Source organism: Pseudanabaena sp. FACHB-2040, assembly GCF_014696715.1.
Classification (GTDB): Bacteria; Cyanobacteriota; Cyanobacteriia; order Phormidesmidales; family Phormidesmidaceae; genus JACVSF01.
Genome location: NZ_JACJQO010000017.1, coordinates 169,920 through 216,662, shown reverse-complemented (window position 1 = coordinate 216,662; position 46,743 = coordinate 169,920). Strand labels below are relative to the sequence as shown.

Annotated in this window: 46 protein-coding genes (1 of these 46 cut by a window edge); 22 read left to right on the top strand and 24 right to left on the bottom strand. The window is 54.6% G+C overall.

The genetic code is table 11. The features are described from left to right. A partial coding sequence (locus H6G13_RS19585) for a TolC family protein (protein ID WP_190485910.1) occupies window positions 1–363 on the top strand: 363 nt, incomplete at its 5' end. Between the two features lie 88 nt (window positions 364–451). On the opposite strand, the gene H6G13_RS19580 is transcribed toward H6G13_RS19585, so the two are convergent. Then, window positions 452–751 (bottom strand): hypothetical protein, encoded by a 300-nt coding sequence (locus tag H6G13_RS19580; protein ID WP_190485946.1) that lies wholly within the window; start codon window positions 749–751, stop codon window positions 452–454. A 446-nt stretch (window positions 752–1,197) separates the two neighbouring features. On the opposite strand from H6G13_RS19580, the gene H6G13_RS19575 reads away from it, so the two are divergent. Together H6G13_RS19575 and H6G13_RS19570 are read left to right on the top strand one after the other, a co-directional pair. Continuing rightward, window positions 1,198–2,316, top strand: coding sequence for a D-alanine--D-alanine ligase family protein (locus H6G13_RS19575; protein WP_190485908.1), 1,119 nt, complete (start codon window positions 1,198–1,200; stop codon window positions 2,314–2,316). A gap of 269 nt (window positions 2,317–2,585) precedes the next feature. Continuing rightward, window positions 2,586–3,215, top strand: coding sequence for a hypothetical protein (locus tag H6G13_RS19570; protein WP_190485906.1), 630 nt, complete (start codon window positions 2,586–2,588; stop codon window positions 3,213–3,215). A 78-nt stretch (window positions 3,216–3,293) separates the two neighbouring features. On the opposite strand, the gene H6G13_RS19565 is transcribed toward H6G13_RS19570, so the two are convergent. From H6G13_RS19565 to H6G13_RS19550, 4 genes are all read right to left on the bottom strand, one after another. After that, the gene (locus H6G13_RS19565) at window positions 3,294–5,213 is read right to left on the bottom strand and encodes a cyanophycin synthetase (protein WP_190485905.1); all 1,920 of its coding nucleotides are present in this window, start codon (window positions 5,211–5,213) and stop codon (window positions 3,294–3,296) included. Between the two features lie 255 nt (window positions 5,214–5,468). Further along, window positions 5,469–6,716, bottom strand: coding sequence for a family 10 glycosylhydrolase (locus tag H6G13_RS19560; protein ID WP_242028421.1), 1,248 nt, complete (start codon window positions 6,714–6,716; stop codon window positions 5,469–5,471). 124 nt (window positions 6,717–6,840) lie between these two features. Then, window positions 6,841–9,372 carry a hypothetical protein gene (locus H6G13_RS19555; protein ID WP_190485903.1) on the bottom strand — a complete coding sequence of 844 codons (2,532 nt, stop codon included), beginning with the start codon at window positions 9,370–9,372 and terminating at the stop codon, window positions 6,841–6,843. A gap of 68 nt (window positions 9,373–9,440) precedes the next feature. Further along, the gene (locus tag H6G13_RS19550) at window positions 9,441–10,022 is read right to left on the bottom strand and encodes a thioredoxin family protein (RefSeq protein ID WP_190485901.1); all 582 of its coding nucleotides are present in this window, start codon (window positions 10,020–10,022) and stop codon (window positions 9,441–9,443) included. A 322-nt stretch (window positions 10,023–10,344) separates the two neighbouring features. Between H6G13_RS19550 and H6G13_RS19545 the strand changes: the two genes are divergently transcribed. Continuing rightward, entirely contained in the window at window positions 10,345–12,399 is a 2,055-nt protein-coding gene (locus tag H6G13_RS19545; protein WP_190485899.1) for an AMIN domain-containing protein, read from the top strand. A 78-nt stretch (window positions 12,400–12,477) separates the two neighbouring features. Here the strand turns inward: H6G13_RS19545 and H6G13_RS19540 are convergent, their stop codons facing one another. Then, entirely contained in the window at window positions 12,478–13,743 is a 1,266-nt protein-coding gene (locus H6G13_RS19540; RefSeq protein WP_190485897.1) for a DUF4870 domain-containing protein, read from the bottom strand. Between the two features lie 288 nt (window positions 13,744–14,031). On the opposite strand from H6G13_RS19540, the gene H6G13_RS19535 reads away from it, so the two are divergent. Then, entirely contained in the window at window positions 14,032–15,135 is a 1,104-nt protein-coding gene (locus tag H6G13_RS19535; RefSeq protein ID WP_190485894.1) for a hypothetical protein, read from the top strand. A 36-nt stretch (window positions 15,136–15,171) separates the two neighbouring features. Here the strand turns inward: H6G13_RS19535 and H6G13_RS19530 are convergent, their stop codons facing one another. Then, window positions 15,172–16,215: a GAF domain-containing protein gene (locus H6G13_RS19530; protein WP_190485893.1), complete on the bottom strand. Its 1,044-nt coding sequence runs from the start codon at window positions 16,213–16,215 to the stop codon at window positions 15,172–15,174. 142 nt (window positions 16,216–16,357) lie between these two features. On the opposite strand from H6G13_RS19530, the gene H6G13_RS19525 reads away from it, so the two are divergent. Then, window positions 16,358–16,531, top strand: coding sequence for a hypothetical protein (locus tag H6G13_RS19525; protein ID WP_190485891.1), 174 nt, complete (start codon window positions 16,358–16,360; stop codon window positions 16,529–16,531). 94 nt (window positions 16,532–16,625) lie between these two features. On the opposite strand, the gene H6G13_RS19520 is transcribed toward H6G13_RS19525, so the two are convergent. The 4 genes from H6G13_RS19520 to H6G13_RS19505 all read right to left on the bottom strand — a co-directional run bounded on the left by H6G13_RS19520 (window position 16,626) and on the right by H6G13_RS19505 (window position 19,827). Continuing rightward, a complete protein-coding gene (locus H6G13_RS19520) occupies window positions 16,626–16,982 on the bottom strand; it encodes a DNA-binding protein (RefSeq protein ID WP_190485889.1) in 357 nt (118 codons plus the stop codon). A 73-nt stretch (window positions 16,983–17,055) separates the two neighbouring features. Continuing rightward, on the bottom strand, window positions 17,056–17,568 hold the full coding sequence (locus tag H6G13_RS19515) for a metallophosphoesterase family protein (protein WP_190485886.1): 513 nt from the start codon (window positions 17,566–17,568) through the stop codon (window positions 17,056–17,058). 101 nt (window positions 17,569–17,669) lie between these two features. Beyond that, the gene (locus H6G13_RS19510) at window positions 17,670–19,013 is read right to left on the bottom strand and encodes an MATE family efflux transporter (RefSeq protein WP_190485884.1); all 1,344 of its coding nucleotides are present in this window, start codon (window positions 19,011–19,013) and stop codon (window positions 17,670–17,672) included. 100 nt (window positions 19,014–19,113) lie between these two features. After that, the gene (locus H6G13_RS19505; RefSeq protein WP_190485882.1) at window positions 19,114–19,827 is read right to left on the bottom strand and encodes an SDR family oxidoreductase; all 714 of its coding nucleotides are present in this window, start codon (window positions 19,825–19,827) and stop codon (window positions 19,114–19,116) included. Window positions 19,828–19,922: 95 nt separating this feature from the next. Here H6G13_RS19505 and H6G13_RS19500 point away from each other — a divergent pair, with 95 nt between their 5' ends. Then, window positions 19,923–20,588, top strand: a complete 666-nt coding sequence (locus H6G13_RS19500; protein ID WP_190485880.1) for a metalloregulator ArsR/SmtB family transcription factor — start codon at window positions 19,923–19,925, stop codon at window positions 20,586–20,588. Beyond that, complete coding sequence (locus H6G13_RS19495; protein ID WP_190485878.1) at window positions 20,581–21,129, top strand: nucleotidyltransferase family protein; 549 nt, start codon at window positions 20,581–20,583, stop codon at window positions 21,127–21,129. Before H6G13_RS19500 ends, H6G13_RS19495 begins: the two co-directional genes overlap by 8 nt. A gap of 196 nt (window positions 21,130–21,325) precedes the next feature. Here H6G13_RS19495 and H6G13_RS19490 read toward each other — a convergent pair whose 3' ends face one another. After that, the gene (locus tag H6G13_RS19490) at window positions 21,326–22,528 is read right to left on the bottom strand and encodes a DUF4336 domain-containing protein (RefSeq protein ID WP_190485876.1); all 1,203 of its coding nucleotides are present in this window, start codon (window positions 22,526–22,528) and stop codon (window positions 21,326–21,328) included. Between the two features lie 47 nt (window positions 22,529–22,575). On the opposite strand from H6G13_RS19490, the gene H6G13_RS19485 reads away from it, so the two are divergent. Then, window positions 22,576–22,719 carry a hypothetical protein gene (locus H6G13_RS19485; protein WP_190485874.1) on the top strand — a complete coding sequence of 48 codons (144 nt, stop codon included), beginning with the start codon at window positions 22,576–22,578 and terminating at the stop codon, window positions 22,717–22,719. On the opposite strand, the gene H6G13_RS19480 is transcribed toward H6G13_RS19485, so the two are convergent. Next, window positions 22,716–23,336 (bottom strand): 2OG-Fe(II) oxygenase, encoded by a 621-nt coding sequence (locus tag H6G13_RS19480; RefSeq protein ID WP_190485872.1) that lies wholly within the window; start codon window positions 23,334–23,336, stop codon window positions 22,716–22,718. The two genes, H6G13_RS19485 and H6G13_RS19480, sit on opposite strands and share 4 nt — an antisense overlap. A gap of 59 nt (window positions 23,337–23,395) precedes the next feature. Then, window positions 23,396–25,228: a tetratricopeptide repeat protein gene (locus H6G13_RS19475; protein WP_190485870.1), complete on the bottom strand. Its 1,833-nt coding sequence runs from the start codon at window positions 25,226–25,228 to the stop codon at window positions 23,396–23,398. A gap of 267 nt (window positions 25,229–25,495) precedes the next feature. Between H6G13_RS19475 and H6G13_RS19470 the strand changes: the two genes are divergently transcribed. Both H6G13_RS19470 and H6G13_RS19465 read left to right on the top strand, forming a co-directional pair. Continuing rightward, window positions 25,496–26,209 carry a phosphatase PAP2 family protein gene (locus H6G13_RS19470; protein WP_190485868.1) on the top strand — a complete coding sequence of 238 codons (714 nt, stop codon included), beginning with the start codon at window positions 25,496–25,498 and terminating at the stop codon, window positions 26,207–26,209. A 146-nt stretch (window positions 26,210–26,355) separates the two neighbouring features. Beyond that, a complete protein-coding gene (locus H6G13_RS19465; protein ID WP_190485866.1) occupies window positions 26,356–27,069 on the top strand; it encodes a hypothetical protein in 714 nt (237 codons plus the stop codon). Between the two features lie 60 nt (window positions 27,070–27,129). Here H6G13_RS19465 and H6G13_RS19460 read toward each other — a convergent pair whose 3' ends face one another. Continuing rightward, complete coding sequence (locus H6G13_RS19460) at window positions 27,130–28,428, bottom strand: D-Ala-D-Ala carboxypeptidase family metallohydrolase (RefSeq protein ID WP_199306421.1); 1,299 nt, start codon at window positions 28,426–28,428, stop codon at window positions 27,130–27,132. Between the two features lie 259 nt (window positions 28,429–28,687). Here H6G13_RS19460 and H6G13_RS19455 point away from each other — a divergent pair, with 259 nt between their 5' ends. The 4 genes from H6G13_RS19455 to H6G13_RS19440 all read left to right on the top strand — a co-directional run bounded on the left by H6G13_RS19455 (window position 28,688) and on the right by H6G13_RS19440 (window position 31,554). Beyond that, window positions 28,688–29,305 (top strand): Uma2 family endonuclease, encoded by a 618-nt coding sequence (locus H6G13_RS19455; protein WP_190485865.1) that lies wholly within the window; start codon window positions 28,688–28,690, stop codon window positions 29,303–29,305. Between the two features lie 661 nt (window positions 29,306–29,966). Then, window positions 29,967–30,212: a hypothetical protein gene (locus H6G13_RS19450; protein WP_190485863.1), complete on the top strand. Its 246-nt coding sequence runs from the start codon at window positions 29,967–29,969 to the stop codon at window positions 30,210–30,212. 208 nt (window positions 30,213–30,420) lie between these two features. After that, on the top strand, window positions 30,421–30,942 hold the full coding sequence (locus H6G13_RS19445) for a DUF4188 domain-containing protein (RefSeq protein ID WP_190485861.1): 522 nt from the start codon (window positions 30,421–30,423) through the stop codon (window positions 30,940–30,942). A 177-nt stretch (window positions 30,943–31,119) separates the two neighbouring features. Further along, window positions 31,120–31,554 carry a peptidylprolyl isomerase gene (locus tag H6G13_RS19440; protein ID WP_190485859.1) on the top strand — a complete coding sequence of 145 codons (435 nt, stop codon included), beginning with the start codon at window positions 31,120–31,122 and terminating at the stop codon, window positions 31,552–31,554. Window positions 31,555–31,633: 79 nt separating this feature from the next. Here H6G13_RS19440 and H6G13_RS19435 read toward each other — a convergent pair whose 3' ends face one another. Together H6G13_RS19435 and H6G13_RS19430 are read right to left on the bottom strand one after the other, a co-directional pair. After that, window positions 31,634–33,619 (bottom strand): ABC-F family ATP-binding cassette domain-containing protein, encoded by a 1,986-nt coding sequence (locus H6G13_RS19435; RefSeq protein ID WP_190485857.1) that lies wholly within the window; start codon window positions 33,617–33,619, stop codon window positions 31,634–31,636. Between the two features lie 79 nt (window positions 33,620–33,698). Next, window positions 33,699–34,547, bottom strand: a complete 849-nt coding sequence (locus tag H6G13_RS19430; RefSeq protein WP_190485855.1) for an NYN domain-containing protein — start codon at window positions 34,545–34,547, stop codon at window positions 33,699–33,701. Between the two features lie 369 nt (window positions 34,548–34,916). Here H6G13_RS19430 and H6G13_RS19425 point away from each other — a divergent pair, with 369 nt between their 5' ends. Then, the gene (locus tag H6G13_RS19425; protein WP_190485853.1) at window positions 34,917–35,126 is read left to right on the top strand and encodes a hypothetical protein; all 210 of its coding nucleotides are present in this window, start codon (window positions 34,917–34,919) and stop codon (window positions 35,124–35,126) included. A gap of 206 nt (window positions 35,127–35,332) precedes the next feature. Continuing rightward, a complete protein-coding gene (locus H6G13_RS19420; RefSeq protein ID WP_190485851.1) occupies window positions 35,333–36,013 on the top strand; it encodes a DUF4033 domain-containing protein in 681 nt (226 codons plus the stop codon). A gap of 14 nt (window positions 36,014–36,027) precedes the next feature. Here H6G13_RS19420 and H6G13_RS19415 read toward each other — a convergent pair whose 3' ends face one another. Further along, window positions 36,028–36,942 carry a type II secretion system F family protein gene (locus H6G13_RS19415; protein ID WP_190485849.1) on the bottom strand — a complete coding sequence of 305 codons (915 nt, stop codon included), beginning with the start codon at window positions 36,940–36,942 and terminating at the stop codon, window positions 36,028–36,030. Between the two features lie 251 nt (window positions 36,943–37,193). Between H6G13_RS19415 and H6G13_RS19410 the strand changes: the two genes are divergently transcribed. Continuing rightward, the gene (locus H6G13_RS19410) at window positions 37,194–38,807 is read left to right on the top strand and encodes a B12-binding domain-containing radical SAM protein (protein WP_190485847.1); all 1,614 of its coding nucleotides are present in this window, start codon (window positions 37,194–37,196) and stop codon (window positions 38,805–38,807) included. A gap of 165 nt (window positions 38,808–38,972) precedes the next feature. Here H6G13_RS19410 and nudC read toward each other — a convergent pair whose 3' ends face one another. Further along, window positions 38,973–39,791, bottom strand: coding sequence for an NAD(+) diphosphatase (gene nudC / locus H6G13_RS19405; protein ID WP_190485845.1), 819 nt, complete (start codon window positions 39,789–39,791; stop codon window positions 38,973–38,975). 261 nt (window positions 39,792–40,052) lie between these two features. Between nudC and H6G13_RS19400 the strand changes: the two genes are divergently transcribed. From H6G13_RS19400 to H6G13_RS19385, 4 genes are all read left to right on the top strand, one after another. After that, the gene (locus H6G13_RS19400) at window positions 40,053–42,239 is read left to right on the top strand and encodes an adenylate/guanylate cyclase domain-containing protein (protein ID WP_190485843.1); all 2,187 of its coding nucleotides are present in this window, start codon (window positions 40,053–40,055) and stop codon (window positions 42,237–42,239) included. Between the two features lie 204 nt (window positions 42,240–42,443). Beyond that, window positions 42,444–43,376: an RluA family pseudouridine synthase gene (locus H6G13_RS19395; protein WP_190485841.1), complete on the top strand. Its 933-nt coding sequence runs from the start codon at window positions 42,444–42,446 to the stop codon at window positions 43,374–43,376. 113 nt (window positions 43,377–43,489) lie between these two features. Next, window positions 43,490–44,278, top strand: coding sequence for a CPBP family intramembrane glutamic endopeptidase (locus H6G13_RS19390; RefSeq protein WP_190485839.1), 789 nt, complete (start codon window positions 43,490–43,492; stop codon window positions 44,276–44,278). Between the two features lie 130 nt (window positions 44,279–44,408). Continuing rightward, complete coding sequence (locus H6G13_RS19385) at window positions 44,409–44,942, top strand: cyclic nucleotide-binding domain-containing protein (protein WP_190485837.1); 534 nt, start codon at window positions 44,409–44,411, stop codon at window positions 44,940–44,942. A gap of 95 nt (window positions 44,943–45,037) precedes the next feature. Here H6G13_RS19385 and H6G13_RS19380 read toward each other — a convergent pair whose 3' ends face one another. The 5 genes from H6G13_RS19380 to H6G13_RS19360 form a co-directional block, all read right to left on the bottom strand. Next, window positions 45,038–45,187 carry a hypothetical protein gene (locus H6G13_RS19380; protein WP_190485835.1) on the bottom strand — a complete coding sequence of 50 codons (150 nt, stop codon included), beginning with the start codon at window positions 45,185–45,187 and terminating at the stop codon, window positions 45,038–45,040. Next, window positions 45,180–45,335, bottom strand: coding sequence for a PCP reductase family protein (locus H6G13_RS19375; protein ID WP_190485833.1), 156 nt, complete (start codon window positions 45,333–45,335; stop codon window positions 45,180–45,182). The genes H6G13_RS19380 and H6G13_RS19375 overlap by 8 nt, the downstream gene beginning before the upstream one ends. A gap of 95 nt (window positions 45,336–45,430) precedes the next feature. Further along, window positions 45,431–45,628: a hypothetical protein gene (locus H6G13_RS19370; RefSeq protein ID WP_190485832.1), complete on the bottom strand. Its 198-nt coding sequence runs from the start codon at window positions 45,626–45,628 to the stop codon at window positions 45,431–45,433. A gap of 12 nt (window positions 45,629–45,640) precedes the next feature. Further along, window positions 45,641–46,495 carry a DUF4388 domain-containing protein gene (locus tag H6G13_RS19365; RefSeq protein WP_190485830.1) on the bottom strand — a complete coding sequence of 285 codons (855 nt, stop codon included), beginning with the start codon at window positions 46,493–46,495 and terminating at the stop codon, window positions 45,641–45,643. Between the two features lie 22 nt (window positions 46,496–46,517). Further along, window positions 46,518–46,743 carry the 3' end of an ATP/GTP-binding protein gene (locus H6G13_RS19360; RefSeq protein WP_190485828.1) on the bottom strand. Its footprint extends 323 nt past the window's final position, so 226 of the gene's 549 nt are visible here — the last part of the coding sequence; its start codon lies beyond the right edge, outside the window; its stop codon occupies window positions 46,518–46,520.

Here is a 46,743-nt window from a genome sequence, read left to right as displayed (position 1 = left end):
GCGCGGGCTCGAGCTGAGCAGCGAGAGCGAGACATTGAGATAGCCGAGAGCCAGTTTGCCGACACGCAAGATGGGGTGCGTCTGGAGGTAGAGCAGTCGTATTTCAACCTAGTAGCGAATCAGGACAACATCGGCACAGCAGAGCTGGCGGTGCGGCAGGCCAGAGAAGCACTAGAGCTAGCCCAGCTACGCTTTGATGCGGGAGTGGGCACTCAGCTTGATGTGTTGAGTGCGACTCGCGAGTTGACCGAGGCAGAGGGGAACTTTGTGCGGGCGATTTTGGGCTACAACCGTTCTCTGGCTGCCCTGGAGCGGGCTATCACCAACCTTCCAGCAGCGGGAACTGCTGCGCCCGGTTTCTAGGGGGTGAGCGCCAAGCAGCGTTCGCTTTCGCAAAGCAAAGGCATTAACCTTCCTCTGGAGAGTTAATGCCTTTTGTGCTTGTGGCCTCCTATTCAAGCACCTCGGTTGACTGAGATTCGCATAGCCGCTCAATTGCCTGCTCAGCAGAAATGAGGCGCTTGAGAACGACGTTGCCGATGGCGGGTTTAGCGACGTCCTGGGGCTTGACCTCGACCATTAAGACCGTGTCTTCAACTTGGTAGAGCCAAAGTTTCTCGCCCCGCTCCTCAATGAATAAATTGAGGCGACGAATGTGGGGTCGGCGCTGCCAGGCTAACTCATCCCAAAGTCCGCCAAACTCCCATACCCGGCCTGTGATCCAACCGTCTGACAGAAAGAAATACTTCACCGTCGCCACTGCCACGCCATGTCCTCTGGCATTATCCACTGTTGTGGCTCCATTTCCTATGGCGTGCGGTGGGGCTAACGCTGCGAATTTTCCCTGATGATACAAATTGCTCGCTTGGATCACTGGGTCTTGACTGTTCAAGATAGAGAGATAACCTGTCAGTTCTACCTGCGAGATCTTGACGGTAATCTCATTGAGCTGGCCCGACCTTTGTCTGCCGAGGCAAGACAACTCTAAGGCAGGTATTTTGAAAATCGCACTGAACTTTCCGGATAGGCATGGCCTAGCTGGAAAAGTGGAATGGTAGATGCACCCTGATTGTTAACCCCTGAGATGCCTGGAGGGATCTCAGGGGTTTTCTTTTGCAGCTTTTTAGGCAGGGGCGGCAGCACTCTGTGATACCCTATCCGCAATAAAGCGCAACATTCAGCCAGGAGAGTAGGGCTATGGCAAAACTGCGGGTTGGGCTGATCTTCGGCGGCCGCTCAGGAGAACACGAAGTCTCTATTCGCTCTGCCCAGGCGATTGCCCGTGCCCTGGGCAGTGGGGCCAATGCCGACAAGTACCAAGTGCTGCCGATCCACATCAACAAGGACGGCGGCTGGCTGTTTGGCGAGGTGGCTCATCAGGTGTTGACCTCAGGCAAGCCCCTCATGCTGACTGGAACTGCCGAGCCTGCTGCTAAGAGTGCTCCCGGTGCAATCACTCCAGGAGCGCCCTCTCCCCTAGGCCGCCTGCCCGTTTTTCAGCAGCTCTCAGAAATCGATGTCTGGTTCCCGGTGCTGCATGGGCCTAACGGCGAAGACGGCACAGTTCAGGGGCTGATGACGCTGCTACAAATGCCGTTTGTCGGCTCAGGCGTACTCGGATCGGCGCTGGGCATGGACAAGATCGCTATGAAGATGGCCTTTGCCCAGGCCGGACTGCCCCAAGTGAAGTACATCCCGGTCACTCGATCTGAGGTGTGGTCAAACCCCTGTGTGTTTCCTAAACTGTGCGATCGCATCGAAGCCGAGCTAGGCTATCCCTGCTTTGTCAAACCGGCCAACCTAGGATCTTCAGTCGGCATTGCCAAGGTCAACAGCCGCAGCGAGCTAGAAGCCGCCCTTGACAGTGCCGCCAGCTACGACCGCCGCCTGATTGTAGAAGCAGGCGTAGTGGCCCGCGAGGTTGAGTGCGCTGTGCTGGGCAACGACAACCCTAGAGCTTCGGTTGTGGGCGAAATTACCTTCCAAAGCGACTTTTACGACTACGAAACCAAATATACCGACGGTCAGGCCGATCTCTTGATTCCAGCCAACTTGCCCGATACCGTAACCCGGCAAATCCAAGAAATGTCGATTCAGGCATTCCAAGCCGTTGATGCTGCTGGAATCTCCCGCGTAGATTTCTTCTATGTTGAGTCGACTGGGGAAGTGCTGATCAACGAGATCAACACCCTACCTGGCTTCACCGCTACCAGTATGTACCCCCTGCTGTGGGAGGCCAGTGGTGTTTCCTTTGAGGCTCTGGTTGATACGCTGGTGCAGCTAGGTCTGGAGCGGACAGCGCAGGCGGCGGAATAGGACGCGGGGACGCGCGAAGGTTAGGAGTGGCGAGTAGAAGTTGAGGGTGTGGGAACTCGAAGCTTAAACTCCCTACGTCTCCCCTTCCCTGCGTTTCTTTCTTCAATTTCTGCCGAGATCGCGCTCCCAATTTTCGTTTGAAGTGAGTATAATCTTCCATCCGGGTAGAGCAGGCTCTGCTGCCTGTTTAGGTGATTTCACCTGAATAACCTCGGTATCTATAGGGGTTGAACTCAGCTTCAGTGCGACCGTAGGGAGCGTATTTTGAGATGCCGGTTGATAAAACAGAATTTTTGAGACTCTATCAGCAGGGAAAGCAGGATGTAGAAATCGCGCGGCTGCTGAACTGTAGCCGTGAGTATATCCGTAAGGTGCGAAACAGCTACGGGTTACCGGTGCAGCCCAAAGTTAAAAAGCTGGATCGGCTGTCAGCCGCCGACCGTCAGGCAATTGAGCAAAAGCTCCTCTCTCTGCTGCCTATTGACCAAGTCGCTGCAGAGTATGGCGTAAGCCCAGATGTTTTGCAGGAAGGGTTTCGGGAGGTCACCAGGCAGGCGCTTGTAAAGCGAAAGCAGGCCCGCTTAGTTAACATCTCCAACTATTGGCAGGGCCGACAGGTGGGAATGCTGACTATTCAATCGGTCAATCAAGACTCGGCTACATCGGAATATTGGGTCGAGGGTCGCTGCAGCTGCGGCAGGCAAAAGCAGATCACGCTAAATAATCTCAGGTCAGGTCGGGTTTTTTCCTGCTCTAAGGGCGGCTGTATGGGGCTAGCCAAGGCCAATGCTCTGGCTTACCGGCAGTCGCTCAAAGAGCTTTTAGCAGGAGAACCCAGAGATCCTTCAACGGGACGGGTTTCTGCTGTTCTTAGCTCGGCTCTGCAGGAGACTACGTAGGGGAAGACGAGGGGATTTCTCGTAATCCCCTCGTCTTCCCCTCTCTATGTCCTCGCGTCTATTTCAAAACCACAAGGGCTAGGTGGGAAAAACCGTGGACAGTTCTTTCAGGTAAACCCGATCAAACGGTTCGTCTTCGTTGAGCTGATATTGCTCGATTAGTCCATTGCGGTGAATGGAGACGGTTCTGTCTTCTTTAATCACTACAGTGGAATGCTCGAATGTGTCTCGGGCTAGCATTCTTTCTACATTGGTGGGGTTGTCTAAGACAACCAGGTTGCTGCCGTAGTAGAACATGCCTTCGCGATCCAAAACGCTCTCGGGATATTCTGCGATTAGCAGGTCAAGCTTAGGATGCCGCAGCAGGTTTTGAACGTTGGTGTTGTAGCCAGCATGGAACGCTTTGGTGGCGCGGTTAATAAACACATTGCCCTGGCACACTGCACCAATGATCCAGTCGGGGTGCTGCAGCAAAATGCTGTCGATCAACTCCTGCAGGCACTTAGTCGAAATCTGGTTAAAGCTGATGGTGGGGATGCGGGCGTCTTCCCCGGAGGAGAAAAAGGTTTTTAGGATGGCAGCGGCTACGTCAACGGATTCCCCAACGCTGGGCTTGAGATGCATGAAAATGCCGGGGGCAGAGTTGATCTCAAGGATGCTAAAGTTGCCGTCTTTCCAAGAGCGGCTAATGTCGGAGGTAATCGCGTCAATTCCCAAGCAGGTCAGACGGAAGTGCTGGGCTACATCCTGGGCCAGAATCAGGTTGTCGGGGTGAATGGTGTGGGTAGCATCAATGCTGATGCCCCCTGCCGAGAGGTTGGCGACTTTGCGCAGGTAAACGGTTTCACCTGGGTTTAGCACGGTTTCTAACGACAGACCCTGCTCCTCTAGATATAGCTGCAGGGCATGATCGCGCTGGATCTGGCCCATGGGTGACGTGGGCGTATCTGAGCGGGCAGCCGATCGGTTTTCCTTGTCGATCAGTTCATCAATGGTGGCATAGCCATCGCCTGTGACTGATGCTGGACGGCGCTCGGTGGCGGCGACAAATCTACCGTTGACGCACAGCAAGCGGTAGTCTTTGCCGGAGATACTTTTTTCGACAATGATGCGAGCGGGTTGATCGGGCACAGCAGCCTGCACGGCTCGCTCAAAAGCATGTTTCAGCTCTCCGTCGTCTTGTACCTCTGCGGTTACGCCGATGCCCTTGTGGCCCACGACGGGCTTTACTGCGACTGGGTAGCGAATGCGGGCTGCTGCTGACAGGGCTTCTTCTAGGGTGTAGACAATGTCACCCTGGGGCACCGGAAAGCCTAGCGTGTCTAGAAATGCTTTGCAGTCGTCTTTGCGGGTTGTGAAGTCGGAGTCGAGGTGGCTATCGGGATCGAAGGTGGTGGCAATGCCTCGGACCTGGTTTTTGCCATAGCCATACTGCATCAGCCCCTCATCCCACAGGTAAAAGGCGGGAATGCCTAGAGCATCTGCCGTTCTCAGCAGGGCATAGACCGTAGGGCCGCCGTAGACAGAGCGGCGAAACTGCTGTTGCAGAGTGCGGATTTGATCTTCTAGCGCAAAGAATTGCCCTCGCGCAATTGCCTCGAACCAGTCCCAAACGTCGTAGATAAGGGCCCGACTCGTTTTGGCATGGAGCGTTTGAACAGCGATGCGATCGCAATCCCTTGGGCCTTGCCCAAGGCTCCACCGATTGAGATGGAGGTCCATATCTAGGGTGCTCACCTCTGCAACGGTGCAGGCAAAGAGATGGGCCACTGAGTCGTAGGCCTGCTCTTTGAGGCGGGGATAGCGCTCGCCTACCGCCTCTAGGTAATCTGCGATCGCAAGCGGCTCGGCATTTCCAGTCAGGGCCAAATCAAATACATAGGCGGCCGTGTTGAGGTAGGGATTGGGGCCCATGTAGTGCCTGAAATTGAAGATGTCGAAGACATCACTTGCTTTAGCGTTAACGCGAACGTAGTTCAGACTTTGCTCTAAAACCATGAATATCTTTAAAAATAGGAGTCCGACATCGCTCAACCCAAACTCTAGAGTAGAACGGGCGACTCGATCCTCTATCGCAAGGTCATGCTATGTCAGAGATTCTCCAAGGGGGCTGGCCCAGGCATGGGAGTAGGGTTTTGATTGCTTTTTCCCTGCACTGCCCTCGACGATAACCCCCTCGCTTAACTTCTCGCTAACACCCTTGGCTTTCAACTGATGCTGCTCCCAGTTAGCCCTGGGGGCTTTTTTATTGGGCTAGGCTCTGGGGCGCGGGCGCGGGGGTGTGAAAAGCGATCGCACCGTCTCAGATCGGGTTTCATTTAAGTCGCCCCTGCCGCGCCAAATCGTTTCATAGAAGAAAAAAGACACGCCAGCATAGCCCATCGACCGTGCCGCCTGAACCTGCTGCTGAATCAGCGCAATTGGCACCGGCTGATTTCTCAGACCCGTCAAAATGCCCACTCCAGTAGGTACATGGCTGCGAGCAGCCCTCAGCTCTGGGTCTTGCAGCAGCGTCACAAAACTCTGCAAATTGTCCCGATAGGCCTGAATTACCAGCTCCTCAACATAGCCATCCCGCCACCAGGTCGGCCAGTCCTGCAGGCCATCCTGGTATGCCGTATCCGCCGGATGGGGCGAGAGCGACAAAACAGCTCTTGGTCGCCGTGCCTTGACCGCCCGAAAGACCTTATCCATCAGCTGAGTCATTTTGTTGGCCCGCCAGCGCGTCCACTCAGCATCGTAGGGGTTGGTCGGGGGCGCTTTGCCGCCGTGCTCCTGCCGGTAAAGGTTAATCGTAAATGGGTCGTAGCCAAACTCCACCGGCAGCGCAAAGTGATCGTCAAGCTGCAAACCATCTACCGCGTAGTTAGCCATCAGCTCACTGATCAGCCCCAGCAAAAACGTCTGCACCTGCGGATGAAAAGGATTGAGCCAAACCCGAGAATGGTGCCCCTCCTGATAGAGCTGAGCCTGAGGCAGCGCCCCCTGCTTCTGAGTTAGCCAGTCAGGATGCCGCTGAGCCAGCCGCGAATTGGCAGGAGCCATCAGACCAAACTCAAACCAGGGAATTACGCTCAAGCCTTGGTCGTGGGCTATCTCCACCAGCTCCTTCAGCATATCCCGGTCCCCTTGGGTGGCCTCTAGCGCCTCGTTGCGCCCCTGCTCATCCACATCGGGGTAAAGCCCTTGCTGGTAGCCAATTACTTGATTTGCGATCGCGCTGGGAAAAAGCGTAAACCCCCAATTCCAGACTGTTGGATAAACCGTATTGAAATGGTGATCCGCCAGCGTTTGCATCGTCTCCTGCAAAACCTGAGTCTGAAACAGCACATTGCTGTCAATATTAGTGAGCCACACCCCCCGAATCTCATGGGCCGGACCGCTCGAAGCTAGCCCCGGCTGTGCCCAAAGCGCAGTCGCCCCCCCAGAACCACCCAAACTTAACATTGCCGCCAACAACGCCAGCACCCACCAGCGCAGCCGCCTCAACCCATCCCGCATAGACCCCACCAGGCTCACTTTGTGACTACTTTCAAGCAGCAGCCTGCCTGATCAGGAGAGTTGTGGATGAGTGGGTGAGTGGATGGATTGGGCGAAGGATCCAAAGCTCTCCGCTCTCTGCTCCCTATGGCACCACTTCCAGCGGCTCCGGCAACGACATATCCCTCAGCGTATACCCGCCATACAGGGCATGGCTGCGCTGGATTACTTGATTCAAAGCCTCCGCATAGGCGGCTCCCGCATAGGGCGGCAGGTTAATTCGTGTCATATAAGCAGGGGAATAGACTGCCTTAAAGTGCTTGCTAAATGCTGGGATGGTCAATCGATTGCCCTCAAGCGTAAAAGACAGATCGAGGCTGCCATCGGCTCGGGTCGTAAACTCTGGGCTGTGCTGCAGCACCAGATCCTTCGAAAGTGTCACCTCAGGGCCGCCATACAGCAGCAGCTTCACTGGGTCTTTCTCGCTAACGATTGGGGGCAAAATCAGTCCTCGAATTGGGCTGTCGGCAGCAGGTGGGGCCAGTTCTATCGGGCTTCTACTGCTGGGCCAAGACGCAATTCGGTAATCCTGCAACCCTAGGCCGTGTAGGGCATTGGTGCCCACGAGCCCATCTGCCCCGGCAATGCGCTTAAGTTCTGAGCGGTATTTGTTTACCAGCGGCAGCAGGGCAACCTGCTCAGCCGATAGCGCTGCAGGAGAGTATCCTACCGAGAGATTAAAGCTGGTGGCCATAACCTGAACCAGGGTGGCAAAGTCCCACAGATTCAAATCATTTTGAGACACCATTTTGAAATGAAGTTGCCCAATGGCTGAGAGCACTGGTGCTTCCTCAGGGGTCAAGGCCATCAGATCCGGAACCAGATAGTTTTGCCCATACTTTTTAATCCAGCTGCCGTCGCCCCAGTGCGTGTTCATGTCAGGCATGTCGCGCAGAAAAGGCATGAGGCCCCGAACAAACTGCAGATACTGCAGATCTTGGCGGTCGATAGGCTTGAACTGGGCCTCGGCAAGGTCGCTAAGGCGTTTGGCGAGAGCGACGGTCAGCAGCGTAAAGGCGTCGGTGCTGATATCGAGATTGTGGGCCTGAAGCACCCGAAAAAACTGGGCCTCGGCGGCTGTCGTCTGCTGATAGCTCTGGTTGAGCTGAGTCAAATTGGCCTGAATAGTTCGTATCTCTGGGCGCAACTGCGGCACTTTGCGCTCCAGCACCTGCCAAAGCTGAGCGTTTAAAGCCTGATCGCTGAGAAAAAGCTGCAGCCGCTCCTGCTCCCCCAACCCCGCAGAATTGTCTCGAAAGAACCGAATAACGTCGGCTCTGGCTAAGGGATAGCTAGATGCGGCCAAAAGCCCTTTGGCAACGCCCTCGTGACGGGTTGCATAAATGCCGAGCAGGCGGGTGGTATCTAGCTGGGCAACAGAACGGCGATCGAGTCTATCTGTAAAGCCAATTCGGTGCCAGAAGCGATTATCTTCAAACTGATCGATCGCTGCCAGAATGGCCGGGTAGTGCGCCGTTAGGGCTTCAATCTGGGCAAGGTGCTGATGCTCCCAGCGGTGCTGCTGCCGCAAACGCACCTGGTAGTCTGTAGCGGCCTGCTCCACCTCTGGGGAAAACAGAGAAATTCCCTGTTCCCGCAGATGGGCGATGCTTAAGGCATGAACGCCTGGGGTATCTTCGGCGGCAGTCGGCGTGGGCAGGGGCAGTCGGCCCAGGACAATCGTTGTGCTGGTTGTGGGGCTTTCGGTGTAGTCGGCCTTTATCTCCGTCTGCTCGACCCGTTTGATGGCCTCTAATTTGGCCTGAGTCTCTAGGGGAGTGCCCAAAAAGGTACGCAGAAGATACTGCTGATTCGTCAACGCCAGCTCGTACTTATGAAAAGAGTGAACCGTGCCGGACTGCTCTAGCTCCATCTGCTGAAAGAACGCGTCGGACAGCGTGACAAGGTGGACTTCTACCAAAGGCAGCACTGCCGCCATCTCTACCCCGGCCGTGGCTGCGGCTGCAAAAAGCTGAGGGAAAAAGACCTCTCGGTAGTAGGCATCGGTATTGAACCGGCCAGCTTCTAAAAACTGCAGGTATTTTCCTTGCTGTAGGCCTTGGGTAATGAGCGGCAGGGCCGGGTTGCGCTGCAGCAGCCAGAAGAACTTATCGTCTAGAACGCCTTGCTGATTGGGCGGCAATGCATTCTGCACAGCGCTATAGGCGGCAGCAGAGAGCGGGGGCACGGTTGTACCGTTGGACAGCACAAAGGTAGTGCCCTCTGCCTGCTTGAGAAAAGTGGCTCCTTCTAGCAGATCGATCTGCGCTCTGGGTTCGACCCCGGTTAACGCAATAAAGCCGCTCCACTGAACCTCTGCCCAAAAAGCCTGGGCCCCCCGTTGTACCCCCTTTAGCAGCTCTCTGCGGCGGCTGCCTGCAAAGCGTTCTGTCGGTGAGGGCCGTTCTTCAGGTTGGTTATTAGGGACGGCAGAATTTTCTAGGGCGGCAGTTTGAGAGAGAGGCTCTGATACTGCTTGGAGCGGTTTTTCTAAGGCAGCGGTTGCGGCTGGATTAGAATAGCTGCCACCAGCTGCGGCCAGGCATAGCAGTGCTCCCAACAGGCCCCGCCTCGCTAGCCAGCGTGAGGGCAACAAGGATTGGGTGAGCCGTCCCATCACTCAGGTACCTGTCAAGAGATTGCTCAACTATACCGAATTGGAGTTGGCTCGCTTGGGTTAAGTTTTTAGCCAAAGTAGGCGGGTTCGTTACCAGGCTTCCACTTGATATTGCAGCCAATGCTAGGCTTCTGGGGCTCGGGAATCGGCTGGCCTGACAAGATGGCGTCTAGAGCGGCCCGCAAATCTTTGCCGGTAACGGGGATGTTGTTGCCAGGTCGACTGTCATCTAGCTGCCCTCGGTAGGCCAGACGACCCTCGCCATCGAAGAGGAAAAAGTCGGGGGTGCAGGCAGCAGTATAGCGCTTAGCGGTTTCCTGGCTTTCGTCGTAGCAAAGGGGAAAGGTAAAACCGAGGGACTCGGCCATCTGCTTGAGATGTTCGGGGCTGTCTTGGGGATGGGTCGCGACGTTGTTGGCGCTGATGGCGAGCAGGCCAACGCCTTTGGGGCCATAGTCCTGTCCTATCCGGGCAAGCTCTTGCTGCACGTGTTTAACGAAGGGGCAGTGCTGACAGATGAACATTACCAGCAGTGCCCGAGAGCTAGAGAAGGTCGCTAGGGAAGTAGACTGGCCAGAAACCACGTCGGGCAGGGTGAAGTCGGGAGCTGCCGTTCCGAGAGGGAGCATTGTGGACTCAACCATCACCATAGAAGCTATCTCCAGTTACGCGTGTTCTTCCGCATCGTATCTTGTGACTTTGCAGAATGCGTGGGGGCGTAAATGTTGCGGTTTGTTTCGTTTTTAGCCCTATTATTGTTTGCGGATAGACTTTTCTAGGATGCAAACCCTTGCATTTCCGGCAATTCTGCGTATCCTTAAATAGGTTTTCTAGATGAGCACTGTATCTAGACTCTTGACAACGAGAGTTGCTGCTGTATCTAGCGTCGGCTGCACCGGATAGGGCACTCAAGCCGTACTTTAGAGAATTGGAGATGAGGCAATGAAGCAGCATCAGTTAGCAGGCTGGTTGATGAGTAAGCTGATTGCAGGATCGGGAAGCAGAGGGCTGGAAGGCGGTTTGGGGCTTCTTTTAGGCCAGTCGCTTGCTGCTGCCATTGTTTTTGCCAGCCCCATAGCGTCTGCAGCCGTGCTGTCTAGCTGGGACTTTGAGCCCTCTAGCCAGCAGCTCTCGGTGACGCTGCCTAAGGGCGTTACGCCTCGATTTTTGGTCTTTGCTGAGCCTGCCCGTATTGTGCTGGAAGTGCCCAATACGCAGCTGGGTACGCTGCCAACGGAGCAGATCTATGGGGGGGCGATTCGCCGGGTGCAGGTAGTGCAGGAGACGGCCAACACTGTTCATGTTGTGCTGGAGCTGGCCCCGAATACTGTTATTGACCGTCGCCATGCTGAACTGGTTTCTGCTGAGGTGGGTGACCAGACTCGCTGGACATTGACGCCGCTGATTGTAGACAGCGGTGTTCCGATCGCAACTACCCCTGCTCCTGCTGCCCCGCTGCCAGAGACAGCGACTGTCCCAATGCCCTCTCCTGCGCCCGCTGCTCCTGAGCAGGCGACCTCCACCCTTCCGCTTGACTCAGTACCCACAGGCCCTCGATTTATTGAAACTCCTGAGGGTGAACTCAGCATTCGCGCCTCTAACCTGATGCTGCCTTCTCTGGCTGAGGGGCAGGCAACGCTGCCCAATACGCTGCCGGTAGACCCCTTTGAACCCAGCTTTGCCCCAGCGGCTCAAGTCACTGTACCGCCTCTAGATAGCACGGTGGCTGTAACTCCAAACTCGCCTCAAGTAGAGGTGCCGTTCCTAGAAGACACGGCCTCTGAACCTGGAGAGTCAGCGGGTGCGATCGCAATCAACCCCCCTGCCCTCACGGCTCCCCTCTCAAATTCAACGTCGCTAGATCCAGCAGATCTTGAGACGACAGAAACCGCACCTATCACCGTCATTGCTCCTCCCGAGCAGACCCAGGAACCCCTTGCTGCCAGTGCCCCAACCGAACCGGTAGCCACTGCTGAGCCTGCCGCTGCGCCCCAACTGGACCTCGCGGTTGAACCTCCACAGCTTGCCCCTGCGATCGCAAGTGAGCCTGCTCCAATGACCCCACCCGCTGTAGAGGTTCCGGAACCTGCTGTAGCGACAGCTCCGGCCAATGTCTTTGTTCCTCAGGTGCCTGAGGTACCTGCGATCGCACCGACTGCACCGGCAGAAATTGTGCCTGCTCCCTCCGCCACACTCACTCCCTCCGCCACACCCGAGGCCCTGAACCAAGAACCACCTTTCATTAACACCGCTGCTGCTGCCCCTCAGCCCGCTGCGGCCCCTGATGCGATCGTGACCCTGCCGCCCGCTGCCGCTGTTAGCCCTGCCGCAGCGCCCCTGACATCGACACCACCCGTGCCTGCTTCAGCTGAGCCAGTTCCCTTTCTAGCGACGGCCCCTCCCGATGGTCGACCGGCCTCCCCTGAAAACGTGATTTCCTTCGGGCAACCCCTGCCAGCAGCGACCGCAAAAGAAGAACTGCCCAGTTTTCCCTACCTTACGCCCCCCGAAGCCAATCCAGCAGCCAATCCTGATGTGCTGATTCCGGCAGGCACGCTGCTGCAGCTGCGCTATCCGGGGCCAGAGCCCCTACAGCTCGACCAGCGCTCGTCCCTAGATGCCGTGATGCTGCTGGCAGCTGACCTGAGAGATGCCAAAACCGGAGCGCTGATAGCCCCGGCAGGTAGCCAGTTAATGGGCCGCTTCGGCCCCGACGAGCTAGGGCTACGCTGGGTAAGTCAGGCAGTGCTGCTGCCGGGTCGGCAAGTGCCGCTCTCTGGAGCCTCCGCTTACTTCGCTGGCTCCCCCCAAATTTCGGGGCAAAGACTGGCCGTCAACTCCGGTATTGGAGCCTTGGCGTTAACAGTACTGACTGGCTTTACCGGCGTGGGCCTACTAGGGGGAGCCATGCTGGGAGCTACCACTGCCCTGGGTACAGCCCCGCAGATCATTGTGATCGAGCCTAACCAGATTATTGAGGTGCAGATTTTGGAAGACGTTCCCCGGAGCGAGCTGCAGTTGAATTAGGGCTGTGTTTGAGGGGACACGTCTCTTTCATGTCTCTTTCCTCCTGTCCTCTGTCTCCTGCCTTCTGTCTCCTTCTGCCTACAACAAGTGCAGAATTAACCAGCGAGGGTAGCGAAAGGTGCGCCTGCGATCGCGGGCACAAACGATGGTTGCAACCACGGGCCAAATGGCCAGCAGTAGGCAATACGTGATTAGGGGGATTACGAGCAGAATCAGCAGGGGGCCAAACACAATGGCTATCGGAAATAGGAACAGGGCGGCAGGGATACTAATGGCTAGCAGCACTAGAGAGGTGATGACGTAGTTGGTTGCTTCTTTGGCGTTGGCTTTGGCAACTGCATCTTGAGCAGTAAATAGAATCACCACAGGAATGACAAACCTCAACAGCCCTAGGAGGTTAGCCACGATGGAGTCTCTAAAGATCAGGGCGATTAGCACGCTGCCCAGCAGTGAGATTGAGCCGTGGGCGACTGCCGAGAGAATTTGGGGAGACAGGTCTTTTTGGCCTGATTGAATAATTGGCTTGACTTTTTTGGGGGTTGGCGTAGCGCCTAGGGAATCGTTCTCGGTCCCTATTGGCAGGGGATTGGCTCCGGGGTCTGTGAAGTCTGCCGCCTCAGAATCGGTTGGAGCCGGTGCTGGTGAAGTGGGCACAAGCTCTTTATCAGGCAAATCTAGGGTTTTGAAAAAGTCTCTGGCCCAGGCCTGCAGGCTTTCCTGGTCGCTCTTGTAGAGGTGCTGGCAAAGAGCTAGGGCTTTTTCAGGTTGTTCGTTGCCTCGGTAGGCTTTTCCTAGGCTGGTGCAGGCCCAGGCATAGTTGCTGTAGCTAGGGTCTGCGCCCTGAATGAAGGTTTCGAAAGCGGCGGCGGCTTCGTCGTAGCGCCGTTGCTGTAGGGCTTTACGGCCTGTAGAAAAAACTTCTGCTGCAGCTTCAGGCGACAGCAGTTCTGTAACCTGAAAAAAGGTGGCAGGAGCCTCTGCTTCGGGCGCAGGTGCGACCTCTGGTGTTGCTTCTGGTGTTGCTTCCGGTGCTGCCTCTGCAACGGCTGGCTGGCTAGCGGGAGGGGCCTCTTTTAGCAGCTTGGGCAGAACCTTTTGACCCCACTGCTGCACTTGGGGAATATCGCTTTTGATCAGCTGTTCGCAAAGTGCGATCGCATGGAGATCTTGCCCATTTTTCTGATAGGCCTGAACTAACCACATCTGGGCTTGAAAAAACTGTTTGGAGCGACGGTTAATAGATCCTTTGCAAAAGGCCTCTAGCGGCTCGATAGCATCTTGATAACGGGCCTGCTGCATGGCTTGGGCACCCGCCTGCAGCAAAGTTTCGGGAGAGGAACTCATAGGGGTTAAGTTGCAGCGCTAGCTTCAGGATGCCCAAATTTACAGAGAAAGTCGCTGTTTTGTGAAGTCTTTATAAGAGGCTGACAGATTAAAAGATTTGCTAATCGGATTCTTTAATCCCATCCTGATGCCAAATTGGGGCTAAATAGAACAATTTGTCGCTGCCTAGCCCTACCTGTGCCAGATCTTTCTCTGGCCTCGATTTACAGGCTGCATCAGTAAATTTACGGGCGACTGGTGAAGACCTTACTTAGACTTCCCAAGTCAATCATTCACACAGGAGCCAGTATGCGTCAACTCATTTTGAATCAGCTGAAATGCAATGAAACTGAAGATTGGGGGGCCGATGAGTGCCGCCTGGAAGTGTATGTTGATGGCACTCTGCAACCCTACCTAAAAAGAAGCCTTAACAATGGTCAGACGTGGGCCTTGAACCAGGCGTTTTCCTTTCAAAATTTCGTTGACATTAAGCTTTGGGATGAAGACTCTCCAGATGCCGATGACCTTCTCGGTGCGGTGCGCATTACAGCCAATCCAACCCCTGCTGCCACGGCCGCTTTTACCCGCGATGGCGCGAACTATCAGCTGCGTTATCAGGTGGTCCCTGCTCCTAGCACTTCGCCGGTAGACGCTGCGATCGCAACCTTCAAGCAGTCTAATCAACCTGGCGTTTGGCCCCATGTTAGCAAGGCCGATCTGCTAGATGATATTCAAAAGACCCTAGCTAATCCGCTGCAGGTCAACCAAAACTACACGCCGTTCTGCGGCCCCACAGCTATCGTGTTTGAGCTGGTTTCAAAGCAGCCTGCCCGTTACGTCTCTCTCTGCCAGGCGCTCTACGAAACAGGGCAGTTCCGTAGCCGCACCAAGGTAGTCAAACCTTCCCAAGGCCTGCTCCAAAGCAAGGTGAGGTCGGGCATGTCAACAGCAGACTGGATGCTAATTGCCACCCTGCGAGACACCGAAAACCTGATCTTCCCAGTGACGGGAGACTCGGGCAGCGTGGGCAACAACATCGCAGGCATCACCACGCCCTGGGAGATGAAAGGCTGGATTTACGAAATCTTGGGCTACGACCAAGTTGAGTTTGAATCAACCTTTGTCTATGGCGAGTTCGACGCTATGCGGGCTGCCGATGCGGCTCGCAGTCAGGGCGGCGTGGCGTTTTTGATGATCCACTCAGCGATGCTGGGCGGCGCGACTCCAGCAATTGCCCACCCCAACCACTGGGTTGCTTACCTGGGCGGCTTGCAGATTGATAATGGCGTTTGGTACAGCCATGACAGTGGCAAGATTCGCTTCAACTGCTACAGCTGGGGCAAGCAATATACGGTCGATTTATGCGAAGGTCCCTTTGAAGACTACATGTGGGGCGTTGTAACCGGCCGTTAAAGAGCGTTGATCTGTAGAGGCGCGTTAATCGCGTCTCTACAGGGTGTAGGGGTTGGGTTGAGCCTGTAGGATGTTGCCGGTTGAGGGTGAGTTGCGATCGCGCGTAGCCGTTTTAACCGAAGTGACCATCCAGCACTCTGCGGCCTCGTCTCGGTAAGACATCAGAGTATCGGAAACCCAGTGTAGGCTGCCGTCTTTGTGGCGAAACCGATATTCAAGGATCACAATGGCTTCTGCAAAGATGCTTTCAAAAGCCTTTTCCAGAGCAGGGGCCAGGTCTTCAGCCAAGATCTGCGATTGCCAGAGGGTGGGCTCGTCGATCAACGCCTGAGCCGTAAAGCCCAATACCCGCTCACACCCATCTGAGCAATAGTCCACCTCTATTCGGCGGTCTGCATAAACCCGCATGTGGACAATGGCAGCAGCGGCACTATTGAGAATGCTGAGCAACGAGTGCAGACGAGTCCGAAACGTTTGCAGAGCTTGGGTGCGCTGGGTTATCTCTGTGTTTAACTGCTGCTGCTGATAGTAAAACCGCTGCTGGAGGCTAATTTGGCTAATGGCAATACCAAGCTGTAGCGCCACCTGCCGCATCAGCTGAGCATCCAGCTCATCCCACGATCGAGGACTGCGGCACTGATGGGCAATTAATAGCCCCCACAGCTTTTTCTCACAGATAATGGGCACTACAAGATTGGCCTGTACCTGAAGCCGCGTCAGCAGATCTAGATAGCAGGGTGTGATATTGCTGGTATGTACGTTGGTAATGCTGCTGATATGTCCTTGGCGGTAAGGCTCAACCCAGTCAGCTTCAAAACAGGGGTCATAAATCAGCTGCCCCTGAATAGGCAGCCATTCAGCCCCTACCGACTCTATCGAAACGACCGCATCGCCACCGGGTAAAAGCTGGTAAATAATCACTCGGTCGGCTTCAAGCAGGGTACGAACCTGCTCAACAACAGCATTTAACAAGTTGTCCAGATTGACCGAAGGCTCGATCTGACGTGCGATCGCAGCCACCACCTCTAAAATCTGCTGCTCAGAGAGAAGAGAAGCAAACGGTTGTTGGTCGGGAAACATGGCATTGCAGGCCAACTGGGGCCATACACACTAGATCTTGACTTTTCATTATCTTTACGGAAGCCCTCGCTTTAGAACAAATCCACACGCACCGTAATAAAGAGAGTTATTCCTCAACAAAAGGCTCAGTTATAAACTGCCTTTGCTTTTTGATCTGCTGACCCGTGACATTAGGATGCTGGAGGAAGATGGCTGTGCGCTGGTGAGACAGGTGCGATCGCTCAAGCCAGAACAAAGGGGGCAGATTCCTGCGATCGCACTAACGATCTATGCTGGTGAAAGCGATCGCAAGACAGTGCAGTCTTCCAGCTTTTAGGCCTACCAAGCCAAACCGATTGACCCTACAGAACTGATTGAGATGGTCATGAATCTGCAGACAGGCTAGTTAGATCAAGCCCGCAGGTTAGGTCTCAACTTTCAACGTCGATCTCCCAGGGCGCAGGCCCTTCTGCATTGCGAATGAAGATGATGTCGCCATTGCTGCGAGTAATGCTAAACGCATCTAAGCGGTTGTCGGCATAGTTTCCAACGACGATAACTCGCTCCCCCGGCTGCAACTCAATCGAGTGGTGCCACTCAGGCCCCGCATTGACCACCGTTTGAACGGCTCCATCGCTGAGGACAAATTGATTGCCCTCGATTGTCTGCACATCTCCCATCAGGGTTAGGCTGCCGGGCTGCTGCAGGTTCTCTGCCGGAACTTGAGCATAAGCAGCGGGCAAACCGGTTGCCAGGGCCAGAAATAGGGCTGAGATCAGTGCTTTCATAGGACGACTTTGGCTGGAACGTTGCGCTTTAGTGTAAGGCCAAAACGTGACCCAGAAGTGACGCTAATCGGCTCTATACCTGCAGCTCAACCAGTGCCGACTGTACTTCGCTGCCCTCAATCTGCAGTCGGGCTACGCTGATCGGTAGCTTAAAGCGCCTCGGCCCCGCACTGCCCGGATTGAGAAACAAGATGCCGTTGTCTGTTGTGATCGCAGGTTTGTGAGAATGGCCGCTGATAACAACCTGAATGCCCGCGGATTTGGGGTCGAGATCCAAATCTTTAACGCTGTGCAGTAGATAGACAGCAACCCCCTCAATCTGCACTGTTTCCCGCTCAGGAATTGTCTCGGCCCAAGGGCCTTTGTCATTGTTGCCCCGTATAGCAATCACAGGAGCGATCTTGCCCAATTCTGTCAGCACCTCCAGACTCCCAATATCCCCAGCATGGAGAATCAAATTCGAGCCAGTCAAAGCCGCCAGCGCTTCGGGTCGCAGCAGTCCATGAGTATCTGAGATGACGCCGACCTGCGTACTAGATTGTGAAAGGATCTGAGGATTCACGCCGGGAGCTATGTCAGGAACCATGTCGGGAGCGATATCGGAAGTCTTTACAGCCGGAACTTGGGCAGCGGCCTGCCTATTCTTAAGATGACCGATGTTGCAACCTTTGGGTAGAAACCGAAAAATCAGATCAGCCGCCCCAGTCGCCAGCCAAATAAAATCGCCGAGCAGCCCACCCCAATCGCCTGCCCCAGCCAAAGGCCAATGCCTCCCAGGCCCACCACAAAGCCTAGGGTGTAGCCGCTGGCTAGGCCCACTCCCCAAAAAGCCAAGAAGCTAAGCAACATCGGCACCCGCGTATCTTTAAGGCCACGCAAGGCTCCGGCTGCAGTAGTTTGCACCCCGTCTAGAATCTGGGAGACAGCGGCAACGGCAAACATCGAAATAGCCAGAGAGATGACCTGAGCATTGTTGGGGTTGCCCAAATCTAGAAACAGCCCAATCGCGCTGCGGGGAAACAGCAGCAGCAGTAACGCCATCAGGATCATAAAAAATCCCCCCAAGCCCATGCCCACATAGGCTGCTCGCCGCACGCCCGCTGGATTTTGCTGACCATTCCACTGGCCGACACGAATGGTGGTGGCGTAGGACATGCCCAGCGGCACCATAAAGATCACGGCAATGGTCTGAAAAACGATCTGGTGGGCTGCCAATACTTCTGGCCCCAGCGCCCCCATCAGGTAAGTAGTAACTGTAAACAGGCCAATCTCTAGGGCAAAGGAAACGCCAATGGGCAGACCAATCCAAAACAGCTCTCGCAACACCTGAGGCTCAACTCGCAGTAGATTTTGAAACAGGCGGTAGGACTTGAGAAGGCGCTGCTTGAGCAGGTAAACCACCAGAGCGATAAACATGGCCCAATAGGAAATCACACTGGTTAAAGCAATGCCCGAAAGCCCCAGTGCGGGCAGGCCAAAGTGCCCAAACCCCAAAGCATAGTTGCCCGCCACATTTAACCCAGTGCCCGCCATCACAATTACCATGACCGGCTGCGGGTGAGACAGGGAAGACACCACATCCTTAAGTAGGGCAAAGGCCAGCGCCGGGAAAAACCCCCACAGAATGATCGTCAGGTAGGGTCGAGCCAGAATGGCGACGCTAGGGGCTTGGCCCAAGTGCTCCATCAAGCCATCCATACGCCACAGCAGACCCATAACCGGCAGCGACAGCAGCAGCGACAGCCAAAGCCCGTTGCGGGTGAGCTGCTGAATTCTTTTAGGGTTGGCGACCCCATAGGCTTCGGCTGCTAGGGGACTGACGCCGGTGATAATGCCGGAAGCGGTTACTAGCAGGGTGATGAAGGTGGTAGCGGCTAGTCCACCTGCGGCCAGCACATCTTGCCCTAACCAGCCCATCATGACCGTATCGACGAAGCTCGTCGCCGCCTGCGCCACCTGAGCCCCGGCTAAGGGAAAGGTCAACCGCAAGGCGGCTCGAATTTCATCGCGAAGCGAGGGCCGAATAAACATGGAAAACACGGGGGTAGAGGCTCCTGAACCAGGGTGATGCGATTGTGGAATTGGGGTGCTGCTGATTGTAAAACTAAGCGCTGGCGGTCAATCCTCGTGGCTAGAGCGCTGCAGAGTAGGCTTCATCAACTTTGAGGGTGGTTCCGGTAATGAACTTAGCATCGTCTGAAATTAGAAAACTGACTACCCTGGCTAGCTCGGTGTAGGTGACTGGACGGCCCAGCATCAGGTCGTTGGGCACGTCCCATCCGGCTAGCTCCTCTAGGCTGTCGGCGACGAAGAAGGGTGCGATCGCATTCATCCGAATCTGGTCTGCCCTGTAGCGTTTGGCGTAGAGCTTGGTAAAACCCTCCATTGCGGCTCGCAGGGTGCCGCTGAAGGGGGTCGCTAGACTAGGCTCCCGCGAGTCACAGGCCGAGATATTGACGATCGCACCGCCGCCCGACTGCCGCATCGGCTCAGTCACCAGCCGGGTCAGCCGCACTACGCTCAAAAACAGCATCTCAAAGTTTTCCTGCCACTGCTCGTCGGAAATGTCTAGCAGATCGGGTCGAGGCGGATCGCCAAAGCTGTTTACCACAGCATCAATGTGGCCATAGTGATCCAGCGTCGTGCTCACCAGCCGCTGCAAATCCTCAGGATTGGTTAAAGACCCCTGAGTGGCAATGCCGCCTAAATCAGAGGCCAAATCGAAAATGCTGGCAGAGCGAGCCAGCAGAGATACCCGGTAGCCCTCAGCCGCTAGCTCCCATGCACAGCCCGCCCCAATGCCGCGACTGGCGGCCGTAACAATGACGACGCGATCTGTCTTCATAATTGAATCCCCTAGAGTTTATAAAGAAAATACTTTAGAAACCATGGTAGATGAGTTCGATTGACTTTGTAAAGAAAAAACTTTAGCTTGTACCTATGACAACTCCTTCCCAAAAATCGCCCCATAACCGCACCCGCCAAGCCATTCTCCATTGCCTGAAGCAAGCTGGCCCCACCGATTCCCAGGAACTGGCGGCGGGGCTGGGCATTTCTGCGATGGCGGTGCGGCAGCACCTGTATGCCCTGCACGCAGAAAAGCTGGTGACTTACCAGGAAGAACCCCGGCCCATGGGTCGCCCAGCCAAGCTCTGGCAGTTGACCCCCAATGCTGACCGCTTTTTTCCCAATGGCTATGCTGATCTCACTTTGGGGCTAATTCAGTCGGTAATTGAAGCGTTTGGGCCAGATGGACTGGATCGCCTGTTGGCGGTTAGAACCCATCACCAGCTTGAGCAGTATCAAACGCAGATTCCCCGGCAGCAGGCGCTGGCGGCCAAGCTAAGTGCCCTGGCCCAGGTTCGCACTGAAGAGGGCTATATGGCAGAGGTGCGATCGCAACCCGATGGTTCTTACCTGTTGGTCGAAAACCACTGCCCCATTTGTGTAGCGGCAGCGGCGTGTACGGGGCTTTGCGATCGCGAGCTAGAAATTTTTCAGCAGGTGTTGGGCAACGAGGTCACCGTGAAGCGCACTGAGCACATTGTCGCGGGAGCCCGCCGCTGCGCCTACCGGGTTTGCCAGCAGGACTGCTCGGATGAGTGATCTAACTCGTTTGCAGGATATATTGGCTGCTTCGCCCATTGGTGTTGTCTTGCCTGCGATCGCTCAGCTCGATCTGCCTCACTGGTGGCTGGCGGGCGGTGCCGTTCGCAATACCGTGTGGCGGGCCTCCTTTGGCGAAACCTGCAGCTTAGTGATTAACGATTTTGACGTTGCCTTTTTTGATTTGGATGGCGATCGGGAGCAGGAACTCAAGGCCAAAACTACCTTGACGCAACAGTTTCCTGATTCCCTTTTTGACGTGAAAAATCAGGCCAGCTTTGCCCGCTGGCGCAAAGGTCGCAGGCCCTACCACAGCACTGAAGACGGCGTTGCTGACTGGCTGCATACCGCAACTGCCGTGGGCGTGCGGCTGGATCGCTCGGGACAGTGGCAGTTTTTTACCCCCTATGGCCTGACAGATCTGTGGCAAGGTCTTGTGCGGCCTACCCCAGCCCATCTGCACAACCCCGATGCTGAGCGCAAAGCAGCCTCATTTTTAGAGCGTTGCTCCCAACTCCAATTAGCCGAACCTGATAGCTAAAAGCTCACTTCCCACCAAACCTCCTCCTAGGGGGGAATAGGGGACAGATCTAGGATCTGTCACAAGGGGTATAGCTAAATCGAATCAGTGGTAAGATGATTCAAGTGTGAGGAGTTAATCGAATCGAAAAAGCCCCTGAGTCGAAACACGGACAGACGCCAGGGGCTTTTTTGTGCCCTTTTTTAGAAATATCCGCTTATTTGTCGGATGAGGTCGCTTGCGGTGTTGAGGTAATGCCGCGCCGATCCAAGGTTTCCTCTAACTTACGGATGAAGTCAACGTCGGCAGTGAGCAAGGGCTGGCTTTGGCTGCCAAAGATGGCGGCCTCGGGTGGGTGCTGCAGGGCAGCAAAGGCCTGAGCAAACTCGTAGGCATTGGTTTCTATAGGCGCATCAAAGTGGGCCGGGATGATCCGCTCAAAATCCCAGCTTGCAACCTGCTCTGCCCAGGCAGCTACCCCCTGTAGATCGTGGTCGAGAATCAGGGTCTGCAAAATGGGGGCAATGAATGGTCGGCCATTGCCATGCAGAGCGTAGAAAGAAGCCTCCCAGTCTGGCTCCCACTTGAAGGGAAATAGCCCAAAGTAGGCTTTGGCCGAATGATCGGGGGCCTTGATTGCTTCCCGCATGGCCTGCCCCAATTGAACGGTTTTGAGGCAGCCGGGTTGGAAGAAAATCGCAAACAGGGCAATCCGCTGCCACCCCTTCAGGCGGTTTTCTGGCGTGTCTGCAATTGGGTCTAGGGCACTTTCGCGAGCATGGAATAGCAGAGGGTAGGGGTCCATCTGCAGAATGGCGGGGGCTTCTGCCGGGATGGAGAGCAGCGTGTCGGTGAGCAGCAGGGTGTGCGATCGCACATGCAGCAGCGCTATCTCCCCAAAGGAGCCCCGCCCCAGGTCAATATCCAGCACCGCATAGTCAAATTCGTCGCCAAAGGGAGCCTGGTGGCTATCGATCGGTAGCTCCTGCGTGCGGTCTCTAGGAAAGCCCAGCCACGGCAGCGGCAGGTTAACCGGAAAGCTCCACTGATTGGGGGCAACCCAGACCTGCGCCTGAGGAAACTGCCGCGCAAACGGCCCCACAAAGACCTTGTGCTCCAGCCCCGAAGCGGTGGGCAGCAGAATGTGGCGTACCTCACCGTGAACCGCTTCGAGTTCTCGCACCAGGCGAATACATTCCCGTGTGGGGGCGATTGGTGCGTAGACCAGCAGCCCGCCTGCCTCTAGCCGCACCACCGTCATTCGCAACGGCACGATGGTGTAGAGAATGCCCTGCACCTGGTCAAAGGTCCAAATTGTGTCTTTAACAATCTCGTGGCGTAGGGTGCGCCGCCTGCGGTAGGGGTACAGCGGCACCAAAAACCAAAACGGCCACGACCAATCTTTTGCCTGCTGGTTCATCACAACTCGCGTTCCTTGGGTCTTGCCTCAGTAGGTTTGCATCTTAGATGAAATTTAGGATGATGTCTGGGGCAATGGCCTCTGCTTTGGGTGCAGCCATTGATTTGATAGGGCTGACTTTGCTCAACGCCAACCTACGAGAGATTTATGGGTGCGGTATGCGGTGTGATGACACACCTTACCTAATTTAGGAACGGCGTTTGGCCTTCGCTTTTTTGGCCGAGGCCGCAGTGGACTCGATGGTGAAAGGTGGAATGTCCCTCAGTTCTGGCTCATCCAGGCTGTATTGCTCGCAAACCAGGCTCAACCTTTCCCCAGGCTTTTGCAGCGCGTTGACAGAGTGGGTCAGGTCGCCCTGAAAGCAAACCAGCGTATTGGCTTTGGGAGTAATTTTGCCCACCTGCTGCCGGTGGTTGCGTAAGACCAATTCTCCCCCCTGCAGATCGGCAGGCACCTGAACGTACAGGACACTGACGACGGCAGGCGGCTGCACCGTTTTGCAGTAAGAGCGTAGGGAACGGTCGATGTGCGGATCGACGCGCGACCCTTGGCGCAGCAGCAGCGGGTTGAGATAAAAGGCGTTGTGGGCTGGGCTGAGAGCTCGATCTAAGTAGGGCTTGAAAAAGGGAAACTGCTGCTCGACTTGGGCCAAGTGCGATCGCTGAAACACAATCGAAAATCCCTTGGTGTCGACAAAGTCCCGGTTCAAATTGTTGGTGGCAAAATACGGGCAGGCCAAAATCGCTCCCCGCAAATCGCTCAGGTAGCTGGGAGAAAAGGCGCTGCTCTGCTGCTGGTAGTAAGGCATGGCAAATGGCAGGGATAGGACGGCCCCTGCATCTACTTCCGGTATAGCACGCTACGCCTTCATAGCGATTGACGATATTCAGCCAGCAGCTTGGGCAAGTAGTCAAACCCATCTACTCCGATCTGCCGCAGAAAGCCGACCCGGTACTTGCCCAGCACCTCCTGAAAGGCCTCTGCCCCAATCTGACCGTACAAAATGCTTAGCAGGCCAGCGGGCTGCCGCCACTGCTCCGAGTTGATTTGGTACAGCAGATACATGCTGAGGCTGGCTGTATAGACCGCCATATCAACGGTGTCGAGCCCGCGATAAGCTTCGGCCATGTAGGCATAGTTCATCGCCTGGGAAAACATATCGCCGATTGCCTGAGAGATCTGCAGGCCCGTTTCGAGAGATGCGATCGCTTCTGGGTACTGCGCCAACATCACCTGAGCCACGCCCAAGCTGTTGGCGCAAAGGGCCTGACTGGGCCGGTCGCCCACCTGCTCTGAGAGCTTTAGCCCCTGCTGCAAATAGGTCAAAATCGACTCGTACTGATCCACGTCGGGCGACTGTTCGCGGGTACGGAAGACTTCGCTGTAGCCCAGGTTTGCCAGTGCATTGGCCTCGCCCACACGGTCGCCTGCCTGCCGCGCCAAAATCAGCGCCCGCTGGCTATAGCTGATAGCGCTGTCGTAGTCTTTTTGCATTACCCCAGTGCGGCTGAGGTGGTTGAGGTTGGCAATTTCGCACCGCTGATCTCCAGCAGAGCGGGCGCTTTCTAAGGCCCGTTCGTGGAACTGCAGCGCCTGTCGATACTGTCCCAGTGCCCGCTGAGAGTAGCCCAGCAGCGTCAGAATTCGGGCTTTGGCTTGGGTGTTGGGCACCTGCCGCAGCGGCTGATCGAGGTAATCTAGCAGAGTCTTCAGAGGTTCTCCCGAAAGCGCTGTGAACAGGCCGCCGTAGAGGGGAAAGTAATCTTGCTGAGAAAACTGGTACAGACCCTGCAACACCAGCTGAAAGCATCCTTCGGCTAGTGCGCTTTGCCCGAGCTGCTTAAAGCGGCTCGACAGCTCGCTCCAGACCACGGCAAAGGTGAGGAAGGTGGCAATCGAAAGGCGTTTTCCGGCTTTGGGATCGTAGGGCTGCTTGTCGAACCAGGCAATCAGGCTGAGCTCTAGCCGCTGAATGGTAAAGGCCAACTCTATCCAGTCGGGGTAGGTCAGCGGAATTGGCAGGCCCTCAGGGGTGATGGTCTGATGTTTTCCTAAATCAGCAAACAGTCGCTTGAGGTGGCTGCTCTCTGTCACTTTGGCCCAAAAGCTCCAGGGGCCTCGCTGCTCTAAGGTGTTGCCAAAACCGAGAGCCTGCTGGCCCTGCTCATAAATCCAACCCACGACATTGCCCTCTAGCTGCTGCCAGCTCTTGAGGCCCTGGGCTAAGCCCGCAGCCAAATCGGCAGAGGTGGGCGCGTCTGCCTGAGAAGAGGGCGCGCCTCTGAGCATCTTTACCAGATCTGCTACCTGATCACGGGTCAGTACTTCCGGCTGATTGGGATCTAGGGCCTGCAGAATGTGGCTGAGCCGATCTTCGGGTGCAGCGGTAGTGAGGGCCTGCATCAGCGTGGAGAGAATCGCGCTGTCTTGATTTTCCTGCTGCCAGCGTTCCCACTCGCTCTGAATGGTTTTGAGTGCCCGCTGCTTGCGCATGGCTTTGGCCTGCTTCATCTCATCGTCTGCTGTGAGATCGGCCTCGATGGGCTGGGTGTATTCCTGCAGGCAGCGCTCAAAGATTTCGCCGGTACCGGCTTCAATATCTGCCTGCAGCATTTCGTAGACCTGCTCTTTTGAGCGAATCTGGCCTTTGAGCGTGGCAGTCACGATACGGTCGATGAGTTCTAGGTAGCGATCGCCCATAGTCCTCTGTCCGAAACTATGGCTTCAGACTAACAAACAACCATGAGAGTGGCGGCGGCAACTGTGCTGCGAGATCGGCTAGACGTCTGCTTGGAGGCGGGAAAGTGATGAAGAACTGTTAGGCTGACTAGAAAATAGCTGTCGCCACATTTGTTGTGGCAGAGGTGCGCCAGAAAGCTTACCCAAACTAGGCACTTAAGTGATTGACTGGGCCTTCTTTCTGGCCAAAGCTATATCGCTGGTGTTGCTGCTGTCTAAGTTGATTGCATGGTTCAGTCTCTTCTTCGCAAATTTGCCCACGCCTGGATTCAATACATTCATCCACGCCTATCTTCGTTTGTTGCAGCCGCTAACATCCTTTGGCTGGGGGTTTGCCTGCTGAGTCTCTATGTGGTTGGTCAGCTTGCAGATGAGGTGCTGGAGCAAGAGGCTTTTGCCTTTGACACAACTATTTTGCTGTGGATTAACCAGATTTCAAATCCTGTTTTAGATCGGGTGATGCTGAGTATTACCCAACTGGGCAACCCCACCATAGCGACCACCGTTACTGTCGTGAGCTTTTTGGTGCTTTGGTTACGACACTACCGCTTAGAAGCCAAAATGTTTGCGATTAACTGCTTGGGTGGGGCGACTTTGAGTACAGGGTTAAAGCTTGCATTTAGTAAAGTCAGACCTCAGCTTTGGCCACAGTTGATTCAAGAGACTACCTACAGCTTTCCCAGTGGGCATGCGTTGGGATCAATTGTGCTGTACGGGTTTTTGGCTTATTTGCTGGCGCAGCATTACCGCCAGTACGTCAAGCTAATTTATAGCCTCACCACGGTATTGATTGTGGCAATTGGGCTGAGTCGCCTGTATCTTGGCGTCCATTGGCCCACGGATGTGATTGCTGGCTACGGCATTGGTTTTCTATGGATAACGGTTGGCATTGCCCTATTGCGGCTTCAGCAGAGAAGAAAATCGGGCATTCTAGCCCCTTAGAACCCCTTAGCAGGTTGTGGTATTGGTCAAACTGTCACGCCCTGCCCTTGAGTGGGCAATCATGTCATTAAAGTGAAAAAATGGGGCACTTTTTACAGTGTAGGCAGGCTTGATAGCCAATACAGAACACTGGGTCAAGGTTTAGTATGCGTCTTCGGATTATTGCTCATACCGTTCTAAAACAGCAGCCAAAGCAGTCATCGGATTTAGCAGACAGCGAGAAACTTGCAGCCAGAGTGGGTGATGAGTTTGCGTTACTCAGCTATGAAGCGGCGGAGAACCAGCACTTTAAGGTAGTGCTGGCTCAACCCTTGGGTAATAACCGCTTGGTGTGGTATGCCTTTCAGCCCCATATAGAGCTGGTTCCTGACGCTACAGAAGAGGCTGGAACTGCTGTTGAGGACGCGGTTAAACCTGCTCCAGCCGTTGCAGAGACACCCCCAGGACTATCCTCGGCAGAGGCCGATATGACCAGCAATGCTGGCTGCGGCAGCGCGGTAGCCGTGTTGGGTGCGCTGCTGCTGATTGTGCCTGCTGTGCAGCTGCTCAACCCTTCACCTGACCGCTTAAATGCTGGGGGTTGGGGGGCTTTGGGAGTAGGGGGAATGTCGGTTGCGTTTGGCACCTGGCTAGCGGTCGATGCACTGGTGGCGGGCCGGCAGGCTAAACGCGATCGCATCCAGTCCACCTTTTTCAACCTGCTCGAAACCAGCTCTGGCGAAATCACGGTGCTGCAGTTTGCCCGCGCGGCTAATCTGTCAGGTGAGGAAGCCCAGAAATATTTGGACACCAAAGCTAAGGAATTTAACGCCACCTTTGATGTTGGCTCCGAAGGCGGCATTTACTATCGCTTTAAGTAATGTCAGTGCAGTGCCCGCTGCAATATTGTCTTTGCTTATGCCAATGGCAGCGCTCCCACTTTAAAGTCCCCAGGTTCGTCTAGGGCCAATGTCTAGGTGGATGACGTTGGGCATTTGAGTGTAGATCCCAATACCGCCGTTCCACGACAGCATGAGGGCATTGGCAACCTGCCGCCCGCTCAGCCCCTGCACCTGAACATCGACAGCCGTACCCAGCAAATGCTGGCTGCGGGAGGCACCTCCCACGGCTGCATTGACAGCGGGCGGGCGATACCACGAGTTAACTTGGAAGGGGCGATTCAGGCGATTGCGCACTTTCTGCAACTCTTGGGCTAGCGCCAAGATGTTGTCCACAATGGCCTTGCTCTCCGGGATGCGGGCGGCGTCTTTGGTGGCCTCGCCCCAGGTAAAGCTGCCGTTGGGAATGATCGGCTGGTCGGTGTAAAACGTGGAGGTGTAGCCCGGTAGGCGAAAGGCTCTGCCCACGTATTGGGATTGTGGTGGTGGCGGTGGGGCAGTGGGCCGGGGGTAGACAATCGTTCCAGCCTGCTCTACTCGGGCATGGCGATCGTAAATGTACCAGGTGTTGAACCCACTGATGTTGTCTTTGACGTATTTGAGGGCAAATCGAATGTGGTCATTAAAGGCCCCCTGTTCATTGGCGAAGGCATAACTGTTGAGCACCAGCAGCGTACCCACCGAAGCTGGTGCTTGTTCATTGGGCGCTAGCTGAGAAGACTGTATCGGGCGACGCTTGAAGATCGTGTTTTGAGTGACCCTCAGAACAAGGGCGTTTGGGTTTTCGGGGGGATAGACAACGTCGTTGTCAAAAGTGACGAAGGCGTGGGGAGTATACACAAACCATGTGCTCCGCCCCTCAACAAAATCAACGCTGTTACGAATAGCAAATTTAATGTGCTGGTTAAAGCCACCTTGGGAGTCGGCAAAGGCGTAGGAGTGCAGACTATAGGTTTTGCCGCGCGGCACAGAGACCTGCTCTGAAGCATCGAGCAAGCTTGAGTCTAAGGGGCGGCGCTTGAGCGCAGTGGGCTGATTAATCCACAGAACGGGTATGCTCTCCTGGTCTTCAAAGGGATAGACTACGACGCTGTCTGCTTCTACCTGGGCATCTAGACTGGAGACAAACCAGGTATTCAAACCGCGAATGGTTCGATCTTTCAGGGCGAATTTGATATGCCCATTAAAAGACCCGTTGATATCGGCGTAGGCGTAGGAACTGAGCGGATAGGTGCTGCCCGTAGCGACTGACTCCATTTCATTGGGCTGGAGCAGCGAGGCTGCCTCTGGCCGTAGTTTAAAGACTGTCGCTCGATTGATCCGCAGAACTTGATCTACCATCGGCAACCTACTGGTATCTGAATAATTTGCCTAACCAGCGAACGCTTAACTATAGGCTACAACTCTGGCTAAGCAGCAAATATTTTGAGCAGCTGTAGATGATGCTTAGTAGTTGGGGTGCGATCGCAACTCAGTGGCAAAGGGTCAAAGGACTCTACGGCGAAGGTAGCATTACCACTCCCTGAAGTAATGGCAGTGCCACCGCTATTCTGTCTTTTGATGGGCTATGCCAGAATGGAGCTAGCGTGGAGGCGATGCAATGGTTCAAGCGGTAGACACTGGCCCCATGAGCTTTGAGGCCTTTGTGCAATGGCTGCCAGAAGATAGCAGGCACTACGAACTCCATAGCGGTACTGTTATTGAAATGGAGCCTACAGGTTCCCATGAGCTAATCGGTGCTTTTCTAGCAGAGGAACTGACGCTGAAATTTCGGCAAGGTGCATTGCCCTATACAATTCCTAAAAGCTGTTTGATCAAGCCCCAGCTTCCCGATTCTGGCTATCGTCCGGATGTGATTGTGCTGGACAAGCGGGAACTGGCTAACGAACCGCTTTGGGAAAGTGCCTCAACGGTGCAGTATGGGCGAACCCTTCCGCTGCTGATTGAAGTTGTCAGCACGAACTGGCGCGACGATTACGGTCACAAGCTGGTGGAATATGAGGCGATGGGCGTTGCCGAGTATTGGATTGTTGACTATCGGGCTTTAGGGGCAGTGCGCTACATCGGTAAACCAAAGCAACCCACGATTACGATTTGTCAGCTGGTAGAGGGTGAATATCAGCTACGCCGTTTGGTATTGGGGCAAACGCTTGAATCGAGCATTTTTCCTGATTTGAACTTAACTATAGATAGGGTATTTCAATCAGCAGAATGCTAAGCCCTATTTCTCTACCACTCCCAACTACAAAATCGTAGGAGGGCAAAGAAAAGCGTACTCATCAAATCCATTCTTTCTAGAAGATGGGCACGGGTTATCACCCTTTGCCCATCCTACTTTTGATTTTTTGATAGATCTCTTGCAGAGGGCGAAAAAAATCTTTTAGCAGTGCTTTATCAATTGCTAGAAGTTCACCAAGATCTAGCTCGACAGCTTATTCAATCAATGGCTGTTAAGAGTAAAGATTGATGTAAATACCTGATTAAAAGGAGGTGTTGAAGAATTTGGGTTCGGAGTTTCTAGAAGGGCACTCTCAGGCTCCCCTTGGGGGCAGGGTTAGTAAGCGAATATCACTTATACGCTTGACTCAGAGAGCCTACATCAGTATTCTCGTTGATTAAGCTGTCTTGCCAGACAGCCTGATCCGCAGAACTCGAAGACCTTCGGCGGTGCCTGAAGGAGTTAGCCCCTCCGACAGGACACCTAACCCGCGTCTGTACCGAGCAGATTGACGGGCTAGTGGTCAGTTTACCCTAGCCACCCAATTTGTATTCTACGAAGCGGTGTGCTGGGGTTTTCGTGTTCTGTTTTCCTCGCCCCACCCCTTTCACGAGGGGAAACTTTGGGGCTTGTTCACCACAACTAAAGGAAGCAGAACACCATGTTTCAATCCAACGAATCGGACGCTCAAGCGTCCACCCTTTTACCTACGCCAACGCCCAAGCACGAACCGCAGCACAAAAAGGTGCGGCACCTGCTCTTTGGCGAACCTGATGCTTTGCAGCTCGTGATCAACACCCTGCACGTTCTGGGCTACACCGAAGCTACTGCCTGGAGCAAACCTCAGCCCACCAGCACTCCCGGAGAAGTGGTGCGGGTGCTGTTCAAGACCGTGCTGATAGATTAAGCAGCCGAGTTAGCACTTAGGGCGGTTCGCGGAAGCTTGCCTCAGAGACAGGGCCACTGGATCTCTGGGGCAAGCTCTCTGCACTGAGCTAGTCACGGGGTGTGGTGCGATCGCAACCTATTCAAAAAAATGCATAATCAACTATTGACATTCCAAGTTAGCGTCAGCTAGAGTTTATTCAACAAATTGAATAGGTGCAAAGATGAATATGCCTCGCAACACTGTATACCCTGGTCGCTTCACCGCCAAAACAGATGAACCCTTCGTCGTCTTTCTCATTGGCATGCGGGTCAATCAGTTCTGGAACCTCCGGAAGTGGACCTCAGTTGCTCAAGCCATGCCGCCGATGATCAAAACCCTCTATGAAAACGCTGAAGAAAAAGGGTTCTTAGGGGCCGAGCAGTTTTTCCGTCTGTTTCCGTTAACAACGATGATGGTGTCTTACTGGCGCTCTTTTGAAGACCTGGAGCGCTTTGCCCGTAGCCCCGCCGACCCTCATCTGGCAGCCTGGCAAACCTTTATGCGGCAGGTCGGCAAAGACGGCAGCGTGGGCATTTACCACGAAACCTATCAGGTGCAGCCCGGCCAGTATGAGTGCATCTATGGCAACATGCCGCAGTTTGGCTTGGCGGCCGCTACCCAGCATGTTCCCATCGTGCGAAAGACGGATCGGGCTTGCGATCGCATTGCGCAACCCCAGCTCTCTCAGCCAGAAAACGCCCAATTCTAGAAATTTTCTAAACCTCGAAACCGCCTTAAACGAGGGTTTACTTGCCTCATGACAAGCCAAAACCCTTGCTGTCAAGGCAACAGACCAGTTTTAATTAAAGCCTTCTGGCAGGGGCAGTGGACTCAGAACCTAGTTAAGGTGAACAAATGCTATTTCCTCAACATCTTAGGAGGCAACATGAGCCAGGCCAAACCCGGCGATACCGTATCAGTGCACTACACCGGCAAACTGGACGATGGCACCGTCTTTGATTCTTCTGCCAATCGCGATCCTTTACAGTTTGCGATCGGGGCTGGTCACGTCATTCCCGGTTTTGAAGAGGCTGTGGTCGGTCTGAGCCCCGGTCAAGCCGTCACCAAAATGATTCCTCCAGATCTTGCCTACGGTCCTTACCGGGATGAAATGGTCATGGTGGTAGACCGCGAACAAATTCCCCCAGAGATTCCCGTTGATGTGGGGCAACAGCTCCATCTCCAGGGGCCTGCAGGCCAGCCGCCGCTGCCGGTGCTGGTTACAGACATCTCTGAGACTCAGGTTACCCTAGACGCAAACCATCCGCTTGCTGGGGAAAACCTCACCTTCGAAATCGAACTGCTTGAAATCTCTAGCTAACCCCGCTCACAGCTAATGCAGGGCAGCAAAATGGGCCAACTCCCTAAGGCTCTATCTGCCCTGCGTTAGCTAAAGACTACTACTCCATACGCTCCGCCAAATTCATCCACCGCTCCGTGGCCGTATCAATTGTCTGCGTGAGTTCTGCCAGACGCTCAGACAGCTTCTGCACCTCGCTGTAGCCACCTGGCGGGCTTTTGTAGAGAATCTTCTCCAGCTCCTCTTTTTCAGCCTCCATCTTCGGAATCTGCGCCTCTAGCTGCTCGTACTCGCGCTTTTCCTTATAGGAGAGCTTCTTAGCTTGCTCAGCCGATCCCTGAGCAGGCCCTCCGTTTGTTTGATTAGGAGAGGCAGGAGGAGAAAGGAGAGAGGTTTGTTTCCCTTCTGCCTTTTGTCCTCTACCCTCCGCTCTCTGCCCTCTGCCCTCTGCCTTTCTATCCTCCTTCTGCTCGTCCTCTGCGGCTTTACGATAATCTAGATAGACCGAGTAATTGCCGGGATACTGACGTAGCTTGCCTACCCCTTCAAAGGCAAAGATCGTCTCAACGGTGCGATCAAGGAAGTAGCGATCGTGCGACACCACAATCACACAGCCGTTAAATTCCTCTAGATATTCCTCCAGCACGGCCAGAGTCTGCACATCCAGGTCGTTGGTCGGCTCGTCTAAAATCAGCACATTTGGCGCACCCAGCAGCACCTGAAGCAAAAACAGCCGCCGCCGTTCCCCCCCAGAGAGCTTGTGGATAGGCGAATACTGCTGGTTAGGTGGAAACAGAAACCGCTCCAGCATTTGAGAGGCCGTAATCACGCTGCCGTCTACCGTTTTGACCAGTTCTGCTGTTTCTTTGAGGTAGTCGATCACCCGCTGATCAGGGTTGACCAGCAGATCTTCGGAATGTTGGTCAAAGTAGCCAATATGGATAGTGGTACCTAGCTCTACCCGGCCCGAATCAGGCTCGATGCGGTTAGTAATGATATCCATGAGAGTCGATTTACCGATTCCGTTAGGCCCGATGATGCCGACTCGATCAAGGGGAGCAAAGGTATAGGTAAACCCGTCGATCAGGGTGCGTCCGTCATAGCCCTTAGAGACATTCTCTAGTTCGATTACCTTCTTGCCAATGCGGCGACCTGCCGTGGCAATTTCCACCTTGCCTTGACCCTGTTTAAACTCCTGGTTTTGCAGGTCGTGAACCCGGTCGATGCGGGCTTTTTGCTTGGTGCTGCGGGCCTTGGGACCCCGCCTGAGCCACTCCAACTCCCGCCGCAAAACGCCTGCGTGCTTGCGCTGGCTGCTGACCGCAGTCTCTTCAGCTTCGGCCTTTTTCTCTAGGTAGTAGGCGTAGTTGCCGGAATAGCCATAGAGGTCGCCTCGGTCGATCTCGAGAATACGGTTGGTCACCCGGTCGAGGAAGTAGCGATCGTGGGTGATCAGCAGCAGCGCGCCCCGAAACCGGCTGAGGTAATCTTGCAGCCACTCTACCGACTCGGCATCGAGGTGGTTAGTGGGCTCGTCCATCAGCAGCCCATCGGGGTCGGAGAGCAGAGCAGCGGCGATGGCAATGCGCTTGCGATAGCCGCCAGAGAGATCGCTAATGCGAGCATCAAGGTCTTCGATGCCTAGTTTGCTCAAGATCACCTTGGCGTTGGTTTCCAAATCCCACGCATTTGCTACCTCAATTTGAGCGGCAACGCTAGATAGGCGAGTCATTAGCGCATCAGCTTTTTCTGGCTCATGGCCAATCCGGTGAGACAGGTCTTCATACTCCCGAATCAGCGCCATCTGTTCGCCTGCGTCGGCAAAGACCTGCTCTAGAACGGTGTGGTCTTCATTCATCTCTGGCTGCTGCGGCAGATAGACAATGCGAGCACCCGCATTGACCCAGATTTCGCCGCTGTCGATGGGTTCAAGGCCAGCGATCATCTTGAGCAGCGTGGACTTGCCTGATCCATTGGTGCCGATCAGCCCGACCTTATCGCCCTCTTCCAGGCTAAAGTTGGCATCTTTGAGGATTTCTTTGATGCCGAAATCTTTTTTGACAGAGCGCAGAGTAAGCAGAGCCATAAATTTGTAAGGTCTGGCAGGGAGTCCAGTAACCTAGTCTAGCGCTGCAGCAGGGGCAATCAGCTAGAACGAGGGTGACTCAAGGTTTGTCTACTATGCGAATCAGGGTTTGTCCATTGTTAGTCTTGACCTCAAAGGTGCGCGGAAACTTTTTGTAGTAAGCAGCCCAGGTTGAGGTGTTGTAGTCTGCTTTGCGTTTTTGATGGCGCGACAGATAGGTGCCTACGGCAACGGCTTCAGCCCATCCTCCCTTTTTTAGGTTTTTAGTGACAGCTTCGTGAAAAATCGGCTCGATTGAGTCATTGCTATTGGAGTTAGTCTGCTTATTTTGAGAGTTGTTGCTGGCTGGCGCGGGCGCTTTTTCAGCCTGTCCGTTTTTGTCATTGGCATTGACTCTAGCCTGGGAGTCAGAGCCGTTAAGCTGTCCAGATGATTTAGTGCTGTGGGCGGTTGCCGTGGTTGCCTCAGGCTCGAGCTGGGCTGTCCCCCGTTCCAGGTAGGTGAAGTCAGTGCAGGCTTCTTTGAAAGTAATAGCCGTTTTGCCATACTCGCCGAATCCATACACGTTAAGACCCTGACCTCGTAATCGGACGACGAGAGGGGTGAAGTCGCTGTCACAAGAAACTATGCAAAAGCTCTCAAACTTGCCGCTATAGAACAAGTCCATAGCATCTATGGACAGGGCAATATCGGTAGCATTTTTGCCTGCTGAATAGTTGAACTGCTGAATGGGTGCGATCGCATATTTGTGCAAAACCTCCGCCCATCCCTTGAGATGAGGCTTGCCCCAGTGACCATAGGCTCGGCGTAAGGAGACAGTCCCTAGGCTTTCGAGCTTTGAGAAGATTAGAGCAATGCGCGATTCTGGCAGCGCAGAGACATTATCGGCATCGATCAGCAGAGCGATCTGAGCAGCGGATGCTTGCATGGCAGAGAAGGCCAGTCAGTGCAGGCCGGTCAATGAAGGTCAGTGTCTATCTAGCTTGCCCGGTAAATCACTCCTTAACCGTTCCTTGCAGAGGGGTTCATCAACACTCAATTCTTCAGGGAAAGCCCAAAAAAACTCAGTTAATTTACGGAAAGCGACCGTTGGGTACTGTAGTTCCCTTCATCCTGTTGATACTCAGCTAGGTGAACCTCAGCTACCCGGTACTAACGGGTGATCTGATGACGCAGTTTAGATCGAGCAAATGACATATCCCCTGGGCCTGAATTTGGTTTGACTGGTGCAACGCTGGCCATTCCAAAGACTGTCCATGTTTCTTAGCAGATCTATCCCTTCAAAACGGTAAGCATTATGCAAATCAAAATCCAACTTCTGTCCAACGGTTGGTACGCTTGCCAGGTGCGTCATTCTTCTCAGGGCGGCCTGTCTACTGACTCTTGGCATGTCTCTCCGCTGGAAGCCTATCTGCACATCATGGGCTATGACCGGCCAGGCACCCATATTGAGCTGCCCCCAGGTGAAAAAATAGATCGGCTGCGGGAACAAGCGATCGAACCCTAAGCAAAATACCCACCTCAAGGCTGATCCTGAACCACTGCTGGGCTGTCTGTGTTGCTCCGTTGCCACCTTCAATGGGGCAACATAGATCTATTAAGGTCCGGCGAATTCGACCCGCAAGGTAAGTAGCGTTACCTAACCTTAGGCTAGGGTGTCTGATGAGCCTGGCGCACTACCCTGAGATGATGAGTGTGGTAATGTTTGGTGCTATGAAAGTTGTCAGCCCTGCTCCCGACGCTAAAGTAACGGTTGAAAAGACGATTTATCAAGACAGCCTAATTGATCGGCTGTGTATCTGGCTGTTTAGCCGCAAGATGGCTAAGGCAGTTGGTCAGAAGACCCGCCTAAAAGGCTACGACGGCCTAGTAGATCTGTCAAAACAGATGATGCAGGGACGCAATGCCCAGGAGCAGAAAAATGTGGTGCTGGTGGTGCTCAATTCGCTGCTGCCATCTCAGGTGCTGGCGCTGGTTCGCAAGCTGGTTGCCCCGAATCAGCTTGTGTGTGAACTCAATGCCTGGTTTGCTACGCGCATGTTTGGCTGGCTTGTAGGCCCCTCTGAGGTGCGACAGGCCGAGGTAACTGGGCCGGATGGCGACGTGAATCTGCAAAAGAGCGCCGTATATATTAAGAAGTGCCGCTATCTGGAGCAAAGCCAGTGCGCTGCCATGTGCGTCAATATGTGCAAGCTGCCGACCCAAGAGTTTTTCGCCCAAGAATTTGGCATTCCCTTGACCATGACGCCCAACTTTGAAGACTACAGCTGCGAAATGGTCTTTGGTCAGATGCCGCTGCCCATTGAAGAAGAAGCTGCTTACAATCAGCCTTGTCTAGCAATGCATGGCGGGACAACACCCTCGACAGAAGCCTGCCCTAAAATTCGCAACTAGGGGTATCTAAGCCCTCAGCTTGCTATCAGCCCCCCCAACATCTGCAGCCCTAGGGTTAACACAACAGCCCCCAGCATCAGCAGGCTCAGGGGGCGCAAAGTGCCCTCAAGTTGCTGCAGCCGCTGCTCTAGTTCGCCCTCATAGTATTCGCCCAGCTTTTCTAGCAAGGTGTCTAATGTGCCGGTCTCTTCTCCGGTGCGAATCATTTGAAGGGTTGTAGGCGGCACTTTTCCCTGCAGGCTTTGGCTCAAGGTCCGTCCTCGGCGAACTTGCTGGGCTGCTGTACCGATAGCTGCTGCCAGCAGCGGATCTTGCAGGCGAGGGCGCAGTAGCTCTAGAGCCTGATCCATCGCTAGGCCGCAGCGCAAAGGCAGAGCTAGCTCGGCTACGTGGGTTTGCGATCGCGCCTCAATCACACCTTTCAACCCAGGTATGGGCCGCAGCAGAGAATACTCCAGCCCGCCCAACCCCTCCAGCCGGACGAAATCTTTGCCCACGAGGGCCAACACCAAGAGTGCGGCTAGAGGCCAGAGCAGAGGTGGGCGCAATACCTGGTCAGTGCCCAGCAGCAATGCCGCCAACCCAATCAGCAAAACCACAACCACCATACCCAATGTCACCATGACTGAGCCGTACAGCTTGGCTCGCCGTTGATGCACCTCCGTCTGTTTGGCTAGGCGCAGACTGACCTCTGCCAACGCACCACTGGTTTCACCTAGCTGCAGCAAGCTAATCTCCCAGCGAGTAAACGGGCTTTGACGGTGTTGCAACACAACAGCTAACGGCTCGCCTGCCTCAATTCGCCGATTGCGCTGCTCCAAAAACGGCTGCATTGGAGTGTTCTGCCCAGCCATCGTCAAGCTTTTGCCTGTAGGAAAGCCTGCATTTAATAGCCCAGCAAACTGATGAAAAAAACGAGCCTTATTCATGGTTGGTGGAAACCCCACCTAACAGCAGGTGTATTGATCTTTGCAGCACTAAAACATAAAAATAATTCGCTCTCTACCGAACGAATTTACCGAGTTACTAATTTTCAAAGGCTTCCTAGCAGTGTCTTTACCTGCTTGAGCTGATCAACCTGGGCCCAAAATTAGAACTCCGCTCCTGTCAGTAGATCTGAACTTTGTTGCGATTCACTGTTCAGAACATCTAGGATAGCTGAGAACTCCCTGGGTTTCATATGAACGTTTTGTTGATCTACCCGCTTTTTCCAAAAAGCTTCTGGTCCTTTGATAAAACCCTAGAATTGGTCAACTTCAAAGCTCAGCTGCCGCCCCTAGGAATTGTGACTGTAGCAGCTATTCTGCCGCAAACCTGGAATTTTAAGCTGGTAGATCGCAACGTTCGAGATGTTACTGAGGAAGAGTGGGCTTGGTCTGACCTGGTGCTGCTGTCTGCCATGATCGTTCAAAAGGCTGACTTCGCTGCCCAGATTCAGGAAGCAAAACGTCGGGGCAAGCTGGTTGCCGTAGGCGGCCCCTACGCAACGGCTCTACCCCACGAAGCTGAAGCCACTGGAGCCGACTTCCTCATTCTAGATGAAGGTGAGATCACGCTGCCGCTGTTTGTCGAGGCGATAGAACGAGGCGAAACCAGCGGCATTATCCGCTCTAATGGGGAAAGACCGGCGGTTACCACCACGCCCATTCCTCGATATGATCTGCTGCAACTCGATGCCTACGCCGAGATGTCAGTTCAATTTTCGCGGGGCTGCCCTTTTCAGTGCGAGTTCTGCGACATCATTGTGCTCTATGGACGCAAACCCCGCACCAAAGAACCTGAGCAGCTGCTGGCTGAACTGCAGTATCTCTACGATCTGGGCTGGCGGCGCAGCATTTTCATGGTGGACGACAACTTTATTGGCAACAAGCGCAACGTCAAGCGTCTGCTGACCGCCATGAAACCGTGGATCGAGGAGCGCAACTATCCCTTCTCCTTCGCTACCGAAGCTTCAGTCGATCTGGCTCAAGATCCAGAGCTGATGAAGATGATGGTGGACTGCAACTTCGGCACGGTGTTTCTGGGCATTGAAACCCCAGACGACGAGAGCCTCACCCTGACCCAAAAGTTTCAAAATACTCGAACTCCGCTGTCTGAAGCTGTTAAGTCGATCGCTAGGTCGGGTTTGCGGGTCATGGCAGGCTTTATTATCGGCTTTGACGGCGAGAAGCAGGGAGCTGGTCAGCGCATTGTCCAGTTTGTTGAGGAAACCGCGATTCCTACAGCCATGCTGAGCATGTTGCAGGCTCTGCCCGACACCGCTCTGTGGCATCGGTTAAACCGGGAAGGACGACTGATTGTTGATAAGGGATCTGCCGACATCAATCAGGCGACGCTGATGAACTTTGTGCCGACCCGGCCTATCGAAGAAATTGTCGATGAGTTTATCACTGCCTTCTGGAACCTGACGGACCCGCTATCGCTGTTAAACCGCACCTACCGCCACTTCATCATGCTGGCTGAGGGGCAGCGTCAGTATTACGAAAACCGCACCAAGTCTGCAGGCAGCCCTGACGTTACCTGGGTGATTGTGCGAGCTATGCTGATTATCTTCTGGCGGCAGGGCGTGGTGCGTAAGACGCGTTTTCGCTTTTGGGCTAACCTGGCTAGCCTGCTGATGAAGTACCCCGAAGTGGTGCCCAACTATTTAGGTGTCTGCGCCCAGGCTGAGCACTTTATCGACTTTCGCGAAACTGTGCGCAATCAGATCCAGCAACAGCTGAAGGAATATCAGGCGCTCCAGGCTCAGCAATCGTGCCAGCCGGTAGAAGAGCTGATGTCTACGTCGGCTTAAGTTCCGTTGTATAAGTCTGCCTAAGGTGGCAGGTTTACGAAGTGGGATTGTCTAACTGGGATCAGGCAGGTGCGATCGCATCTGCCTGATTTGCGATCGCAGTTCTCTGGGATCCTCCACGCTGTTTGCAATGCCGGCGGGGGGATTTGCGATCGCAAATCTCAGCTAGTGAGTTTCCACAAACCAGTCGATCATCTTGCGGGCAATGCTGACGGGCGGCGGCAGCAGCGGTAGGCTGTCTTTGTGAAACCAGGCGGCATCGGCCAGTTCCTGCTTATCGATCACAATATCGCCCTCGGCATAGGTAGCGGTATAGCCCACCATTAGCGTGTGGGGAAAGGGCCAGGGCTGCGAGCCCCAGTAGCGCAAGTCTTTAATTGTGATGCCCACTTCTTCTTTGACTTCCCGCACAACCGCCGCTTCTAAAGATTCACCGGGTTCTACATAGCCTGCAATTAGGCCATACATACCCGCTCTAAAGCGAGGGGCACGGCCTAGGAGAATTTCATCGCCCCTAGAGATCAGCACGATCATGGCTGGCGATACGCGCGGATAGTAGGTAATGCGGCAGCTGGGGCAGCGTTTGGCCCGTTCGTGGTTGGCAGACTCGGTGGGCTGACCGCAGGCTCCACAAAATTGGTGGGTGCGGTCCCACTCCATGACCTGAAAGCCTAGTCCAGCCAGGGAAAAGAGGGTTTCATCTAGGGCCGCGTAGAGTTCTCGCAGACCCCGGAGAGCCATGTCTGCTGGGGGCGTCATTTGCTGGGGCAACTCGGCAGATAGGCAGGGCTGGTTGCCTAGCCAACCCAAGAATTGGGTTCTGAGCGGGTTTAGCCCGATCGCTTCTAGAGTTGGCAGCTGAGGGATAGCAATCTGGCTCTCTTTTTCGTGAACCAGCAATCGGTTGCCTGAAAACGCAAACCACCAGGCAGAACCCACGTTTTCTCCAGGAGGAGTGACGCCAGGCATAAAAAGTTCGGACATGGCAATGACACAGTGGGCAGGGCTGCCGGGACAGTTCGACCCATTTATCTTACTGCCTTGAAATAGCTCAGGTAGGGGTAGGGAAGTAGCGGCTGACTGGATAGCCAAGCCCTTAAAGAACAGCGGGTTTTAACGGGCACGGCTGCGATCGCAACAAGCAGCCATAATAGAGGCGAGTGGGAATCTGTCTATAGGGTTGTCTTCTTGAGTTTTTGTTGGGGATGACTAGATCGTGTGCTCCCTCTGCTGTGAGCTTTAAACATGGCCCAACTACCTCGCCCCCAAGGCTTCAACCGCCTGTTTTACGCCCTCAGACATCCTTCTCTGCGGCTGGTTTTTACGGTGCCCATGCTGATTCAGCTGGTCAGTGCTGTAGGGCTAGTGGGCTATCTGTCATTTCTAAATGGGCAGCGGGCAGTACAAGACTTAGCCTCTCAGCTGCGAGGTGAACTATCTGCCCGCATTGAGAAAGAGCTACATGGCTATTTTGGCGACCCCCATGCCATCAACCGCATTAACGCGACGTCTTTTGCCTACGGCGAACTAGATATTAACGAAGCAACCAGCGGGGAGAATCTGCTGTTTCAGCAGATGAAGATTTATCCAACCATAGCCTTTGTCTACTGCGGCAGTGCCCGGACGGGGGAGTTTTTTGGGGTATTGCGATCGCCTGACACCGGGCAGCTACAGCTCTCCTATGGCAATGCCTCCAATAAATTCTTGCGAGACTATTACAGTTTGGATGTGCGGGGCAGCCGCCAGCACTTTCTCTACAAGGCGGACAAGCGCTATGACTCCCGTGAACGACCCTGGTTTCAAGCCGCGACGATGGCAGAAGGCCCCGCCTGGACGGATGTCTATCTTGCTTTTACCACCGGGCTACCCAATGTCACTGCTAGTTTGCCTGTTTATGACCGCTGGGGTAAGGAACTGCTGGGCGTCTGCGCAACGGATGTCGTGCTGCCAGAGGAATTTCGCTCTTTTCTAACAACGTTAGAGATTGGCAAGTCGGGGCAGGCCTTTGTCATTGATCGCTCTGGACATTTAATTTCTAGCTCGACCGATGAGCCGCTGATGGTTGTGGCAGAGGGCAAAGAGCCTAAATTTCTCAAAGCCCTAAACAGCACAAATCCCCTGGTGCAGCAGTCAACCCAGTTTTTGCAGGATCGCTACTGGCGGCTAGACAACATTCAACGGCCGCTGCAGCTCAACTTTAAGCTAAATGGTGAGCGGCACTTTTTGGAGGTGCTGCCTTTTAGTGATGGCTACGGGCTGGATTGGCTGATTGTGGTGGTGGTACCTGAGTCAGACTTTATGGCCCGGATCAACGCCAACAACCGAATAACGGCAGCGCTGTGCGCAGGGGCACTTGCGATCGCAATCCTGGTCGGCATTTTCCTAACTCGCCGTGTCACCGAACCGATCCTAAAGCTGAATGCAGCGGTCAAAGAGATTGCCAATGGCCGCTGGGATCGACGTATGGACATTAAGCGCACCGACGAGGTGGGCGAACTAGCCGCCTCGTTTAACAGCATGGCCCTAAAACTGCAGGAGTCATTTCAGACGCTAGAAGCCCAAAAAAATGCCTTTGCCCGATTTTTCCCACCGGAGTATTTAAAGTTTTTTGACAAGCAAAGCGTCACCGACATTGACCTAGGAGATCACGTCAGCAAAGAAATGACAGTCATGTTTTCCGACATCCGCAGGTTCACCAGCCTAGCGGAGAAAATGGCTCCAGATGAAGCCTTTGACTTCATCAACGACTATCTCCAAGACATTTCTCCCGAAATTCGTTCCCACAACGGTTTTGTCGTGAAGTTCTTAGGGGATGGCGTGATGGCTATTTTCCCGGATCGGGTGGAGGATGCCCTAGATGCCTGTATTGCTCAGTTTCAGAGGATATGGGCGTTTAACTCCGCTCGGCAGGCATTGGGAGACATGCCTATCGATGTCGGGATTGGCCTGCATTTTGGGCACCTGATGGTGGGGATGGTGGGTGAACACAACCGCATGCAGGGCGATGCCCTATCAGACACAGTTAACTTGGCGGCTCGCTTAGAGGGGCTAACCAACCTGTTTGGGGTCTCCCTGATCGTCTCAGAGCATGTGCTCGCCAGAGTTGCAGATTGCGATCGCTATCAGGTGCGGTTTCTAGCCCGCACAATTGTAAAGGGCCGCACCGAACCGATTGCCATCTATGAGGTGCTCGATGCCGAGCCAGAAACTGTCCGCCACCGCAAGCTGCAAACTCTCAACGAGTTTGAGCTAGGGCTGAAGGAATACTCTAGCCACAACTTATCGGCTGCCCAAGCTTGCTTTCAGCAAGTTCTAACGGCCAACCCTGCTGATGCTCCCGCCAAACTGTATCTAGAGCGCATCAATCAGACGATAGCCCAAGACATTCCTGACCATTGGGATGGGGTTTGGTCGTTTTCTCAAAAGCGCTAGCCTTTTCCCTAGCTCCGCACTGTAGTCGGGTCTGTAGAGTCAGGATTTAAGCTAGAAAAGACAGATAACCTTCCTAGGCAAGATCCCAGGCCAACCATGCTCAATCTGCCGCCTCAGAAGATGCAGCGCTATATCGCTGGAGCCAAAGTCAGACAGCAACGCCAAAAGTCGCTTTGACCCGTTGATCGCTGCCGCTTACTGCACATGAATCAGGGCTGGACCTATCAGGAACAGGTGAAAAAATCTGCTGAGGGGCTGACCCTGCTGGAGTACTATGCCAGCCGCTACCGCCACTCTAGCCGCGAGGACTGGCAGGCACGCATTGCTGCGGGCCAGGTACTGCTCAACGGCCAGCCTGCTGCCCCAGACACGCCCCTACACCTGGGACAGCAGCTCACCTATTGCCGTCCGCCTTGGGAAGAGCCAGCAGTACCCCTGGCCTTTGAGGTGCTCTATGAAGACACAGATTTATTGCTGGTGGCCAAGCCCTCAGGGCTGCCGGTGCTGCCGGGGGGCGGCTTTTTAGAGCACACGCTGTTGCGGCAGGTACAGCACCGCTATCCCCAAGACACGCCAGTACCGATTCACCGCTTGGGCCGGGGCACCTCGGGGCTGCTGCTGCTGGCGCGATCGCATCTAGCCAAATCCCAGCTCAGCCGCCAGATGCGCGAGTCTACTAGCCAGTCCGGCCCTGCCGCCATTCGCAAAACCTACCGAGCGCTGATTGGCCCCTGCAACCTGCCCGATCGCTTCACCCTGACCACGCCCATCGGCAAAGTGCCCCACCCCGTTCTGGGCTATGTGTACGGAGCCACTCCCAACGGCCTGCCCGCCCACAGCGAAGGACTCATTCTCCGGCGCAGCCCCAGCAATACCCTACTAGAAGTCACCATCCGCACCGGACGCCCCCACCAGATTCGCATTCACCTGGCAGCCGCAGGCTACCCACTGCTAGGCGATCCCCTCTATACCCCAGGCGGCCTCCCCCGACCCACCCCCGCTAATCCGCAGGAAAAGCTGCCAGTCCCCGGCGACTGCGGCTATTGGCTCCACGCCTACCGACTCAAGTTTCCCCATCCCCGTACAGAAGAGCAGCTAGATTTTTGCTGCCCGCCTCCCATAGAGTTGCGCGAGTGAGGCCAGTCTCCCCCATCCTCCCTCCCTCCCCCATCCTCCCCACCCCGATCCCGCGCCCCATTCCGGGCACTGTAGGATAGATCTAACGCCCCTCTCACTGTTGCAGCCGGTTTATGACAGAGACATCGCCTCTTCAGGGACAGTTCTTGAGGCCATTTTGGCTGTTGTTTGGTCTGGGTTTTTTAGGTATTTTGGCGCTGCCGTTCATTTTGTTGCCGCAACTTCAGCAGCTCATTCCGCAGGATCAAACCGAATTTTCTCCTGGAGGTTTGGTGATTCTCTCGTTGATTCAGCCGACGGTGCTACTTGCGATCGCAACTGCCGTGGGCCTCAAGCTAGCGCCTAACCTGAGTTTTCGCTCTTACCTAGCGAATGCTGCAACGCAGGGCCTAAAAGCGTTGGCTCCGCTGCGCAACGAGCTGCCTGTGGCAGTAGGAGGCGGGGTGCTTTTTGCTGCGATCGCAGTGCTGTCGGATGCGCTGATTTTGCCGCGGCTGGGGGCAGCGGGGCAGGCGCTTGCGATTACGGCCAACCGCAGCTGGGGAACGACCCTGAGCGCGGTGCTTTATGGCGGCATTACCGAAGAACTACTGATGCGCTGGGGGCTGATGACGCTGCTGCTCTGGTTGGGCTGGCGGCTGTTTCGGCGGCGCAGGGAGGTGGGCAGTGGCTTGGTGTGGGGTGCGATTGTGCTGACGGCCCTACTCTTTGGTCTGGCGCACCTGCCCTTTGTCTTGGCTCAGCTTCCCCTAACCCCCTGGCTGCTGTTTAGAACCCTAATTTTGAATGGTCTGGGCGGTCTGGTTTTTGGTTGGCTCTACTGGAAGCACAGTTTGGAGGCTGCGATGACGGCTCATGTCAGCACTCATCTAGCCTTTACTGCGATCGCGCTGCTACTTTAAGAAAAATTCACCTTTCTGCAAGCAATACCAGCCAATCAGCCCAAGAATCGTGTGCTGGTATAAGATTTCGTTACAATCAGTCAGGCTTGGCGGCATCTACCACTCCGTAAAACTATGACTGAAAAGGGCTATGAGAAATTCCCTATTGCTACTTGGAGAACTGTCTGACGAAGATGTTGATTGGCTGCGGCATAGCGGTGAACGAGTCAGCATTTCGGCGGGCGGTGTGCTGATCCAGGAAGGGCAGCCGATCACAGCTCTCTATCTCTTGCTTGACGGTACGCTAGAGGTTAAAACTGGCACCCTAGGTCCCCCCGATCAGCAACGCACCGTAGCGCACTTGGCCACAGGCGAAGTCATTGGTGAGATGTCTTTTGTCGATAATCGCCCACCGTCGGCAACTGTTATTGCTGAGACCGACATTATTGTCTTATCAGTTTCCCAAGAACAGCTGCTAGAGCGGGCCGACACTGACTTGGCCTTTGGCAAGCGTTTCTACCGAGGGCTAGCCTTTTGCCTCTCCAACCGACTACGACTGATGAACGTAGGCTCGGCCCAGTCTGGCAGTGGCGCTCAGTCTACCGATATCAGCCACCCCGATATCGCTGCCAACGAAGCGGTTGCCAAAGCACGTCTGGAGTCTCTAATTGCCTCTGCCCGCTAAAAGCTGCGCTGGTTCTAAATTAAATTCTTTCAGCCTCTTTTGGGTTGGCGTTAAGCGCAGCGAAACGCGACACCTTTGGAGTGCAGTGCAAACGCCTAATCCCGCTCATCACAGGTCACCATCACATCCGGGTAGTAATAGCGGTTAGTGGTCTGAACGTGGACTTTCACATCTGGAAAAATAAGTGCGGCACCTCGAACCTCCTGCCCGCTGTCTTCCTTCTGGCCCAGTCTCGATCTACCCAAACTTTTGCTTGGCCTGTTCATAGACCTCGACCGTAATCTGCGCTGCCCCCATCTCTTGGGCCAGCTTCTCAATCTTTTTGCGGGCCGCTGGTCTGACAAAAAACGGAATTTCTTTCAATCGGGCTTCAGCTTCAGCAGTCCATTCCATAGCGATAGGGCGATGCCGATGAAGTACGCCCCTTACTCTACTGCAAGTTAGGAGTTGTCGTCTCGTCTTCCGGTTTCTTGGAGCAGGGCTACTCCCTAATACTCCGACTCTTGCTGACAAAACCAGAGGATCAGCCCCAGGGCGATCAGGCTGTAGCTGGCCAGGATGGGGCTGGCTCCACTGACCTGCCACCACAGCAAGTACAGGCCCACTCCAGCTAGCCATTTACCGTCGAAGGAAGCGCTCCACTCCAGAACTTGCAGAATTTGCAGAAAAGCTTGAAGAATCGCCATATTTTCTTGTCCTTAAGACTGGCCTGTCAAGAAACTGAGCAGGTTTTGCAGAAAAGACTGGCTCAAGTTGTTGGAGGGCTCAGCTTCTGCGGCAGGTTCGGCCTGGGGTACCGTTTGAGGTTCTGCCGCAGGGGGCATAGCAACCATCGGCACTTCTTCGACCAGATTGACCAAGCTCAGGCGGAATGCAACCTTTTGAATTTTGTCGATGGGCTGCTGTAAATGCTGTGCAATCACCTTGAGCGGTGTTTTGCCGTCAGTAAACTCCCACACCTGCCACTCAATTTGATTGAGCTTGAGGGAGGGTTTGCCTTCGATAGCTGCGACGAGACAAGAAGCCGGATCGGGCAGTTTGTCTTCTAGGGAAGCCCAGTTTTTTAAGGCGCGTAAGCCTGACAGAGTGACTTCTACAGCAGGGGCGCTCAGCCCAGTTAACTCCATGGCGGGAGCCTGGCTGCCACTGTCAAAATGAAACCAGCCGTCTTCATGGGTAAAGAGGGCACAGACCTGCTGCATGACCTGAACATAAAACAACAGCTTGAGCTGATCTGCCTGCAGCCAGCCCTGTGACTTAAAGCACAGCCCGATGGGAGCTGAGAGGCTGCAGCTTTGAGCCAACCGGGTAGCGGCTCGATCGCCTAGCCAACCCCGCTGGCTGATCAGCGTCATTAGGCCGCGCTGGTCAGAGCGATTGGCGGCTCCCACAATTCGTCCTTGATGAAGCCAGATGTAATAGGTGCGAGGCGCATCTGCCCCTACGGGCTCGGGCAGAGGGGTAACTGTTAATAGACCGGACTTGTGGCCCTGCTCTAAGAATTGAAAAATCTCAGCCAGGGAAAATTCTGCGAGGTGTCCTGTAATAGCCATAGGTCAAGGGTAGAGAGTGAGTTTAAACCTTGCAAGGCTGCTGCTGATCCATGTAGTGCTTCACGAGTAGCACTACCGCCTGGGCTACCGACTGCCGGTCATTGGCATTCACAATCACGATGGGGGGAGGCTGCTTGCCCTGCACATAGCCCAGGGCTAGAAGTACGTTGTCTGTCGACCAGGCATCGGGAAGATCGTGGTGGGTCAGACCGATGATCAGGGGAGCTTGCGATCGCTGCTGCATAAAG

What these genes read in the sequence shown, in the direction of transcription:
- H6G13_RS19375 (WP_190485833.1), bottom strand. Translation starts at nt 45,335, where the DNA reads ATGGAATGGACTGCTGAAGCTGAAGCCCGATTGAAAGAAATTCCGTTT.
- H6G13_RS19455 (WP_190485865.1), top strand. Translation starts at nt 28,688, where the DNA reads ATGGTTCAAGCGGTAGACACTGGCCCCATGAGCTTTGAGGCCTTTGTG.
- H6G13_RS19450 (WP_190485863.1), top strand. Translation starts at nt 29,967, where the DNA reads ATGTTTCAATCCAACGAATCGGACGCTCAAGCGTCCACCCTTTTACCT.
- H6G13_RS19365 (WP_190485830.1), bottom strand. Translation starts at nt 46,495, where the DNA reads ATGGCTATTACAGGACACCTCGCAGAATTTTCCCTGGCTGAGATTTTT.
- H6G13_RS19505 (WP_190485882.1), bottom strand. Translation starts at nt 19,827, where the DNA reads ATGAAGACAGATCGCGTCGTCATTGTTACGGCCGCCAGTCGCGGCATT.
- H6G13_RS19470 (WP_190485868.1), top strand. Translation starts at nt 25,496, where the DNA reads ATGGTTCAGTCTCTTCTTCGCAAATTTGCCCACGCCTGGATTCAATAC.
- H6G13_RS19415 (WP_190485849.1), bottom strand. Translation starts at nt 36,942, where the DNA reads ATGAATAAGGCTCGTTTTTTTCATCAGTTTGCTGGGCTATTAAATGCA.
- H6G13_RS19445 (WP_190485861.1), top strand. Translation starts at nt 30,421, where the DNA reads ATGCCTCGCAACACTGTATACCCTGGTCGCTTCACCGCCAAAACAGAT.
- H6G13_RS19410 (WP_190485847.1), top strand. Translation starts at nt 37,194, where the DNA reads ATGAACGTTTTGTTGATCTACCCGCTTTTTCCAAAAAGCTTCTGGTCC.
- H6G13_RS19490 (WP_190485876.1), bottom strand. Translation starts at nt 22,528, where the DNA reads ATGAACCAGCAGGCAAAAGATTGGTCGTGGCCGTTTTGGTTTTTGGTG.
- H6G13_RS19475 (WP_190485870.1), bottom strand. Translation starts at nt 25,228, where the DNA reads ATGGGCGATCGCTACCTAGAACTCATCGACCGTATCGTGACTGCCACG.
- H6G13_RS19435 (WP_190485857.1), bottom strand. Translation starts at nt 33,619, where the DNA reads ATGGCTCTGCTTACTCTGCGCTCTGTCAAAAAAGATTTCGGCATCAAA.
- H6G13_RS19550 (WP_190485901.1), bottom strand. Translation starts at nt 10,022, where the DNA reads ATGGTGATGGTTGAGTCCACAATGCTCCCTCTCGGAACGGCAGCTCCC.
- H6G13_RS19480 (WP_190485872.1), bottom strand. Translation starts at nt 23,336, where the DNA reads ATGCCTTACTACCAGCAGCAGAGCAGCGCCTTTTCTCCCAGCTACCTG.
- H6G13_RS19575 (WP_190485908.1), top strand. Translation starts at nt 1,198, where the DNA reads ATGGCAAAACTGCGGGTTGGGCTGATCTTCGGCGGCCGCTCAGGAGAA.
- H6G13_RS19545 (WP_190485899.1), top strand. Translation starts at nt 10,345, where the DNA reads ATGAGTAAGCTGATTGCAGGATCGGGAAGCAGAGGGCTGGAAGGCGGT.
- H6G13_RS19395 (WP_190485841.1), top strand. Translation starts at nt 42,444, where the DNA reads ATGAATCAGGGCTGGACCTATCAGGAACAGGTGAAAAAATCTGCTGAG.
- H6G13_RS19485 (WP_190485874.1), top strand. Translation starts at nt 22,576, where the DNA reads ATGAAATTTAGGATGATGTCTGGGGCAATGGCCTCTGCTTTGGGTGCA.
- nudC (WP_190485845.1), bottom strand. Translation starts at nt 39,791, where the DNA reads ATGTCCGAACTTTTTATGCCTGGCGTCACTCCTCCTGGAGAAAACGTG.
- H6G13_RS19425 (WP_190485853.1), top strand. Translation starts at nt 34,917, where the DNA reads ATGCAAATCAAAATCCAACTTCTGTCCAACGGTTGGTACGCTTGCCAG.
- H6G13_RS19540 (WP_190485897.1), bottom strand. Translation starts at nt 13,743, where the DNA reads ATGAGTTCCTCTCCCGAAACTTTGCTGCAGGCGGGTGCCCAAGCCATG.
- H6G13_RS19385 (WP_190485837.1), top strand. Translation starts at nt 44,409, where the DNA reads ATGAGAAATTCCCTATTGCTACTTGGAGAACTGTCTGACGAAGATGTT.
- H6G13_RS19390 (WP_190485839.1), top strand. Translation starts at nt 43,490, where the DNA reads ATGACAGAGACATCGCCTCTTCAGGGACAGTTCTTGAGGCCATTTTGG.
- H6G13_RS19460 (WP_199306421.1), bottom strand. Translation starts at nt 28,428, where the DNA reads ATGGTAGATCAAGTTCTGCGGATCAATCGAGCGACAGTCTTTAAACTA.
- H6G13_RS19510 (WP_190485884.1), bottom strand. Translation starts at nt 19,013, where the DNA reads ATGTTTATTCGGCCCTCGCTTCGCGATGAAATTCGAGCCGCCTTGCGG.
- H6G13_RS19535 (WP_190485894.1), top strand. Translation starts at nt 14,032, where the DNA reads ATGCGTCAACTCATTTTGAATCAGCTGAAATGCAATGAAACTGAAGAT.
- H6G13_RS19400 (WP_190485843.1), top strand. Translation starts at nt 40,053, where the DNA reads ATGGCCCAACTACCTCGCCCCCAAGGCTTCAACCGCCTGTTTTACGCC.
- H6G13_RS19430 (WP_190485855.1), bottom strand. Translation starts at nt 34,547, where the DNA reads ATGCAAGCATCCGCTGCTCAGATCGCTCTGCTGATCGATGCCGATAAT.
- H6G13_RS19465 (WP_190485866.1), top strand. Translation starts at nt 26,356, where the DNA reads ATGCGTCTTCGGATTATTGCTCATACCGTTCTAAAACAGCAGCCAAAG.
- H6G13_RS19520 (WP_190485889.1), bottom strand. Translation starts at nt 16,982, where the DNA reads ATGAAAGCACTGATCTCAGCCCTATTTCTGGCCCTGGCAACCGGTTTG.
- H6G13_RS19370 (WP_190485832.1), bottom strand. Translation starts at nt 45,628, where the DNA reads ATGGCGATTCTTCAAGCTTTTCTGCAAATTCTGCAAGTTCTGGAGTGG.
- H6G13_RS19530 (WP_190485893.1), bottom strand. Translation starts at nt 16,215, where the DNA reads ATGTTTCCCGACCAACAACCGTTTGCTTCTCTTCTCTCTGAGCAGCAG.
- H6G13_RS19440 (WP_190485859.1), top strand. Translation starts at nt 31,120, where the DNA reads ATGAGCCAGGCCAAACCCGGCGATACCGTATCAGTGCACTACACCGGC.
- H6G13_RS19515 (WP_190485886.1), bottom strand. Translation starts at nt 17,568, where the DNA reads ATGGTTCCTGACATAGCTCCCGGCGTGAATCCTCAGATCCTTTCACAA.
- H6G13_RS19500 (WP_190485880.1), top strand. Translation starts at nt 19,923, where the DNA reads ATGACAACTCCTTCCCAAAAATCGCCCCATAACCGCACCCGCCAAGCC.
- H6G13_RS19420 (WP_190485851.1), top strand. Translation starts at nt 35,333, where the DNA reads ATGAAAGTTGTCAGCCCTGCTCCCGACGCTAAAGTAACGGTTGAAAAG.
- H6G13_RS19495 (WP_190485878.1), top strand. Translation starts at nt 20,581, where the DNA reads ATGAGTGATCTAACTCGTTTGCAGGATATATTGGCTGCTTCGCCCATT.
- H6G13_RS19555 (WP_190485903.1), bottom strand. Translation starts at nt 9,372, where the DNA reads ATGGGACGGCTCACCCAATCCTTGTTGCCCTCACGCTGGCTAGCGAGG.
- H6G13_RS19570 (WP_190485906.1), top strand. Translation starts at nt 2,586, where the DNA reads ATGCCGGTTGATAAAACAGAATTTTTGAGACTCTATCAGCAGGGAAAG.
- H6G13_RS19565 (WP_190485905.1), bottom strand. Translation starts at nt 5,213, where the DNA reads ATGGTTTTAGAGCAAAGTCTGAACTACGTTCGCGTTAACGCTAAAGCA.
- H6G13_RS19560 (WP_242028421.1), bottom strand. Translation starts at nt 6,716, where the DNA reads ATGCGGGATGGGTTGAGGCGGCTGCGCTGGTGGGTGCTGGCGTTGTTG.